A 57,510-nucleotide genomic window follows, 5' to 3' on the forward strand; every position below is an offset into this window, starting at 1 on the left:
TTGATGTTTCGATAACGAAGGTGTATTTGCCTTGGGCAACAAAGTTTCCTTTATTGTCTTTTCCATCCCATTTAATAGTATATTTTCCTGGCGAACGGGTTGCACCTGTTACAGAAGCGTAATTAGCTTTATCTGCTTTAAAACTATCGCCATTAATACGATACCAATTTTTAAGATCTGGAACCCATTTAGTTTTATTATACCATAAAGCCAAATTACGCACCGACTCTTTATTTTCGTTTTCTACCCAAATTGCGGCAAAAGGACGGTGGTTATTTCCTGCAATTACATTCATTTCGAAAGTTATTGCCAATTCAAATTTCGAATCCCATGGTTTTTGCGCATTAGTTAAAACTGGTTTTGCGGTTTCTGTTTTAGCTTCACTAATTTTTGAATCAACTAATGTGTTCCACCCTTTACTTTCTACTCTTTTACCATCTTTTGTAATAATCAAATATTCTGCATCTTTTACTGTAGCAGCTAAAGCTTTACTTTCTTCTAATGATAAAACATTAAACGCCGTTGCTAATGCACCCGCATCAGTAGCATTAGGAGCTACAATTGTTGCACTAATTACGCCTTCAACAGGTTTTCCAGTACGTGGATCTACAATATGCGAATACCAATGTTTTCCTATTTGTTCGCCTCTGCGGTAATTTCCGCTAGTTGCAACCGCTTTATTACTCACTAATAAATGAGCTAATGGGGCATCATTTTCAGCATTCGCTAAAGGATTAGTAACGTTTACTGCATCAGCAACATCTCCTTTAATTACTAAATCTCCACCAATATTTACAACAACAGCATTTATTTTTGATGATGTTAATGCAGCATCACAAGCTAAATTAATAATGTAGCTTTTTGCAAAAGTATTCATCACCAATGGCGTATTATCTAAACGAGTAGCCGTTAAATTTGTCGCATCTAATCGATAATGAGCTGATTTCATTGCTGTTACAGCTGCATTAATTTCTTCTTTTGATGGAATTACTTGTTTTTTCGCTGCGTCTTTCCACAATTGTACAGCAACTGCCGATGAAGCATCTAACGCTCCATTTGTGCGAGTTTTCCATTGCTCAAATAGATTCAACATATCAAATAACTCTTTAGAAACTTTAATAGGTTTATTCAAATCTTGTTTCATCCATTGGCTAAACTCACTTTTTTCGTCGTAAGCGCTAAATATTGATGATAGTCTGTTTATTTCAGCCAATGCTGCAACTTCTGCTCTCTCTGCCTCTGCTTCAGAAACGCTAGTAAATTTAAATTCTAATGAAGTTCCCAATACGTTTTCATAATTAGAAACATATAATCGCTGATTACTTTTTTTTGGAGCTTCTGTAGCTGGTTGTGTACCAATTAATACAAATGCCGTTAACAGTGAGGCAAATAATTTCATATCGTTATTAAGTTTAATTCTAAATAGTGCGCAAATGTAAAGTTTGAAATTGAATTATCCCATTTCTGACTGATTTTTTTACCTAAAGGTTTAAATAAAACTTTATTCCTTTTAATATTCTACTTTGTTGGCGCAAACCCTTCCTCCTTGCGTCATTCCCGCGTAGGCGGGAACTACGCAGTGTTCAGCATAGCTAATCTTAAAGCAATAAGAACAAATATACTTCGTACAATTCCAGTCAATCTGGCAATGACACCAAAAATAGAAGATCCTCAAAGATGCTGTCCCCCCAATATCTTGATATCATTAAGTCTTTTAGCGATTAGATCTACTCAAATTAAACTTTTGCGAATGCGATTGCTTCTTTAAAAGAGTCCAAAATCAATTTGTTATCTCTTCTCAACAAAGTTGCATTTACTTTAATTTTCACAAAGCCATCTTTTTGTGGTAATCCGAAAACAATAGTATGCTCTCCTCTCAGTCTTGTGTTTAATTTAGCTGGATCAATTCCTTTATCTAGTAGAACATTAAATTGATTTGTTCCATTTTCTATGGGGCTAACTTTTATGCCTTTAAGTTGATTGAATTGATCAAAGAGGTCTTTAGATTTTACTTTGATCTTTTCCATTGTTTCATCAATAGCATTTAAGTGATGCAAAGCAACCGCAGCACTTGGCCAATTATTAAATATGCCACCACCATGAATTTTAATGAGATGAGGCATTTGATCTATTACTGCTTTGTCGCCACACAAAACTGCACCGCCTGTTGCACCTAAATATTTATACAAACACATATAAACCGTGTCAAAATACGATGCGTATTCTTTAACTGTTGAATTTGTAAATGCGGTTGCCATGTGTAATCTTGCGCCATCTAGGTGCATTTTATAGCCTTGTTCTTTACAATAAGCCGAGATCTTTTTTATTTCATCTAATGGAAATGCTTGATTTTCACATCTTCTTACTGGAGTTTCAATAGAAATTGCGCCAACCCCAGCAACAAATACCTCACCCTCTTTGTGGTAGTTTACAGATTTTTTTAATTCCTCTACTGTAAAATGTGCTTTGCCCTCTGCTAAAGGAATTAATCGTTTATTAAATAGAGTTTGAGAGGCATCGGCTTCATCTCTGTATACATGACTCGTTTCTTGAACAAATGCTTTTGTATTATCTCCGCACATAACACTAATTGCCAATTGATTTGCTAATGTTCCCGTGGGCATATAAACAGCTGCTTCTTTTCCGGTTATTTCTATAAATTTCTTTAATAGTTTTTCTATGGCACCTCCCTCGCCATAACTATCTCTTTCTATTGGCGCTGCGTTGTTAATTTCTTGTAGTTTATTGATAAAATCTTCTGGACGATAAAAAATACCATCGTTGATGAAATAAACTGCCTCGCTATCTTTTGATGGCGGTTGGCTATTTTCTGCGGCAAATGTTTTAAATGGCACAGCCGATGCAATAAGTGGCAAGGCCGATAACGAAGAGAGCTTTAAGAAATCGCGGCGTTTATAAGCTGACATACTGAGTTTTTAAGGTTGTTACAGATTTAATAAAATTGGCCTTTTCTTTTCTCAAATCAAAACAGGAAACTGTTTTTGCTATGAAATATTGTTTTTCTCGTTTTAAACCCGTCCCGATAGCTATCGGGAAAAACACAAAGTAAAGCGGAAAGCTGGCCTTACACAGTGTTTTCTGCCCAACATACTTTTCTACTCATTTTTCTCTTGCCTGTTGGTCGAAATATTACAGGCGTTCGTCGAGAGTTACACGATGTAGGTATAATACAGCGATTTACGCTGCAACCTTTTGGCCTTAGCGTCGTCTTATATACGAAACCAGCCTGAAAGAGGGCGGTGACAAAAAAGAAAATAATTTATAAAACAAAGATTTTAAAAAATAAAAATATGAAAACTTCTATCAAATCATTAATCGCATTAGTAGCAACAGGATTAGTATTAACAACAGCAACAATAAATGTAAAAGCAGAAGATAACACACAAATAACTGTATTATCTGAAGTTAAAAAAGTAAACAAAATCAATGTATCTGGAAACGTTGAATTGATTTTGGTTCAAAGTGCAGACGAGAGTGTTAAAGTTTATGACAACTACTTCTCTAAAAATGCATTGGTACAACAAAAAGATGGCGAATTACGCATCAGTTCTTTTAACAAAGAAACATTAACAGTTGTAGTTTATGTAAACAGCTTAACTTCTATCTCTGCATCTAACAATGCAACTGTAAAAACTTTTGGAAAGTTTAGCACATTGAGTTTAGATGTTAACTTAAAAGATGAAGCAAAAGCTACCTTAAATACCAACACAATAAGTTTATCAACTAATGTTGCTGATCAATCTAATTTAACTTTATCAGGATCGACTACAGATTATACAGCTGTAATGGGAAGTGTTGCAAAAGTAAACATGGGACAATTCGTTGCAGAAACTACTAATATTCAATCTAAAAGTGCTTCGATTGCTAAAGTATCAAAAGTAGAATTACCAACAACAGACGATTTAGTTACCCTATAAAATTCATAATCCATCATAAATTTAGTTTAGTTTTTAGTTTAGTTAAGAAAAATGCGGATGGATGTCCGCATTTTTTATGCGTTTTATTTTGGCATAAATAAGTCACTTTATGTATTTGAATTGGCAAAACTGTATTCTTTGATTATTTTGCCTTGAACGAATTCTGAACTTATGAAAATTGCCTTCTCTATTCAGCAAAAATCTAAAATTGCTTTGTTGCTTTTCTGCATCATGGTCTGTACTATTTTAATCAGGCTTTTAGAAGATAAAAGTATAAAGAGTATGAATAATGCTTTCGTTTCTATGTATAACGATAGACTGGTTCCGGCTACAGATTTGTTTCATATTTCTGAATTGCTTTTTGATAAAAAGGATATACTAGAAAAACACCAACGCTCGGTTATTTTAGAAACTGAGCAAACTACAAAGTTGCTTGGCGCCCAAGATTTTAAAATCGATTCTGTATTAAAAAAATACGAGAAAACTTTTTTGGTGAGTAATGAAAAAGATCACTTAGTGCATTTAAAAGAAAACCTAAAAGCTCATCAGCAGCTTGAAAAACAGGTAGTTTCTTCAACAAAAGGTGATGACATTGCTTTAGAACAATTGAATGATTCTTACAAGAGTATCTTACAAAACCTTTCCTTATTAACTAAAACTCAAATTGAAGTAGGTAAAGAATTGATTAAAGAATCTCAAAGCTTATTTACTGGAAGTAAAATCTACTCTGCCATTCAGTTTGCATTAGCTATTGTTATTGGGATATTGATTGTTTCTATCATTTTCGCTTCGAATGTAATGAAGGTAAAACAGGATAAATTCAATTTAAATTAGATTTTCTTTGTCACTTTATTTAAAACACGTTTTTCATTACATAGCCATATTTAAGTTTTAATAAATTGATTCAACTTTAATCTTGTTCGTATTTGCTTCGAATTTAGTCTAAAGTAAGTCCGCATCAAGTCCGCGTTTTTCTCAGAAAACGCGGACTTGATGCGGACTTACTCTAGTCTTGACTTAAGGAAAACTTAATAAAAATCCGACCTCATAACAATTTCATTTTAATCGTTCGATGCTGATTTTACTAAATTCTGTCTTTACAATTACTTGGTTCATCCTATTCCAAAATTTTAATCCTTACTTTTGCGGTAATTTCTTATTAGATAAATCGTTAAAAAATACTTTGAGTACACTAATTGCAGCTGAAGGCTTAGGCCACGGATACCATGATGAATGGCTTTTCAAAAATTTAACACTTGGCATAAATCCTGGTCAACGCGTGGCGCTGGTCGGTATAAATGGCGCAGGGAAAAGCACCCTTTTAAAATTATTAGCCGAACGCTTTTCTCCTTTAGAGGGGAAAATAGTAAAAAATAAAGCTGTTAAAATTGGCTTTTTAGATCAAGAACCTTCTTTTCCAGATGGATATTCTATTAGTGATTTCATTTTTTCATTAGAGAATAAACAACAACAGCTGATTAAGGAATATGAAGAATTGATTGAAGATCCGAATCCTGATGAGAAAACATTAAACCGTTTATATGAAGAATTAAGCGAGCACAATGCATGGGAATATGAGCATGAAATTAAAACGATTTTGAGCCGTATGGGGATTAACCATCTCCAACAAAAAATATCAACCTTATCTGGTGGACAGAAAAAACGACTTGCTTTAGCTAAATTATTAATCGAAGATCCTGAGATTTATGTGTTAGATGAGCCTACCAATCATTTGGATATTGATACGATTGAGTGGTTAGAAAAGCTATTGACTTCTGGCAATAAAACCATTCTTTTAGTTACTCACGATAGATACTTTTTAGATAATGTTTGCAATACAATTGTAGAATTAGATAGAGGAAAAATCTACAATTACAATGGAAATTACGCTTTCTTTTTAGAAAAGAAAAGTGAACGTGAGGCTTCTGACGAAAGCACATTTCATAAGAACAAAAACCTATTGAAGAAAGAATTGGAGTGGATGAGGCGTATGCCAGCTGCCCGTACAGTAAAATCTCAATCAAGGGTAAATGCATTTTATGATTTAGAAGATAAAACTAAGCAACGTTCTGACAATCAAAAAGTTACATTGAATGTTAAGATGTCTCGCCAAGGAAATAAAATCTTGGAGTTAAATCATATTGGTCAAACTTTTGATGACAAGAAAATTATTAATGATTTTTCGTATACGTTTAAGCGAGGCGATAGAATTGGTTTAGCAGGTAAAAACGGAACAGGAAAATCAACATTGTTGAATATCATTACTGGCTATCTCAATCCTGAAAAGGGAAAAGTAGATGTAGGCGATACCACAGTATATGGGTATTATAAACAAGGCGGTTTAGCATTCAACGAAAAAGAACGTGTAATTGATATTGTAAAATCCGATGCCGAATATATTAAGATGGCAGATGGGCAAACCATTTCTGCCTCTGCATTATTAACATTATTCCTCTTCCCTCCAAAAAAACAACATGGCATGGTAGAGAAGTTAAGCGGCGGCGAAAAGAAGCGTTTACACTTAATGAAAGTATTAATGCAAAATCCAAACTTCTTAATATTGGATGAGCCAACCAACGATTTAGATATCGATACGTTAAATGTATTGGAAGAATTTTTAGAGAATTTCCCTGGTGTTTTAATGTTAGTTTCTCACGACAGGTATCTATTAGATAAAATGAGTGAGCAACTATTTATCATGGAAGGTGATGGTGGGGTAAGTATTTACAATGGAAATTATTCAGAGTATCGTATTAGTTTAGATACAGCTAAAGACGCTACTGCACAGAAAAAAAATAAAGCAGAAGAGCCCACATCAAGTATCCCAGTTAAAAAATTGAGCTTCAAAGAGCAAAAAGAATTAGATGAAATTGAAGAAACTGTTTCTGAAAAAGAAAATGAAATTGAAGAATTAACCATGAAATTGAATGCTGTTGAGGCTTCAAATTATTTGAAAATACAAGAAATTTCGTTAGAAATAGAAAAACTAAACAAACAATTAGAAGGTATAATGGGGCGATGGGTAGAACTTTCAGATAAAACGAATTAATATGGAAACCTCAGATATCATTGCAACGTTTGGCGTAAGCTTATTATTAATCGCTTTCTTTTTGCAAAGTTTAAAAGTGATAAAAGCAGAAAGCGCTGCTTATGGGTTGTTAAACTTCTTTGGGGCAGCTATTGCTGGTTATGCTTCTTGGTTAATTCCATTTATGCCATTTGTTATTTTAGAAGCTGTGTGGAGTACTGTTGCGCTGTATGGCTTAATTAAATTATACACTAAAAATAAAAGTTCCACGTGAAACAAAGAACAATCTATTTGCATTTTAATAATTTTGTAGTCGTTTCACGTGAAACAAAAATAAATATCAATGTTTAAAGAATACGATGTAATTGTTGTGGGCGCAGGGCATGCGGGCTGTGAAGCTGCTGCAGCAGCGGCTAACCTTGGCTCTTCTGTGTTACTGGTTACTATGAATATGGAAACCATAGCCCAAATGAGTTGTAATCCCGCTATGGGTGGTGTTGCGAAAGGGCAAATAGTGAGAGAGATTGATGCTATGGGTGGTTATTCGGGGATTATAGCCGACAAAACCACACTACAATTTCGCATGTTAAACAAGTCTAAAGGGCCTGCGATGTGGAGCCCAAGAGCGCAAAATGACAGAAAACGTTTCGCCGAAGAATGGCGCTTAGCCTTGGAAAGAACATCAAACGTAGATTTCTGGCAAGAAATGGTTAGTAGTTTAATCATTAAAAATGATACTGTTGTAGGAGTAAAAACCGCTCTTGGCGTAGAGATATTGGCCAAAGCCGTAGTTTTAACCAACGGCACTTTTTTAAATGGTTTAATACATATTGGAGAGAAAAAGTTTGGCGGTGGTCGTACTGGAGAAAAAGCGGCTACAGGAATTACTGAACAATTAACTCAATTAGGTTTTGAAGCAGGGAGAATGAAAACCGGAACCCCTCCCCGAGTTGACGGTCGTTCCTTAAATTATAGTTTAATGGAAGAACAGTGGGGTGACGAAAATCCTGGTCGTTTCTCGTATACAAATGTTGAAAGACCAATCGATCAACGTTGCTGTTGGATCACGTATACTAATGCCAATGTTCACGAAACATTAAAAGAAGGGTTCGAAAAATCACCTATGTTTACAGGGAGAATTAAAGGTTTAGGCCCAAGATACTGTCCATCTATAGAGGATAAAATAAATCGTTTTGCAGAAAGAGAAAGACATCAAATATTTGTAGAACCTGAAGGATGGAACACTTGTGAAATCTATGTAAATGGTTTTTCAACTTCGTTACCAGAGGATGTACAATATAAAGCTTTAACTCAAATTCCTGGGTTTGAAAATGCCAAAATGTTTCGTCCTGGATATGCGATAGAGTATGATTATTTTCCGCCTACACAGCTTTCATTGACGTTAGAAACTAAATTAATCAGTAATTTGTTCTTTGCTGGTCAAATAAATGGAACTACTGGATACGAAGAGGCTGCTAGTCAGGGATTTATAGCAGGAATTAACGCCCATCAAAAGGTTAAAGATCAGCACGAGTTAATTATGAAACGTTCTGAATCTTATATTGGTGTTTTGATTGATGATTTAGTAACCAAAGGTACTGAAGAGCCTTACCGTATGTTTACGTCTAGAGCAGAACATCGTTTATTATTAAGACAGGACAATGCCGATATTAGACTCTCTCCTATCGCTCACAAACTTGGCTTAATTAATGATGAACGTTTGGCGGTAGTAAATCGAAAAGTTGAAAACTCTGATGCTATTGTTGCTTTTGCGAAAAAACAAGGTATTGAGATGGGCGAAGCAAATGAGCTGCTAGAAAGTTTAGGAACTTCTGCGCTAAATCAAAATGTAAAATTAGTAAATTTATTAAGTAGGCCTCAAGTTGGGATTAGCGATATTAGAAAAGTAAGTCCAGCATTTGATTCGTTTTTAAATTCATTTGATCAAGAAACTGTAGAGCAAGCGGAGATTAAAATTAAGTATGAAAGTTATTTTGAAAAAGAAAATGAGATTGTAAACAAAATGCAAAAGATGGAGGATAAATCTATCAATCCAGAATTTGATTATAGCAAACTACTTTCTTTATCAAAAGAAGCTAGAGAAAAATTATTGAAGATTAAACCAAGAACCTTAGGTCAGGCATCCAGAATTTCTGGTGTTTCTCCTTCAGATATCTCGGTTCTAATGGTTCATATCACAAAATAATTTGCAAAAATTTGATTATCAAGTAATTAACACACAAAAAGAAGCGGCTTAATTTTAAGCGATTTAAGCGGCTTTTTTGCTTTTTTAATATAATCCATTAAAATTAAAGTCAAATTAAATATAGCGCACCTAAATGGCGAAAATTGTAAAAATAACAAATAGACCGTATTTCAATTATCTGATTCTGATAATTGCATTAATTTATGGGTGTGCAAGTATAAGAACTCCAGAGGGTGGACCAAAAGATACCGAACCACCTAAGGTTTTAAAAATGGATCCAAAAAATCTAACGACAAATTTTAAGTCTAAAAAAATAACAATTGAATTTGATGAGTATATAAAACTTCAAAACGAATTTAAAGAATTTTCTATTTCGCCAGAACAAGAGCGTCCTCCTATTTTGAAAGGTAGCGAAACAAAAAAATTAGAAATTACATTACAGGACTCTTTAGAGAAAAACACAACTTATACATTAAACTTTGGTAAATCAATTGCAGATATTACTGAAGGCAACGCACTAAAAAATTTCACTTATGTTTTTGCTACAGGACCAACTCTTGATTCTTTGAGCATTAGTGGAAATGTTAAAAATTCATTAACTGGTAAGCCCGAAATAGAAGCAATTGTTTTTATTCTTCCGCTTTCGCGAGATAGTCTTTTTGGCAAAAAGAAACCATCAATTTATACGACTACCGATAGCAGCGGAAATTACAAACTAAACAATCTTAAAAAGGACACTTATAAAATCTATGCTTTAGTAGAAAAGGGTGGCGATAAAATTTATCAGCAAAGCTCTGATGAAATTGGGTTTATCAAAACACCTCTTGTATTAGATAAAAATTTAGATAGCATCAATTTAATGGTTTTCAAAGAGCTGGCCAGCGACTTTCGTATTCTAGATAGAAAATTAAATAGCGATGGTAGTATTACTATGAATTTTAATCAACAACTCCGAAAGCCAGAAATATCTGTTATAGAGCCTGCTAGTGTGGATGCAAATAAAAAAATTCGATTTACAAAAACGAATGATTCTGTTAAAATCTGGTTAAATGATTTAAGTTTCGATTCAATCAAAGTAGCTATAAAAGACGAAGGAAAGGGTTTAGATACCATTAAATTTACTAGGGGAAAGAAAGATACCTACACTCGAAATATTCAAGCGGGAGATAATTTAGAGGGAAATCTTTTAAATCCGTATAAAGATTTAAAATTACACTTCAATTTCCCTATAGATAATATCGATTTAAGCAAGGTAACTTTATTGGAAGATTCTATTCCACGAACAGGTTTAAGCTTTATAAAAGATAGTTTAGATTTTTTAACCTATAATGTTAAATATACCTGGAAACCCAAACAAGAATATATCCTTAAATTAGCTGAAGGCGCTATAACAGGTATTTTTAATTCAAAAAACAAAGACATTGTTAAAACATTTAAACTTGGAAATGACACCGATTATGGTACATTAATTCTTAATGTAGAAGTATCTGATACTACAAAAAATTATATTTTGCAGGTTGTAAACGAAAAGAAAGAAGTTGTTATTTCTAGTGAACGTATTTATAAAAATACAACGGTAACTTTTAACAAATATAGAGCTGGTATTTATTTTGTGCGAGTGGTATACGACGAAAATAAAAATGGGATTTGGGATACTGGAAATGTAAAACAAGGATTTCAACCAGAAAAAATTTGGTATGCGCCTTTAGAATTATCTATTAAAGCAAATTGGGATAGAAAGGAAAAGTTAGTTATTCCAAAAGAATAATTATCTAAACCAATCTGAATACATAATGTAATTATCTGGAAGTTTATTTAATAAAGCTCGTTGCTCATCAGTAATGGGCTTTATTTTTTTTGCAGGAGTTCCAGCATATAAATATCCACTTTCGCATATAGTGTTTTCTAAAACTACGGCACTAGCAGCTATAATACAATATTCTTCTACTATTGCGTGATCCATTACAATTGCTCCCATGCCTATTAAGACATGATCTTTAACTTCACAGCCGTGTACAATCGCATTATGACCAATAGAAACCCTATTACCAATATGTGTTGATGCTTTTAAATAGGTAGCGTGAATTACAGCGCCATCTTGTATATTAGTGTCATTACCTATTGTTATGCTGTTTACATCTCCTCTAACAACTGCATTAAACCAAATAGAGCAATTGTTGCCCATTACAACATCACCAACTATTGTTGCGTTTGGTGCAATAAAACAATTTTCTCCCCATTGAGGGTTTATTCCTTTAACTGGTAATATAACTGGCATCTTTATAAGTATAGTAGTTAGTATTTAGATATTAGACATAAAATGGTGTTAGTCTGAGCTCGTCGAAGACCCTTACATAAATCCTTCCACAAGCTCAGGACGACAACTTATATAATAGTATCAACTAGTTCTTTTGCGTGTTTTGGATAATCTGTTGTATAATGTAATCCCCTACTTTCTTTTCTGGCAACAGCCGATTTTATGATCATATATGCTACCTGTATTACATTTCTCAACTCACATAATTTAACCGAAACTTTGTTCTTTTTATAGAACTCTTCCGTTTCTTCATACAATAAAAATAAGCGTCGCATCGCTCTGTCTAGTCTGAAATCAGAACGAACAATACCAACATAATCGCTCATTATTTTTTGTGTTTCACGAAGATTATGTGTAACCAGAATATCTTCGTTAGATTGTGTAACACCTTGCTCGTTCCATTCAGGAATTTCATCAGGTATGCTATTATTTTTATAATTCTCTAAAGCAGACAAATAGATTCGATGTGCAAAAACTGTTGCTTCTAATAAGGAATTGGATGCTAACCGATTTGCACCGTGCAATCCTGTTGAAGAAACTTCGCCACAAGCATATAGATTTTTGATAGAAGATTTTCCATATTCATCTACCAAAATACCTCCACACATGTAATGTGATGCGGGAGTAACTGGAATAAAATCTTTAGTCATATCTATTCCAATAGATAAACATTTTGCATAAATATTGGGAAAATGAGTTAGAATATCGGCTTTCTTTCTCATAGTAATATCTAAATACACAAAATCCTCTCCCGATTTTTTCATTTCATTATCAACAGCACGAGCTACAATATCACGTGGAGCTAAAGATCCACGTTCATCATATTCATACATAAATTCTTCCCCATTTCTTCTTCTTAAAACTCCACCAAACCCACGTACAGCTTCAGAAATTAAAAATGAAGGATATTCCCCAGGATTATATAAAGCTGTTGGATGGAATTGAATAAACTCCATATTTCTAATTTTTCCTTTTGCTCTATAGACCATCGCCATTCCATCGCCTGTGGCAATTACAGGATTTGTGGTGTTAGAATATACATGTCCAGCCCCACCACTTGCCATAACAGTTACACTTGCTAATATTTTCTCCACATCGTTAAGCTCTGTGTTAAAGGCATATATACCATAGCAGTTGATATCTTCACTACTCTTATCCACATGTTTACCTAGGTGATGTTGGGTAATTAACTCTAAACAGAAGTAGTGTGTTAATATCTCTATGTTTTCATTTTCATGAATTTGTTTCAATAACACACTCTCAATTTCATAACCAGTAACATCTTTATAATGTAAAACTCTATGTTCAGAATGACCGCCTTCTTTGGCTAAATCGAAAACTCCAGCTGTATTTTTATCGAAGTTAATTCCGTAATCTATAATCTCTTGTATGCGTTGAGGACCCTCTTTTACTACAATTTCAACAATATTTTTATCACATAAACCGTCTCCAGCAATTAGCGTATCTTCAATATGTTTTTCAAAAGAATCCGATTTATCTACAACAACAGCAACTCCCCCTTGGGCATATTTTGTATTAGATTCATCTTCATTAGATTTGGTAACTATTAATACTTTTCCGTGCTGTGCAGCCTTCAGTGCAAAACTTAAACCTGCTATACCCGATCCTATGACTAAAAAATCAACTTTTCTCATTAAAACTAACGTAAATCAAACAATTGTTAAGAACATCAAAAATAGTGTTAGCAGAATGTCTAAATAAAACGAACAACTATTTTTGAAAGTTTAAAGCTAATGTAAAAAGGTAATTTGACACAATCTTTTACATTATTTTTAAGCAACTTTGCATAGTTTATTAACTTTTTATACCACCATTAACAATACACATTTTGGTATTGATAAGTTTCTAAGCAAAATAGTATAGCATTGTAAATCAGTATTAATTTAAAATAAAAATGAATACTAAATGTTGGTAAGTATGTTATAACTTATATTACACAATTTAAATGAAGAACTTACTCACAGTACCAACACCTTAATAAGTAATAAGATTCTTCTTTATATAAAATAATTAGAATCTATTGTAGTGTTGAAACTAGGTATCTTTACAAAGTTAGATGCCAATAAAAGAAAATGATGATTGATGTTTTAGAAGAATTAAATAAAAAAGGTTTTGTGGATGAAGCAATTGATCCAACGCTTGATTTATTTGATGAAATTGAAAAATTAAAGAAAGAAAAGAACGCAGTAATATTAGCTCATTATTATCAAGAACCTGATATACAGGATATTGCTGATTATATTGGAGATAGTTTAGGTTTATCTCAAGAAGCAGCTAAGACCGATGCAGACATTATAGTTTTTGCTGGAGTGCATTTTATGGCAGAAACTGCTAAGATTTTGTCACCAGAAAAAACGGTTTTATTACCAGATTTAAAAGCTGGATGTTCTTTGGCTGATAGTTGTCCACCACATTTGTTTAAAAAGTTTAAAGAAAAATATCCAGATCACTTGGTGATTACTTATGTGAATTGTACAGCTGAGTTAAAAGCATTAAGCGATATTGTTTGTACTTCAACAAATGCAGTACAAATTGTAGAAAGCTTACCGAAAGAGCAGAAGATAATTTTTGGTCCAGATAAAAACTTAGGTGCCTGGGTTGCTAAAAAAACAGGTAGAGATTTAGTGTTGTGGAATGGTGCATGTATGGTACATGAAATATTTTCGAGAGAGAAAATTACCAAATTAAAAGAACGCCATCCAAATGCTAAATTTATTGCACATCCAGAATGTGAAGAAGCTGTTTTAGCAATGGCCGATTATATTGGAAGTACAACTGGACTATTAAAATATTCGATAAATAGCGATGCACAGGAATTTATTGTAGCTACAGAAAGTGGAATTATTCACCAAATGGAAAAGGCAAATCCTACAAAAACCTTTATTCCGGCACCACCAAATAACAGTTGTGCATGTAATGATTGCCCTTATATGAAAAGAAACACCTTAGAAAAATTGTATTTGTGTTTAAAAAATGGTTTACCAGAAGTTACAGTTCCTGCTAATATTATTGTGGAAGCTCGTAAACCAATAGAAAGAATGTTAGAGATTTCAGCGAGTTTGGGATTGTAGAAATAAGAATTGTCATTCCGACTTTGGAGGAATCTATTAAGTTAGATCCTTCGCTGCGCTCTGGATGACAAAAGGAAATAAAATTATGTTTGAAAATAAAGAACGCACAGCGATATCAGATTTAGGCGAATTTGGATTAATAAAACACTTAACAACCAACTTTAAAATACAACACGAAACGAGTGTAAAAGGTGTTGGTGACGATGCTGCAGTATTAAATTTTAAAGATCAATTGTTAGTATCTACAGACTTATTGTTGGAGGGAATTCACTTTGATTTAGCGTATGTTCCCTTAATGCATTTAGGCTATAAAGCTGTTCAAGTGAACTTGAGTGATATTTATGCAATGAACGGAATTGCTACTCAAATTACGGTTTCAATCGGTATTTCAAGTAAATTTCCATTGGAAGCAGTAGAAGAAATTTATAAGGGAATTGAGTTAGCTTGTAATAAATTTAACATCGATTTAATTGGTGGGGATACTTCTTCAAGTAAACAAGGTTTAGTAATTTCTGTAACCAGTATTGGTCACGCAGCAGCGGAAGATGTTTGCTATAGAAATGGAGCAGAAGAAGGTGATTTAATTTGTGTTTCAGGAGATTTAGGAGGAGCTTATGTTGGTTTACAAATTTTAGAAAGAGAAAAACAAATCTTTTTAGAAAATCCACAATTACAGCCAGATTTAGAAGGTAAAGATTATATTATTGAGCGTCAGTTAAAACCAGAAGGAAGAAGAGATATTGTTGATTTATTAGCTCAAATGAAGATTAAACCAACCTCTATGATTGATGTTTCTGATGGGTTAGCTTCAGAAATTTTACACATTTGTACACAATCTGAAAAAGGATGTACCTTATACGAAGAAAAAATTCCTATCGACCCAATGACTTATGAAACAGCTCGTGAATTAGGTTTAGATCCAACTGTTTGTGCATTAAATGGTGGAGAGGATTACGAACTTTTATTTACGATAAAACAAAGTGATTACACAAAGCTGAAAAACGATGTTGATATCAGTATAATTGGACACATTACCGATAAAAATTCTGGATGCAATATGATTTCAAAATCTAATATTTCACATGAAATAAAAGCACAAGGTTGGAATGCTTTTAAGGGGTAAATTTTTTAAGTTTTGTCATTCTGAACGCAGTGAAGAATCTCACTTAGTTTTCAACAATTAGATTCCTCGTTCCTCGGAATGACAAAACTCAAATAAAATTAAGTTTCCAGATCATCTTCTAAAAACTTAGAATCTATCTGTTTATTAGATTTAGTCTTCGCTCCTAGCTTTTTAATCTTTTCTACCTTACTAATTAGATTTCCGTTACCATATTGCAATTTTTTAAAAGCATCATCATGTGCTTTTTGTGTAAGATCAATGTGTTTGCCAATCTTGTCCATATCTTCTAAAAAACCAACAAACTTATCGTATAAAGCACCTGCTTCTTCGGCAATTTCAAATACATTTTTATTTTGTCTATCTACTTTCCAAATGCTGGCAATGGTACGTAAAGTTGCCAACAAAGTTGTCGGACTGACAATTACCACTTTTCTATCCCAGGCATAATTAAACAATTCATTATCTGCTTGAACAGTTATACTGAAAGAAGATTCAATAGGCATAAACAGCAAAACGAAATCTGGTGAATTAATTTGATATAGATTTTGATAATTTTTACCAGCTAAACCATCAATATGAGATTTTACAGAAAGCAAATGTTGTTTAAGGTTGTTTAATTTTTCCTCATCAGTTTCTGAATTCATCATTCGTTCATACGCAACTAAGCTAATTTTAGCGTCTACAATCAAATGTTTTTCATCAGGCAGATCAACTATTACATCAGGTTGAAATCTTGTCCCTTCGCTATTAACACTAGCTTGAATGCGGTATTCCCTATCCTTCACTAATCCAGAACGTTCTAAAACTCTTTCTAAAATAACTTCCCCCCAATTACCTTGCTTTTTGCTATCGCCTTTTAGTGCTTTAGTTAAATTATTTGCATCCGTTTGGATTTGTTTACTCTGATCCATTAATTGAAAAATAACACCTTTTAATTGGCTTCTTTCAGCAGCTTCAGTTTGATAAACCTTATCTACTTTTTCTTCAAAGGATTTGATATTGGCTTTTAGTGGATTTAAAATAGTATCTAAATTAGTTTGATTTTGTGCAGTAAACTTTGCTGTCTTTTCATCTAATATTTTATTGGCAATTAATGAAAATTCTAGGGTAAATTTTTGTTGTAAATCTTCTAAGTTTTTCTGTTGTTCAGCTAACTTCTCTCGATGTGAATTAACCAAAGCCTCTGCTTTAATCAAATTACTTCGCTCTGCATTAAAACGTTCACGCAAATCGTTTAATTCATCTTCTAACTTCAGTTTTTCGTCTTTTAAATAAGTGATGGTTTCCGTATTGTTTTGAACAGCTGGCTTGCGAACCAATAAAACAATAAGGAAAAGTAAAATGACAACTAATAATGCTAAACCCGCTATTTCCATTTGCTAATATTTTTATCAAAAATAGAAAATAAGAAACTAGTTACTAAAAGAATTATGATTTTAGATTATAAACTGCTCGAAACCATTTCACCAGCCTCTTGTCCAGTTTGACTGCCAATGGCAATACCCATCCCGTTGCAGCGAACGGCGCAAAAAACATTAGGTTTTACTTCTTCAATAATTGGCGCTAATTGTGAACCAAATGCCATAATACCACTCCATTTTTGCTCGATTTCAAAATCTGTTTCTGGCAAAATAACTTCTTCTAATAAATTAATTAATGCTTTTTGAACTAATTCTGTTTCACCAAATTCGGTAGTTTCCTCAGCCTTAAAATCTAAATTTCTACCACCACCTAAAAGAATTCTATCATCAATATTTCTAAAATAGTAATAACCTTTATTGTAATGAAAAGTGCCCTTTATTTTTAAGTTAGGAATTGGTTTAGTGATGATCACTTGCCCACGACCAGGAAAAACGGCTACATCTGGCAATAATTCATTAACAAAAGCATTAGTAGCTAATAAAACTTTTTTGCACTTAAAATCTCCTTGGCTAGTTTTAATTAAAACACTATTGTTTTCTTGTACAATCTCTTCGACCTTACAATTTGTATAAACTTGAACTCCAAGGGCTAAGGCTTTTGCCAAAAGCGCCTTCATCATCATGCCTGGATCAATTTGTGCCTCTAAATTATTTTCGATAAGAACATTAATACCTTTAAAACCAAAAGAATTAATTTTGGGATTGGTTAAGGAATAAGTGTTTTTTTGCAGCACAATATCCTCAATTAGAGCGTTAAAATGGCTCAATTTTGCTACACACTCGTTTGATAAATCCCCTTGTTCGGGCTTAAATAATTCAAAACCACCATTATTTTGAAAGGAAATGCATTCATCTCCAAGCAAATCTCTAAGCTTTAAAAGCCCTTTCCATCTTTTCGAAATCAATTGATGTAGACCATCAGTTCCGGTTAATTTTTCTTGTTCTATTAGTTCTGAAATACTCCCAAAACAAGCAAAACCAGCATTTTTTGTGCTAGCTCCCGATGGTAAAAAGCCCCTTTCAAGTACTAAAACACTAGTTTTTGGATTGATGGATTTAATCGTAATTGCAGCATTCAAACCCACTATTCCACTACCAATTATGATAACATCGGCATGAAATAAATTCTTTTTTTCCCAGTAGGATAAATTCTGAAGCATAGATTAATGTATTGTAATTTTTTTATGTCTTTTAAATATGGGAACACTTTTTGATTTAAAGATATTGAAAAACATACATCATCGAATATGGGAACCTATTTAATTTTAATCATCCCGATACTATTACTGAGCATGTTTGTGCAATGGCGATTTAGAAATAAATTTACAAAATATGCAGAAACTCAGCTTAGTTCTGGTCTATCGGGCAAAGAAGTAGCTGAGAAAATGCTACATGATAATGGCATTTACAATGTAAATGTAATGAGTCTAGAAGGTCAACTAACTGACCATTATAATCCATCATCTTTAACTGTTAATTTAAGTACAGATGTTTATTATGGCAGAAGTGTTGCCGCAGCCGCAGTAGCCGCTCATGAATGCGGGCATGCAGTGCAACATGCAAAATCATACCATTGGTTGCAATTGCGCTCTAACATGGTGCCAATTGTAAGTATCTCTTCTAACCTTTTGCAATGGGTGCTTTTGATAGGTGTTTTTTTAATCATTTTTAAAGGAACACCAATAGTACTTGGTATTGGGGTTGCAGGATTAGCATTGGTAACCATTTTTAGTTTTATTACGCTACCAGTGGAATTTGATGCAAGTAAAAGAGCTTTGCTTTGGCTAAGAAACAATCGTAATGTAATGCAAAGCGATGAAGAAAATGTGCAAGCAAAAGATGCGCTTTGGTGGGCAGCAATGACATACGTAATCGCTGCGTTAGGCGCATTGGCCAACTTGCTATATTACGCATCAATGCTATTTGGAAGGAACAGAAATTAAAGAAATACCAATGAAAAACTAAAGGGATGGTAAGCAATTATCATCCCCTTTTTTATGAAGATTGAAAACCTAGTTTAATTTATAAGGGACTATCAATTGAAATTCTGGGATATCTACCTCAAAACTGGTTTCATCAACTAAACGATTCATTGAGTAATGACCACGCATACTGCCAATATCTGTTTTAAGATTGCAACCAGAAACATAAGAATAGTTTTTGCCGGGTTCAATTATGGGCTGAACACCAACCACACCTTCTCCTTCAACTTCTCTAATTGAGCCGTTCGAATCGAAGATAAACCATTGGCGACGCATTAATTGTATTGCATAATCAGATAAGTTTTCTATCTCTATGCGGTAAGCAAACATATAATGTTCGTTTGCAGGATTAGAATGCTCGTCTTGGTAAATGGTTTCTACCGAAATTTTTACACCTTGTGTTATAGCTGTAACCATTTGTTAAATTTATAAATTGCTTTTCAATAATCAAGCCATTTCTGAAAAGGGAACAACGTTCTCATATTTTTCTGCCACTTCGTCTAAAATTTGATGGATAACAGCAATATTTTCTTCTTTAACCAACATCATTCTATACGGTTTAAAATCAGGCAAACCTTTAAAATAATTTGCATAATGACGTCTCATTTCAAATACGCCTACTTTTGGGCCTTTCCACTCTATGGATTTATCCAAGTGAGTACGACAGGCTACTATCCTTTCGTCTAATGTTGGACCAGGCAAGTGTTCACCTTTTTTAAAGAAATGTTTTACTTCGCGGAAAATCCATGGGTAACCAATTGCGGCTCTTCCAATCATAATTCCATCTACTTCGTATTCCATTCTCCAATTAGCCGCTTTTTCTACGCTATCTACATCGCCATTACCAAAAATTGGAATTTTAACACGTGGATTGCGTTTAATTTCTCTAATTAAAGTCCAATCGGCTTCGCCTTTATATAACTGAGCCCTTGTACGACCATGAATAGTTAACGCTTGAATACCAATATCTTGTAGTCTTTCAGCAACTTCTTCTACGTTTTTAGTGTTATCGTCCCAGCCTAAACGAGTTTTAACGGTAACTGGCAAATGTGTTGCTTTTACAACAGCTTCCGTCATTTTTACCATTTTATCAATGTCTTGCAGCAAAGCAGAGCCAGCGCCACGACAAGCCACATTTTTAACAGGACAACCGTAGTTGATATCCATAATATCTGGACCAGCTAATGTGGCAATTTCAGTTGCTTCACGCATACTTTCGATATCGCTACCAAAAATCTGAATCCCAATAGGTCTTTCGTATTCAAAAATATCAAGCTTCTGACGGCTTTTTGCCGCATCGCGGATTAATCCTTCCGAGGAAATAAATTCTGTATACATCAAATCTGCTCCACCTTGCTTGCACACATAACGGAAAGGCGGATCGCTCACATCTTCCATTGGTGCTAATAACAAAGGGAACTCTCCCAAATCTATATTTCCTATCTTTACAGACATTTTTCTATCTTCAAACCAAAATTATTTACAAAGTTACGGATTTTACAAATAATGCAAATCTCACCCCTAAGTAAAAAAGAAAACTCAGCCTTTATTCAACTTTTAAAGCTTTGTGGTTTTATTGCAATTGGAATAATTGTAATCTTAATTATAAGCTTCGTTCCTATTTTGTATACTTTGGGATTGAAAGTTTTTACTAATCCGACGTTATTGGTAGGATTTAATTATGGTGTGGTTGCTTTAAAGTGTATTTTGACATTGCAACAATTAACTGTTTTTTTAATACCTGCGATATTTTTAGGTATAAATGAAGGTAAAAAACCATGGCATTTTTATGGTATGAAAACGCCAAAAGCAAATCTCATTTTATTGATTTTTTTATTGATGCTATGCTCAACACCAATTCTGGGATTGATAAACGAGTTAAATCAGAAAATGATATTGCCAGATTCTTTGAAATGGGTAATGGATTGGATGAGAAAAATGGAAGATGAAGGCACAAAAACCACAGAAGCAATTTTAAAAATGGGTTCTATTGGTAGCTTTTTAATCAATCTATTAGTAATTGCTATTATACCAGCGATTTGCGAAGAATTTATATTTAGAGGGGCTTTACAACGTACTTTTTTACGATTAATCAAAAATCCGCATATTGCTATTTGGACATCAGCAATCATTTTTAGTACGATACATTTTCAGTTTTTTGGATTTTTCCCCAGATTATTTTTAGGCGCAGCATTTGGGTACATCTATTTTTGGACAGGTAGCATTTGGTATACTGTTTTTGCTCACTTTTTAAATAACGGGTATGCGGTAGCAATGGCTTGGTATTTACAAAAGCACAATTTACCCATAACTAGTGATGATGGAACTTCGGTTGCGTGGTATGGCTATTTAATTAGTGCAATATTAACCATAGCTTTGTTTTGGATTTTAAAAGAGAAATCGACCGAACAAAATAGCCCACAACCTGCAAATTTAAATGAAGACTAGAGCAATAACCGCTTTCTTTTTTACCTTAGTGATGCTTGCCTCATTAATAAATGGCTACGCTTTTACGGGTTTTTACTTAATATTAAGCATTGTTGCGCTATTGGAGTTTTATAAATTAGTTAAAACTTCAGGCATTCGGCCCCATAGAAATATTGCGATTATAGCTGCGGCAATTATCTTTTTATTAACAGCAAGCTATCATTATTTCCAATTTGAATTAAAGTATTTATTGCTCATTGTTCCGCTTATATTTTCAGTGTTTATTTTCGAATTGTATAAGAAAGAGAAAATACCATTTGTTAATATTTCATATACATTTGTTGGCTTTATTTACGTCACCGTTCCTTTCTGCTTCTTTTATTCCTTAGGTTTTTTAATCAACTTTAATTTATATAACTTTCACTTACCTCTTGCATTTTTACTATTGCTTTGGGCAAATGATACAGGAGCGTATTTATTCGGTGTAAAATGGGGGAAACACCGATTGTTTGAGCGCCATTCTCCAAAAAAATCCTGGGAGGGCTTTTTTGGCGGGATGTTTACAAGTTTGGTAGTTTCTTATTTGATTTCTTTACAGTTTCCCGAGATGAAACCGATTGTTTGGGCAGGTATGTCTATTTTAATTGTCTGTTTCGGTACGCTAGGCGATTTAGTAGAATCAATGCTGAAAAGAAGTCTTGATGCGAAAGATTCCGGTAGCTTTTTACCTGGACACGGCGGATTTTTAGACCGTTTTGATGGCTTATTAATCGCAGCGCCAGTTGTTTATGTTTATTTGTATTTGATATTGTATTAGGCGTCTGTAACAAATCAATAACAGCCATACATTCCTTCGTTTTCTATTTATATTTGGGTGATTATCAACTAAACTAAACCTCATGGCAAAACTTTACCAACGTAGCTTACTGTTTCTTGCATTATTATTTTGCTTTCAATTAGCAGAAGCGCAGACGATACCAACTCCAAAAGAACATTTTGGTTTTAACATTGGCGACGATTATCAGCTCGCAAATTACTCTCAAACAGAAGCTTATTTTAAAAAGCTGGCAGAAACCTCAAAACGAGTAAAGCTTGTAGATATTGGTAAAACTGAAGAAGGAAGATCTCAATATATGTTGATCATTACTTCGCCAGAAAACCAAAAAAACTTAGAAAAGTATAAAGAGATTTCTCAAAAACTAGCACACGCTGAGGGTTTAACTTCAGAACAAGCTAAAGCTTTAGCAGCAGAAGGAAAAGCAGTTGTATGGATTGACGGCGGTTTACACGCAAATGAGGTTGTGGGTGCACATCAATTGATACAAATGGCGTACAACCTTTCAAGCAAAACGGATGCAGAAACCACTAAAATATTAGACAATGTAATTGTGTTAATGACACATGCTAACCCAGATGGACAGGAATTAGTAAGTGATTGGTACATGAGAGAAAAAGACCCAAAGAAAAGATCTATAAATGGCCTTCCTCGTTTGTACGAAAAATACGCAGGGCATGATAACAATAGGGATTTTTTCATGTTAAACTTAAAGGAAACTCAAAATATTGGTCGCCAACTTTTTGTAGAATGGATTCCGCAAATTATGTACAATCATCATCAAGCTGGCCCGGCAGGAACAGTTGTTGCTGGTCCGCCTTATCGCGATCCATATAATTATGTTTTCGACCCCATTATATTAACAAGTATAGATGCTGTTGGTGCGGCAATGCACAATAGAATGAACGTTGAATCTAAACCTGGTTATACACAACGTGGAGGTTCGGTATTTTCTACATGGTATAATGGAGGTTTGCGCACAACAACCTATTTCCACAACATGATTGGATTATTAACAGAAATTGTAGGTAGCCCAACACCATCTGATATCCCTTTGGTACCATCTCGTTTATTACCAAATGGCGATTCGCCAAATCCGATTTCACCACAAAAATGGTATTTTAAAAATGCGATAGATTATTCAGTTTCGTTAAACTATGCGGTGTTAAATTATGCACAACGCTATCATGATGAATTGCTGTATAATATTTATCAAATGGGTAAAAACTCTATTGATAGGGGAAGTAAAGATACATGGTCTTTCTCTCCTAAAAAGATTGAAGCTATTAATGCTGCTGCACAAGCGGGAAGACCGGCTAGCACAACAGCACAGGGTGGAGGTTTTGAAGGAAGAGGAGCAATGTCTACCAAATATTTGGATACAGTAATGAAAAATCCAGCTAATCGCGATGCGAGAGGATATATTCTTTCTGCAGATCAGCCTGATTTTACAACTGCTATTCGCTTTTTAAACGCGTTGATTAGAACAGGGATTTCGGTTCAAAAAGCAACTGCTCCGTTTACCGTTGCTGGCAAAAATTATCCAGCCGGAAGTTACGTGGTTAAAACAGATCAAGCTTTTCGTCCACATGTTTTAGACATGTTCGAGCCGCAAGATCACCCGAATGATTTTAAATACGAAGGCGGTCCACCAATTGCACCTTATGATGCTGCAGGTTGGACATTAGCGTACTTAATGAATGTGAAATTTGACAGAATCCAAGATAAATTTGATGGACCGTTTGAGAAATTACCTTATGGAGAATTATTAAAAGCAACACCAAAAGCCCTTCCTTCAGGTGGCGGTTACACGTTAAGTTCATTAGCTAATGAAAGTTATTTAGCGGTTAATGAATTATTGAAGGGTGGAGCAGAAGTTTATCGCAATACTGCAGATGGTTCATTTTATGTGCCAGCATCTGCGAAAGCTAAAAGTATATTAGATAAAGCCGAACATGGTTTTGGAATAAGAATTACAGCAGCACAAAAACCTGCAAAAGCAGTTAAAATTGCACCTTCTCGCATTGCATTATGGGATACATATGGCGGTTCAATGGATTCTGGCTGGATTCGTTTTATTATGGAACAATACCACTTTGATGCAACTGTAATTTATGCTCCAGATATTGACGCAGGAAACCTAAAGGACAAATACGATGTACTAGTTTTTGTTGATGGTTCTATTCCAGCATACAATTCAAATGCAACAGCCGCTGTAGGTGGAAGAGGTGGTTTTGGTAGTCCTGCTCCAGAAACTATTCCTGAAGAATACAGAGCTCGTTTGGGAAGAATGACGCAGGATAAATCAATTCCTCAATTAAAGAAATTTTTAGAAGCCGGAGGAGAAATTGTAGCTATTGGTACTGCGACTAATTTAGCAGCACACTTAAATTTGCCGGTTCGCAATGCTATGGTAGAATTAACAGGAGGTGTAGAAAAAAGATTACCAGCAGAGAAATATTATGTGCCGGGTAGTGTTTTAAATGTTTCGATAGATAAAAATCAACCAGCAAATTGGGGCATGGATAAAACCGCAGATGTTTATTTTGATAATAGCCCTGTATTTAAATTAAGTGCCGATGCAGTTTCAAGTGGAAAAATTAAACCTTTAGCTTGGTTTCCTAATGCAACACCTTTACGTAGTGGTTGGGCATGGGGACAAAGTTATTTACAAGATGGTGTTGCTGCTTTTGAAGCAGATTATGGAAAAGGGAAATTATTTGCCTTTGGTCCAGAAATTACGTTTAGAGCGCAAACTCACGGAACATTTAAATGGATGTTTAACCAATTGTATAAGTAGAATTTAATCGTCATTGCGTTGCAATGATGAAAGCTTGAAAACCCCGCTAACATTTTTGTTAGTGGGGTTTTTACTTTTAGCTTACCAATCCAAAAATCATCAAGGCTATCTTTGTAGTATGAAAGTAGAAATTTGGTCTGATGTAATGTGTCCGTTTTGCTATATCGGTAAAAGGCATTTTGAAAAAGCGATTGAAAAATTACCGTTTAAAAATGAAGTTGAAGTAGAATGGAAAAGTTTTCAGCTTAATCCAGAATATCACAATACCAATAACGAAGATTTATACACGTATTTGGCGAGAAGTAAGGGCATGTCTTTGGAACAAGCGAGACAAATGACAGGACAAGTGGTTGAAATGGCTTCAAACGTTGGTTTAGATTTAAATTTTGCGACAAATGTTCCTGCCAATTCTTTTGATGCACATCGATTTCTTCATTTTGCAGCAAGCAAAGGATTACAAGATCAAGCAGAAGAAGCGTTATTTAATGCGCATTTTATGGGTGCAAAAGATATTGCTAAACACGAAACATTAATCAGCGTTGCTGAAGAATTAGGGTTGGATAAAGACGAAACCACAGCCGTTTTGGAAAGCGATGATTTTGCAGAAGCAGTTCGTTACGATATTTATGAAAGTCAGCAATTGGGCGTTAGAGGGGTTCCTTATTTTGTATTCGATAGAAAGTATGCACTATCTGGCGCACAACCAATTAATACTTTTGAGCAAGCAATTACACAAAGTTTTACGGAATGGAAAGCATCTCAGCCAACAACACAACTGAAATCGTTAAATAAAAACGATAATGCGGTTTGTGATGAAAATGGGTGTGAGATTTAGCTAAGATGATCATCACTCCCATGAATCCCGATAGCTATAGGGAGGGAATCTTAATGCGATAAAAATTTTGTAAATAATTAATCTTTAATACACTAAAAAGGCATTTACATTACGATGCCAAGACAAGTTGAGCATGCGGGGGGGTTATTGCTATTTCTTCAATCCTTGCAATAAATACTCCAAGCCGTTTAGCTTAATTTCATACATAGTTGCTAATAAATGCCCTAATCTCCCAGGAGGAAAACCTTGATTTTGGAACCAAACTAAATAAGGTTCTGGCAAGCGTGAAAGTACCCAGCCTTTGTATTTACCAAAAGGCATTTTCATGGTAATTAACTCGTTTAACATTTGTGGATCCATAATTTGAAAATGAGGAGGGTGGCGATAGATTATAGAACCATTTCTAACATTTCTATTGCTTCATCTATATTGGCAATGTTATCAAAAGAAATCCGTAAACTATCTTTCACTTCCTTTAAATTACACAAACGAGGGTGAATTTGTGCAAAAGCTAAAATCTTATTGAATATTTCAGAGTCTCAAAATCTTGATTGTTTATCGCTCACAAAATAGCCGCGTAAAATATTTTTCTTAAAACTCAATTTTTCAAAGCCTAAACGTTTGCCAACCCATTGTAGACGCAAAACTTTAAGCATCGCCTTTACAGGCAAAGGAACTGGCCCAAAACGGTCTTTTAATTCTTGTTCAAATGCTACAAGTTCAGTCTCGTTTTCTAGTTTCGAAAGTTCGGTGTATAAATTATAACGCTCTGTAATACTTTTCACATAATCATCCGGAATGTGTAATTCCAAATCGGTATCAACTTGAGTAAAGTTTACAAAAGCTCGTTGCGGTTCATCCTTAAATAAATCTTTAAACTCAGCATCTTTCAATTCCTGAATCGCTTCATCCAATATTTTATTATACATTTCGAATCCAATTTCAGCAATAAATCCGCTTTGTTCGCCACCTAACAAATTTCCACTTCCACGAATATCTAAATCACGCATAGCGATGTTAAAACCGCTTCCTAAATCAGAAAACTCTTCAATAGCGCTTAATCTTTTTCTAGCTTCATTGGTTAAAGTCGATAAAGGCAAACTCAATAAATAACAGAATGCTTTTTTATTCGAACGGCCCACACGGCCACGCATTTGGTGCAAATCGCTCAAACCAAACATGTGTGCATGATTGATAATAATTGTATTTGCATTCGGAATGTCTAATCCAGCTTCGATAATTGTGGTGGCTACCAAAACGTCTTTTTCACCATTGATGAAATCGAGCATTACATCCTCCAACTGATCGCCATCTAATTGCCCATGCGCAATACCAATTCTTGCTTTTGGTACTAAAGTTTGAATTAATCCACCTAATTGTTTCAAATCGTTCACACGATTGTGAATAAAGAAAACCTGCCCACCTCTGTCCAATTCAAATTGTACAGCTTCCTGAATTAATTTATCATTAAAAACGTGCAATTCGGTATTAACCGCTTGCCTATTTGGTGGCGGCGTACTCATAATCGATAAATCTCGGGCTCCCATTAAAGAGAAATGCAAAGTTCTAGGGATGGGTGTTGCCGTTAACGTAAGGGTATCCACATTTACACGTAAAGCTCTCAGTTTTTCTTTAGCCGCAACACCAAATTTTTGTTCCTCGTCAATAATCATGATGCCCAAATCTTTAAATTTCACATCTTTGCTTAACAAACGATGGGTACCAATTACAATGTCAACCTTTCCGCTTGCTACGCGTTCTAAAGTGTCCTTAATTTGCTTTGAGGTTTTAAAACGATTGATATAGTCTACCGTACATGGGAACTCTTTTAAACGCGATGAAAACGTCTTGAAATGCTGAAGCGCAAGAATTGTTGTAGGGACTAAAATGGCTGCCTGTTTTCCATTTGCCACAGCTTTAAATGCCGCACGAATAGCGATTTCTGTTTTACCGAAACCAACGTCACCACAAACCAATCGATCCATTGGATGTGGTGCTTCCATGTCTTTTTTTACATCAGCAGTTGCCTTAACTTGATCGGGAGTGTCTTCGTAAATAAATGAAGCTTCGAGTTCAGTTTCTAAATAACCATCAGGCGCAAAAGCAGTACCCACTTGAGCTTTTCTCATCGCATATAGCTTGATTAAATCTCGGGCAATGTCTTTAACTTTTTTTTTTGTGGTTTTCTTGAGTTTGTCCCAAGCCTCTGTTCCCAATTTATTCATTTTGGGCTGTGTACCATCTTTTCCGCTAAACTTCGCAATGCGATTTAAGGAGTTGATGTTCACATACAACAAGTCATTATCGGCATACACCAAGCGAATCATTTCTTGGGTTTTGCCATTTACTTCTACCTTTTCTAAACCAGCATATTTTCCAATTCCATGATCAATATGCGTCACAAAATCACCGGGCTTTAATTCTCTTAAGTCTTTAAGCGTAATAGCTTGACTTCGCTGATAACCTTTCTTTAATTGGTATTTATAAAAACGATCAAATATTTGATGATCTGTATAGAAAGCTACTTTTTGCTGCGCATCTAAAAAGCCTTCGCGAAGCGGGATATTTACCGGAGTAAACTTTGCAGTTTTATCAATATCATCTAAAATCGCATATAAACGTTCGGTTTGTTTGGTCGAATTAGTAAATATGAAGTTATGAATATGCTGACTTTCGTTCTCTTTTAAATTTTTAATTAAGAGATCAAAATCTTTATTAAAAGAAGGTTGCGGTTTAGTTTCAAATTGAATTACATCATCTGTTTGATAAAAAAACTGTTTGCCAAATTCTATCAACGAAAAATCCTGAAATAAATCCGACAGCATTTTTTCATCTGTAAAAGAGAATTTTGGATCTAACCAATTTGGATTTTGTTGTTTTTCGGCTAAACCCAATGCTTTCCAAAGCTCAACCGCTTTTTTATAACCAGCTTTAACAATGTCGATGGTGTATTCTACATCCTTAAACCAAAGTTGTGTGTCTTTTTCAATATAATCTAGCAGGCTGATGTTGTTCTCTGTCAAAAATTTAGCTTGTACATTAGGCACGATGGTTAGACTTTTGACATCCTCTACAGAAAGTTGACTTTCAATTTCAAAAGTCCGAATACTTTCAACAGTATCACCAAAAAACTCAATTCGATATGGCAATTCGTGAGAAAAGGAGAAAATATCTACAATACCTCCACGAATAGAAAACTGACCAGGTTCATATACAAAATCAGACCTTTCGAAATCGTATTCAAATAAAAACTCATTGATAAAATCAATTCCTAAAGTTGCACCAACACTAATTTCCAAGGTGTTTTTTTCTAAAACAGAACGGTCAATTACTTTTTCGGCCAATGCCTCCGGATAAGTAACTACAATTTTTCCGTATTCAGATTGATGATTAAGCTCATTTAAAACTTCGGCCCTTGCCAATACATTTGCAGTATCTATTTGGGTAAACTCAAAAGCTTTTCGAAAAGAAGAAGGAAAAAACAGCACCTCCTTATCTAATATTCCCTCTAAATCCGATAAAAAATAAGATGCTTCTTCTCTATTGGGTAGAATAAAAAGTTGCGGTTTGTGTAGTAAAAAATAAGTTGAAACAGCAATTACGGCATCGGCAGAACCCACCAATCCCTTTAGTTGGGTTTTAGTCCCCTTACTTTTATTTAACGATTGCGCTAGGGCAACAACACGATCGTCTTTTTTATATCGATTAATCAGGTCGCGAATATTCACTAGGTAAAGGTAAAAAATTATTGTGTAATAGACGTTCGTAATGAGATTTAAACATCATTTATTACAAATATGAATAAGGTTTGTTCGAACTAACTAGCGGTTTGGTCGAGATTTTTTTTAGTTTCGTCGAATTGAATTTAATAGCCGTAACAAAAAACTTAACATTGTTTCTAAATAATATAAAACGCGAAACATGAAGTACATTAAAAGCTTTCCGCTAGAGTTATTTTTCTGGGTTTTAGCTTTAATATTGTTGGCAACAGCAAACCCTCATGAACACCATTTTACATTTTGCCCTTTGGCAAATTTAGGAATAACATGGTGTCCAGGATGTGGATTAGGAAGGTCAATTACCTCATTGTTTCACGGAGATTTAAGTGCAAGTTTTTCTTATCATTGGTTCGGTATACCAGCTTTGATTTTGATTTTCTACCGCATTTATCAACTCACCAAACAATTATTTAATAAACAAAAAGGATTTAATTTAAAAGTATAAGGAGGATTAGCAATGTTTGACGCACAATTTATGGCATTACCGGGCATCACCCCGCAAGAATATAGTTACTTACAAACCGCCACCAATGGCCTAAATGAGCAACAAGTAAGAACTTTTTTAATGATTTATTCGGGCAAAAGAAAAAATCCAAGCGATATGCTTTTGTTCTGTGTAATTGGACTTTGTTTAGTTCCAGGCTTACAAAGGTTCATCATCGGACAAATAGGAATGGGTATTTTATATTTATTCACTGGCGGATTATGTTTAATCGGATCAATTGTAGATATCATTAACCACAAAGAATTGGCTTTTGAGCATAATCAAAAGATGGTTTTCGAAAGTTTACAAATGACAAGAATGAGTAATTTCCAATAAACCATACACACAAATTTTATAAATAATCCTTATCTGTTTAAAACGGGTAAGGATTTGTTATTTAAATGCCTACACCAATTCTGATTGGGGAAAATGTGGCCCCGTGAGCAAACATAAAACCAGCTTTTGCATAAATATTAAATCGGCTAGTCATCTTGTAATTTATTCCTGCCGCAAATTCTACAGTTCCAGACTTACTCCCGTTCTCATATTGATTATTAAGCTTAGAATCCCCGGCCCTAAAATTTAATAACGGTGATAATCTTTTCTTGGAGGTCAAAAATTTGATATCGCCAAAAAAAGAATATCCATTTATACCTTCATAATTTAAATAACTAACTCCGACGCCAACAAATAACCTTTCTTTGATATTAATGCCATTTATAGCGCTAATTTGTAAACCATTTTGTTTGTTATCTAATTCGTAACCTTTCCAAGTAGGCCCCGGTTCAACCTTTATGGTTTGACTTAAATAAGGTAAATACCCAATTTCTAACCTGCTACTATAATTTAGTTGGGCACAACAAATAAATCCCGTTATTGAGAATAAAAAAGAAAGGATGAATTTATTCATTTTAATTGTTTTTGGCGATCTAATCACGGGCAAGTTACAGCTCTATTATAATCGGCTTCCGTAAAGGTATAGGTGAATTTGTAAAGGTCGTTACCTATTTTTTCGGCAGTAAAGTTTTTAATATTTTTAATACTATGTATATCGTCAATCTTTACATCAATCAAGCATTTTACATTACCAAACGTTATGTTTAGTTTTTCATTTAAATCGGCTAAAGGACTAACATAATCAGAAATAGTAGATTCGGCGGGAATTTCCATGCTATAAGTAGTTGTTGATTTAGCAGGGACATTAAATGTACTATATGTTTTTGTATAAGTAATTGCATAATTGGTTTCATTAACAAAATGAAAAATTCCTTTACTTTTAGAAGGCCAAGTATCGGTACATGAATTAAATAAAAAGATTAAGCTAATAACTGAGCCAAGCGTCAAATACCGCATCCACATGTTGTTCTGTTGCATTGTTGTAATTGTTTTTAATGTTAGTTTTCCATTCATTCCAAGTCGTAGGATTATTTATCAGCGCATTTTGGATATCTACAATATTATACCCCTCGACCTGATCATTTGGTGCTCCAAAACCAAAATTATTATAAAAACCAGAATATTGTTGTCTGTCAAAATAGGATATTTGAGATGCATCATCAATTAAATCCATCACAACATTCCTGTAATTCCCTCCTAGTGGCCAATATGTTCCTAAATGGTTAGGGTATTCCATTCTAGTTAAGTACCACTCTACTCCAGCAGCCCAAGATTCTGTTGCTGTAGAAGCGCTTAGCGCAAAAGACAAATTTGAATTGTCCCAATGAGCAGCATGCGCTAGCTCATGTATGGTTGTAGAATAAGTATATTCTGTGCTTTTTGCTAAAGTAGCAATAGTAACAAGGTCATTTATTCCGAACCAAGTATGTATAGGATTTGTAATCCCCGATGGGTTAGATGTAACATTAAGAGCAGTTATTTTTAACTGCCTGGCCCAAAAACTGTTTTGTGGCGGCCTTCTTAAGCCGTGTATATCTTTATAATAGTAATGGAAAGCAGCTCTAAAAATTGTAGCACAATATTTATGGAAACCAGTAAAATCCACATTCCAAGAAGCTTCTATTTTTGGCCCACTTAGCTCAATATTACTTTGATGAACAAAATCTATTATGGCAAAATCATAACGCTCAAAATCCAGCCAATAATTTGCTGGGTTACTAAACCAGCCATCAACAGCATAATAACCATTAGCATCAGTAATGCCATCATAAGTTGTAAACCACCTGCGAGCCCTTACTTTTAAGCCCTCTACTCCTATTGTGGTGCCCAATACCTCGTCGTACATTGTAATACGACCATTTGGTCGCCAATCATCACCATTACGGTAGGGGTCGCTTGGCGGATAACCACCACCACCGCCACCACCTCCATCGTCGCCTGGATCGGGTAGCATTAACTGAGCATAAGATTTGTCTACTAAGTCTTTTACTTTTATTGTGGCAATTGTACTATTTGGCTTTTGCTCGTTGGGTAAAAACAAATCTTCTAACTTTTCATATTCAATATTGGGCAGTTTGTGGTTTATGGGTACTGATGCATACTGATATGTTGGGACATTTGCGGGCAAACTAGGGTCGTGGTAATTAGCGTGGTAATTGTTTGTTTCTGAGTCTATAGGAAATGGATAAATTACTAAACTAGAATCGGCTTTTAGCAAATCATACTCTTTAAGTGTTTTCGGTTTAAATTTAATGTAATAATGGCTTGCGGTTATAGCTTCTTTTGAAATAGCGGTACCTTGCACTGCGGAAATAACATTGCTACTTTGCAATAATTGCGTGCTTTCAAGAGATAGCTTTGTCCCCTGTATGGATGATAATGTTCGGTCTCTTGAAGAAAGATGGGTGTTGTTTGTAATTAGGCTAGCGTAAGCGCTCCTCATGTTTGTAACGGAATAAGGGTTTTTTAAGTTTTTACCCAATTCTTTATGTAAAGATGTGTCTATATTAGATACAAAAGGGACTGATTTTTTACAACCCAAGCTTAAACCTAGCAGTAAAGCGATAAATAATAGTCTAATTTTCATTCTCTTAGTTTGTTTTAGTGAGTATCTAAGATATTTTAGAGAGGGCCTTCAAAAAATCGTCTTTTTGGGGGATAAATGACAAGTAATAAGACTAGAAATACGCTGGTTTTTAAACGGTTTATTATCTTTATAGAATGAAGTTATCTGAGATTACCAATTTCCTCGAAATTATTGCGCCTCTTAATTATCAGGAAGATTATGATAATTCTGGGCTAATTGTTGGCCATGCAAATGATGAAATTCATGCTGCTTTAGTAGCGTTAGATTGTACAGAACAGATTGTTGACGAGGCGATTGCTAAAAATTGTAATTTAATCATCACTCACCATCCGATAGTTTTTACAGGATTAAAAAAGTTTAACGGAAAAACCTATGTAGAACGGGTTGTGCTAAAAGCGATAAAAAATAACATCGCTCTTTATGCCATTCACACTAATTTGGATCATGTAGCTCATGGGGTAAGTGGAGAAATTTGCAAAAGATTAGGCATACAAAACGCAAAAATTCTATCTCCTAAAAATAATTTTTTAAAAAAACTGGTTACATTTTGTCCAACTGCACAAGCAGAGCAGATTAGAAATGCATTGTTTGCCGCTGGCGCTGGAAATATTGGTAACTATAGCGAATGTAGTTTTAATGCCGAAGGAGAAGGGACGTTTAAAGGGAATGAAGAAACCAATCCTTTTGTGGGTGAAAAAGGAGTACAACATCATGAAACAGAAGTAAGGATTGAAACGATTTTTAAGGTACAAGATGAACGTAAAATTTTGCTGGCGTTATTAGAAAATCATCCTTATGAAGAAGTGGCATTTGATATTTATCCGTTAGCCAACAAATTGGAAAATGTTGGCGCAGGCATGGTTGGCTGGTTACCACAAGAAATGGATAACATGGATTTTCTCCACTTTGTTAAAGAAAAGATGCAAGCAAAAGTGATTAGACACACTAAATTATTATCTAAAAAGATAAAAAAAGTGGCAGTTTGTGGTGGCTCAGGGAGTTTTTTACTAAAGGATGCAATTGCTGCGGGTGCTGATGCTTTTATTACCGCAGACTTTAAATATCATGAATTTTTTGATGCAGAACAGAAACTGATCATCTGTGATATTGGCCATTACGAAAGCGAACAATTTACATCTAATTTGTTGATAGATAATATTCAAGAAAAATTTCCTAACTTTGCAATCCGTTTAACGGAGCATAACACAAACCCCATAAATTATTTCATTTAATGGAACAAACAGTAGAGCAAAAGCTAAAAGCTTTATACGAATTACAAAACCTACATACAAAGATTGATAAAATACGTCAAATTCGTGGTGAATTGCCAATGGAAGTGGCTGATTTAGAGGATGAAGTAGCCGGATTAGAAACACGTATACAAAAAATCAAAGCTGAATTAGACGATACTGAAGATGCAATTGTAAATCGTAAAAACATGATTAAAGAAGCACAAGCTTTAATCAAAAAATATGAAAAACAATTAGAGGACGTAAAAAATAATCGTGAATACGATGCTTTAACTAAAGAAGTAGAAATTCAAAACTTAGAGATACAAGTTTGTGAGAAAAAAATCAAAGAATTTGGTTTTGATATCGCTTCTAAAACAGAAGTTTACGAACAAGCTTTAGCAAATATCGAATCAAGAAAAGGTGATTTAGAAATTAAAAGAGGTGAGTTAGCAACAATCACTTCAGAAACCGAAAAAGAAGAGCATGCTTTAGTTAAAAAAGCAGATAAAGCAGAAACTCAAATTGAGGAGCGTTTATTAACTGCTTACCACAGGTTAAGAGGTAATGCTGTAAATGGATTAGCTGTTGTAACAATTGATAGAGATTCTTGCTCAGGTTGTTTCAACCAAATCCCACCTCAACGTCAATTAGATATCCGTCAGCGCAAAAAAGTTATTGTTTGCGAACACTGTGGCAGAATTTTAGTTGATGAGGCATTAACTCATGAATTAGCAGAAGCTTAACAACCAAAAACCAAATATAAATACCAAGCCAGATGAAAGTCTGGCTTTTTTTATGGGGTGCTTTTAAAGATTGAAATTTATTTTAGTCAAAACATACAAGGTTTTTTTACGTTATATAAATTCGTTAACTTAAACTTTTAATAGCGATTCGCCTTACATGCATAAAATCAAAATACCAAAATTTTCTACCTTCTTTTCTATATTTTCTTTTCTCTTCCTTACTTCTTTTGTAGCCTCAGCTAACTTTGATTTTAATGCCAACTGTTTAAAAGCATATCAGAATATTTTTGAGTTAAAACTAGGTACAGCCAGACAATTAATTACGGCTGAAAAGAAAATCCATCCGAATAATTCAATAGTACCATTGTTAGAAAACTATGTCGATTATTTTTATTTATTAACGACAGAAAGCAAATCTGAATTTGAACGATTAGAATCTAATAAAGATAATCGCATTGATCAGATTAGCGATGATGATAAAAACTCTCCTTATTATTTATATGCACAAGCACAAATCAATTTACAGTGGGCATTAATTAGGGGAAGATATGGCGCTTATTTTACTGCAGCGAGAGAAATTAATAAGGCCAATAATCTGTTACAAGAAAACGCTAAAAAGTTTCCTGGTTTTCATTTGAATGGAATAGGGCTGGGCATAATTAATGCTGTTATGGGTGCTTTACCTGATGGTGTTTTAAAAACAACGCTTTCAACTTTTGGACTAAAGGGTAATTTGCAAACTGGAGTGAATATGCTAGACAGATTAGCAGAAAATCTTCCTAAATCGGCTTACGAACCCTTTTATGAAGAGACCGTTTTTAATTATGCTTATGTATTATCAGATGTGGCGCACAGTCCATTAGCCTATGCAAAAACCATGAAATATACAGCAAGAATTGCAGATAGTAGCTTGTTGAAAGCATATTTGCAAGCCTATGTGTGTGCAAGAAATGGGCATAATGATGAAGCGATAAATATATTACTAGATAGACCCACTGGAGTAGCATATCAAGCATTTCCTTATTTAGATTATTTGATGGGAATTGCCAAATTAAATAAATTGGACTATTCGGCTGCGACATATTTCGAACGATATTTACAAACAAATAAAGGAGTAAATTATATAAAAGATACCAATTTGCATTTGGGGTGGATTAGCTTATTAAAAGGTGATGCATCAGGTTTTTCTGCCTTGATGGCGAAAACTAAAACTAATGGCTATACGTATCATGAAAGAGATAAGCAAGCGCTTAACGAAGCAAATGCGCCAACGCCAAATATAGATCTGCTTAAAGCAAGGTTATTGTTTGATGGAGGTTATTTATCGAAAGCATTGGCTATTTTAACAGATTTCAAAGCTGAAGATTTTCGATCGGCAAAGGATAAAACAGAGTATTATTATCGTTTAGGAAGAATAAATGATAATTTAGAAAAGGATGATACTGCAATAATAAATTATCAGGGCGCAATTAATTTAGGTAAGAATTTAAAATATTATTATGCGGCTAAGGCTGCGGTGCAAATGGGTAAGATTTATGAAAAGAAGAAAAACTCACCCAAGGCGAAAGTAAGTTTTAATACAGCGATAAACATGAATGGCCATGAAGATGAAAACAGTATTGAAACAGAAGCAAAACAAGGCTTAAAAAGAATAGGGGGTTAAAATTTATAAACCACAGCATTAATATGCATACCCGCACCAACCGATGCAAAAATGGCATATTCTCCTTTTTCAATTTTATAACCTTCTACTTTACCATTCAGAACTAAGTCAATTAGTGTAGGAATAGTGGCCACCGAACTATTACCTAGCCAAGAAATAGTCATAGGCACCAAGTTTTCTGGAACAGAATCTAAATCATACAGCTTAAATAAACGTTTCATAATGGCATTATCCATTTTGCCATTGGCTTGATGAATAAAAACGGTCTTTATTTTTTCGAGTGAAACTCCAGATTTATCAATCGCTTTTTTTACAACTTGGGGAACATTAATAACAGCAAATTCGTATAATTTACGACCGTTCATTTTCAAGTACATATTTCCATTTTGTTCATCTGGATTATTGCTACTGCCCATAGTTAAAAGAGAAGCATAGCCAGCATAGGTTTGACTTTTATGAGCTATTATGCCTGTAGGTTCTTCAGATTCTTTTCCTTCAAAAATTACAGCTCCGGCACCATCAGAAAAAATCATACTATCTCTATCGTGTGGATCAATAATTCTAGAAAGCGTTTCTGAGCCGATAACCATTACTTTTTTAGCATCCCCACTTCTAATCAGATAATCGGCTTGAATAACACCTTGAACCCATCCCGGACAACCAAAAATAATATCGTAAGCTACACAATCAGGATTTTCTATCTCTAAGTGTTGTTTTACTTTTGCTGCTAACGCAGGCAACATATCCATCCGGTTTGAACCCAGTTTTACATCACCAAAATTGTGGCAAAAAATAATATGATCTAATGTTTCCTTGTCTACACGACCATCTTCAAGTGCTTTTTTTGCGGCTAAAGTAGCGATATCACTATTCAGTAAATCTGAGCAAACATAACGGCGTTCAACTATTTCAGTAATTTCACTAAACTTATTAATGATTTCGGTATTTTCTTTATCTAGCTTAATGCCATTGTCAAAAAACGAAGAATCCATGAAGTGATCTCCAGAGATGATATTTTCGGGTATATAACTCCCAGTGCCAGTAATAACTGAATAAATTTTGTTTTCGTTGCCCATTATGTACCGTATACTAATTTGGTATCTAGTATAAAAATATTATATTTTAATTGAAATTAAAAATTTTTAAGAAAAATCATCAATTAAAAATACAAATAATTCTTTTGGCCCATGGGCCCCGAGGACTAAAGTCTTTTCAATATCCGCAGTTCTGCTTGGACCGGTAATGTTGCTTACCATTGAAGGAATTTGATTGCCGTATTTATTTTTAAGTAGTTGAAAAGCGTCTTTTAGGTCTAAAACCAATTGCCCAGTTCTAGCAATAACTATATGATGATGAGGAAATATACTTAATCTACGACCAGCAGCATTTTGGTTACTTACCATTACAGAACCATTACGAGCAATTAACGCCTCACACAGGGTGATACCCACTTCGGCTTGCTCAAAATCTTTATCTGTTTGATAAAAAGGAAATTCGTAATTTGCTAACAAAGCTTGTAATTCTGGTTCCCAACAGTAAATCTTTCTCCAACTAAACCTATCCGCTAATTCGAGAATATTCTCGATAAAATCTACTCCGTTTTCACAGAAAATAAAATTACCAGCAACAGCAGTTAATTGTTCAGCAAATAAAATTTCTAACTCTTCTGTGTTGGTTTTATAAAGTTGACTTTCTTCTAAATTAGGGTAAGGATTATCCCGCTTTTCGAGCAAGGCCTTTCTAATTTTTTTAAGCATAAGTTCCTTTGAAGAAATGTTCTCTTTCATAGTTTATAATCAAAATTACTTATCCTTGCCCATATAAACAAAGAAGCAACCTTAATTATTAAGATTGCTTCCTATCATTTTTTCTAATAAAGAAAATTATTTGCTTTCTTCTTCTGCATTTGCAGATGGTGCGCTTGGATCTGTAGTTGGTCCAACACCATCGTGAATTAACCCTTGCGCTGCAGGGGTTTGATCGCCAGTACCGTTTACAAATTCATCGTAAGTAGTTCTGTTATCAAACGGACGTTTACCTAAGATTTCTTCTAAATCGGCTTGAAATAAAATTTCTTTTTCAATCAACTTCTGAGCTAATTTTTCTAACCCTTCACGTTTATCGGTTAACAATTGTTTTGTTTTATCGTAAACATCACTAATTAATAAACGAACTTCATGATCAATCATTTCTGATGTTTTTTCAGAATAAGGTTTGTTGAAGTTATATTCATTTTGTGGGTCATGGAAAGAGACATTACCAATCGTACTGTTCATTCCATAAATAGTTACCATTGCATATGATAATTTAGTGATACGCTCTAAATCATTTTGTGCACCAGTAGAGATTTTTCCGAAAACTAAATCCTCAGCTACTCTACCACCCATGGTCATACACATGCCGTCTGTTAATTGTTCTGTAGTGTATAAAAACTGTTCTTTTGGTAAATATTGTGCATAACCTAATGCAGCAACACCACGAGGAACAATTGAAACCTTAACCAATGGATCGGCATGTTCTAAAAACCATCCCGCAATTGCGTGACCAGCTTCGTGATAGGCTACGATTTTTTTCTCTTCTGGAGAAATGATCTTATTTTTCTTCTCTAAACCACCAATTACACGGTCAATTGCATCTTGAAAATCTTGCATATCAACTGATTCCTTATTGCGACGAGCAGCAATTAATGCAGCTTCATTACAAACGTTGGCAATTTCTGCACCTGCAAAACCTGGGGTTTGAGCAGATAATTTTTTAGCATCCACCTCTTCTGAAGTCTTAATTGGTTTCAAGTGAACTTTAAAAATTTGCTCACGACCAATTAAATCTGGTTTGTCAATAGAAATTTGTCTGTCAAATCTTCCTGGACGCATTAAAGCAGAGTCTAGAACATCGGGTCTATTTGTTGCCGCTAATATGATAATTCCAGAATCTGTACCGAAACCATCCATTTCTACCAATAATTGATTTAATGTATTCTCACGCTCATCGTTACCGCCCATCATGCTGTTTTTTCCACGAGCACGACCAATTGCATCAACCTCATCAATAAAGATGATACAAGGCGCTTTATCTTTCGCTTGCTTAAATAAATCACGTACACGGGAAGCGCCAACACCGACAAACATTTCCACAAAATCAGATCCTGATAAAGAGAAAAATGGGACTTGGGCCTCGCCTGCAACAGCTTTTGCTAATAATGTTTTACCCGTACCTGGAGAACCTACTAATAAAGCTCCTTTTGGAATTTTACCTCCCAAATTGGTGTATTTTTTAGGATTTTTAAGGAAATCTACTATTTCCATTACTTCTTGTTTTGCCTCTTCTAAACCAGCAACATCGTTAAATGTGATGCTAACTTGGCTTTCTTTATCAAACAAAGTAGCTTTAGATTTACCAATATTGAAGATTTGGCCACCTCCGCCACCTCCGCCGCCACCCATACGGCGCATCATGAAAATCCAAAGGCCCACAATAAGTAATAGAGGGATAATAATATTAACGAAAAGGCCAGACCAAGCATTTGATTTAGACACTACAGTAGGTTTAATAATTGCACTACCTGCAGGCAAGTTTGCTTGTGATTTCTCTAATTGTTTAGCGATATCATCTAAAGTACTCGCATTAAAATATACCAATGGCCCATTTCCTGAAGTATTAAATGCATTTTGAGAAATATATTTTTTATACTTTGGATCTGTCTTTTTATCAGCTTTAATGAAAACCTCCGCCCTAGCAATGTCATCTACTTTATAGGAAACAACTTTTTCAACATCGCCAGTTAATAACATGTCTTTTTCAAACGTGGCATAATTTACTTCTTTAACCGTTTCGGAGTTAAACATAAAGTTAACTACTAATAATCCGATTATTATTGCTGCATAAATCCAAAAAATATTGAATTTAGAGCCTTTTTGTGGTTTTTTAGGGATATTAGGAATGCGTTTAATCTGCTTTGGTTTGGTATTTGTATTTTGATTTTCTTTCATGTTAGTTCAAATATGTGTAAAATAATTGCTTAAGCACTCTTGAAAGATGTGCTTTCTGCATCGCCCCATAAATCTTCAATTCCAAAAAACTCACGTTTTTCTGTTTTAAAAATGTGGACTACAATATCAAAGTAATCTAAGATGATCCATTCGGCGTTTTCCTGACCTTCTTTATGCCAAGGGTTTGTTTTGGTTAATTTATATATTTCATCTTCAACACTATCGGCAATAGCTTTTACTTGAGTTGAAGAATCTGCATTGCAAACAATAAAATAATCAGAAACTGAACTGTTTAGTTCTCTCAAATCTAAACGGACAATATCATTTCCCTTTTTTTCTTGAATGCCATGTACGGCTATTTCTGAGAGGTATGTAGAAAGGTTTGCGGTTTTCTTTTTTACCATTAAAAATTTTTAATTTTGATTATCAACAAATATAATCAACACTTGCAAAATAACACTTTTTCAACACTATTTGTTGGTCAAAATCGCATCAAATTATTGGCGGTCGATTCTACCAATAACTTTTTAAAGAACTTGGTGTCAAAATCCGAGCCATTACCAGAAGGCACTGTAATTATGGCAGATGACCAGTTTGCGGGAAGAGGACAACAACAAAACACTTGGCACGCTGAACCCGGAAAAAATCTGACTATCAGTATTTTGTTAAAGCCAAAATTTTTACCCTTAAATAAACAGTTTTTATTAAATATGGCCATCAGCATTGCTATTAATAAAGCTTTGACTACTTATGTTGCAGAAGGGATTAGCATAAAATGGCCAAATGATATTTATTATTTTGATAAAAAACTGGGCGGAGTTTTAATAGAAAATTCAGTAACTGGCAATGCGATTAAAACTGCCGTTATTGGCATAGGATTAAACATTAATCAACAAGAATTTTCGGAAGAGTTAAGGAGTAAAGCGATATCGTTACATCAAATTTTACAACAAGATGTTAATTTAAATGAGCTATTAATTGAAATTTGCAGTCAAATAGAAAGTATGTATTTGTTATTAAAGGCGGGAAACTATACGTTTTTAAGGCAAGTTTACGTTGAGAAGCTATACAAATTTAACAAGCCATCAACATACCGACAAAATGGCGAGGTTTTTGAAGGTATAATTAAAGGAGTAACTGATTTGGGATTATTGAACATAGAACAAAACAGAAAAATAAAGGAATATAATTTTAAAGAAATAGAATTTTTAAATCACATATAATGAAAAGGATAACCTTAATTTTAACACTAGTATTTTTTACCGCTGTTGGAGCTTTTGCACAATTAGAAAATCCTGTAAGTTGGGCATATTCTGCAAAGAAAATCAGCAGTACCGAAGCAGTTGTATACATAAAGGCTACAATTGAAGACGATTGGCATATTTATTCTCAGAATATAAAACCTGGAGGCCCAAATAAAACCACATTTGCATTCGCTCCATCAAAGGATTTCTCATTGGTTGGAAAAACAACAGAGCCAAAACCAATTACGAAATACGAAAAGGTGTTTAAAATGGACGTACTATATTTCGAAAATGAAGTAGTTTTTCAACAAAAAATAAAATTGAATAAAGGCACTACAGTAGTAAAAGGGAAAGTAGAGTTTATGGTGTGTAACGATAAACAATGTTTACCGCCAAGCGATGTAACATTTAGTATTCCTGTTAAGTAACATTTAACCTATCATACGAGAAGCCTTTTGACACTGTTAAAAGGCTTTTTGTTTTTCGCAAACTATATAAAAGATGAAAAAATTTTTGCTCCTTTTAGTCTTCACAATTTTGAATTTTGCTGCTTTCGCACAACTAGAAAAGCCGATAACATGGTCTTATATTGCTAAAAAGGTTAACAAAACAGAAGCGATACTGTACTTAAAAGCAAAGCTAGATAACAAATGGCATGTTTATTCTCAAAATGTAAAATCAGATGCGATGAGATTAAAGTTTAGTTATGCATCCTCTAAAGATTTTACGTTGATAGGTAGAACAATCGAGCCAAATCCAATTAAAAAATACGACAAAACTGTAAAGATGGATTTAGCGTATTTTGAGAAAGAAGTCGTTTTTCAACAGAAGATAAAAATGAATAAAAAGGAAGCGGTTGTTAAAGCAAAAGTAGAATTTATGGTTTGTAACGACAGAAGTTGCTTGCCGGCAGATGAAATTACACTTAACATTCTTGTAAAATAAATTGATGGCAACAAAATGTAATTGTTCTGCAATGTAAATAACGGCAAGCCCGTATTCACTGTCTTTAATGAAAAGATTTCTTAATTTCACGACTTTTAAATAACAATAATGAAAAAGATAAGCCTCCTTTTATTTTTTGTCGGCATTTTTTTACTGATAAACCCCAATCAAAGCATTGCATTAAAACCGCAAGCTGATACCACTGCAAATGCAGTTCCAGATGATATTCAATTTACTACAGTTGGATCTGCAGAAGATAGCGTTGCGAATAGTAAAGTAAAACCTTCGGAAGCGGCAATTGATAGCGCAAAAACAGCCACGCCAACAACAACAAATACGGTAACAAAACCGGTATCCTTATGGGTAACCTTTGGTTTAGGGTTGTTAGCGGGTCTAGCTGCGTTTTTTCTGCCATGCATATTTCCTATGGTTCCACTTACCGTGGGATTTTTTACCAAAAGAGCAGAAAGCAAAGGAAAGGGAATACGAAGCGCACTAATTTATGGATTATCCATTATAGTAATTTATGTTGGGCTGGGTGTTATTATTACGCTTATTTGGGGAGCAAGCGCATTAAACCAAATCTCAACCGATGGGTTTTTTAATATTCTTATCTTCTTAATTCTTGTCATTTTTGGGGTGTCTTTTTTAGGAGCGTTTGAAATCACCTTGCCAAGTTCTTTTGTAAATAAGTTAGATGCGAAATCAGATTCTAAAGGTTTGAGTGGCATATTTTTTATGGCTGCCACACTTGCAGTCGTTTCGTTTTCTTGTACCGGGCCATTAATTGGAACATCTTTAGTTGCGATCAATACTGATTTATGGACACCAGTTGTGGTGATGTTTGGCTTCTCATTATCACTGGCGATAATATTTACACTGTTTGCGATATTTCCAAGTTTAATGACCGGACTGCCTAAATCTGGCGGCTGGTTAAATTCGGTTAAAGTGGTATTGGGCTTTTTAGAGCTTGGTTTAGCCTTAAAATTCTTATCTACCGCAGATTTGTCCTATCATTGGGGAATTCTAGATAGAGAAATTTTCTTAGCCATCTGGATTGTTCTGGCCATCCTTTTAGGTGTTTATTTATTAGGAAAAATCAAATTCTCACACGATAGCGATTTGCCTTATGTATCTATTCCACGACTTTTCCTTTCTATTGCTTGTTTTGTATTTGCATTCTATTTAATTCCAGGTTTATGGGGAGCGCCCTTAAAAGCCGTAAGTTCATTGGTCCCACCAAGGTCAACACAAGATTTTGTTTTATCTGAGGGCGGAACGGTTGGTGCAAAAACAGAAGTAAGTAGCAAGAAAAAGTATAGTGATTTCTTGAGCTTCGAATATAAAATAACTGATGGGTTTTTCGATTATGAAGAAGCGCTTGCTTATGCAAAAAGTGTAAATAAGCCATTGTTTTTAGATTTTACAGGACATGGTTGTGTAAATTGTAGAGAGATGGAGGCCAAGGTTCTATCAGACCCAAGAGTGCTTAAAATTATAAACGATAATTACGTTGCTGTTGCAATTTACACCGACGATAAAACTGATCTTCCAGAGCATGAACAATTCGATTCTAAAGTATTAAAAAGAAAAGTCAACACGGTTGGATTAAAATTCCAACATTTACAGGCCGATAAATTTCAAACAGTTTCACAGCCCTATTATGTGCTTTTAGGAAACGATGAAAAAGAACTGGTTTCTCCGCCAATTGGTGTAGAATATGACATTGATAAATACATAGCTTATCTAAATAAAGGATTAGCTGAATTTGCCATAAAAAAATAAATGAGTACAATAAAAAATATAGGAGTATTAACATCTGGTGGCGATTCGCCAGGAATGAATGCGGCAATTAGAGCAGTAGTAAGAGCAAGTTTATATCATAATTTAAAAGTAACAGGTATTTTAAGGGGTTACGAAGGACTAATTCACGCAGATTTTATGCCAATGGATGGTAAATCTGTAGCAAATATAATTCAACGCGGAGGTACGATTTTAAAAACAGCTAGAAGCGATGCTTTTAGGACAAAAGAAGGAAGAGAATTAGCGCATAAAAACTTAGTAGAAAGCGATATTGATGCCTTGGTTGTGATTGGAGGAGATGGAACTTTTACTGGAGCAGATTTATTTTCTCGAGAATTTAATTTCCCTGTAATTGGTTTACCCGGCACTATTGATAACGATTTAGAAGGTACAGATTTTACGATTGGATACGATACGGCCATAAACACTGTTGTAAATGCGGTAGATAAAATTAGAGACACAGCAGAATCTCACGACAGGTTATTTATTGTAGAAGTAATGGGTCGAGATTCTGGATTAATTGCTTTAAGAAGTGGAATAGGTGTGGGCGCAGAGGCGATTATGATTCCTGAAGCAAAAATTGGAGTTGAGGACGTGGTGGTTAGATTAGAAAATGGACGAAAAGATAAAGCTTCAAAGATTATTATTGTAGCCGAAGGCGATGAAGCAGGGGGCGCATATAATGTTGGGGAAGCCTTAAAAGACAAATTCCCTAGTTATGATATTCGTATTTCTGTTTTAGGACATATTCAACGTGGTGGAAAACCAAGCTGCATGGATAGAGTTCTAGCTAGCCGTTTGGGTGTGGCTGCGGTAGAAGGATTGTTGGCTGGTAAAACCGATGTAATGGCAGGCCAGGTTAATCGTGAAATTGTATTTACGCCATTTTCACACGCCATTAAACATATTGACGCAGAAAAAATTACTCCAGCTTGGCTTAGGTTGGTTGAGATACTCTCGTTATAATGGAAAACGTAAGATGTAAAATGGAAGATGGTTGTTCCTCTTCCATTTCACCTTTTCCTTCTTACATCCAATTTAATCTTCAAGTATAACCGCAGTTCCGCTAGCGGTAACCATTAGCATGCTTCCTCCGCTACCAACTGTTTCGTAATCTAAATCTACTCCAATAATTGCATTAGCACCCATTGCAGAAGCATATTGTTGCATTTCATTTACTGCGGTATTTTTACCTTCCCGAAGCACCTGCTCGTAAGAGCCAGAACGTCCGCCAACAATATCGCGGATGCCCGCAAAAAGATCTTTAAAAATATTGGCGCCAATAATAGTTTCGCCAGTTACAAGGCCAATGTATTTCACAATTTTCTTGCCTTCAATGGTATTTGTGGTTGTAATTAACATCTTATTTAGGTTTTTATAATTCGATGTTAATTTTGGAAAATTGTTACAACAATTTGGCTAATACTTGTTCCCAAGTATCAACGCGTTCGTAATCTGTTAACAATAAATTATGAGGCGAGGTAAAAAGTAAAGTTCTGCCTTTAAAATCAATAAAATTTTTAGCTCTATCGTCAATCATTACATCCGTATTCACAATTTTTTCGCCACAAAATATGATGTTTTTCCAGCCTATAAACGGGAAGTGTTCAGCTAACCAATGGTATTTATCTTCAAGGGAGTTTGGAAATTCCATTGCTGCAGAAACAATGTAAACCTCATGTTTTTCTTGTAGTTTTTTAACGGCCTCAACGCTGCCTTCAATTAGCTCCAAATCTCTAAAAAAACCTTTTTCATTAATATAATCGAACCATTTGTTGTTAATGTGTTCAGGAATGTGATGGTAAATTTCATTTCCAGCATCTATTTTTAAATCTATTGGAATACCGTAATCGCGGTTATAAAGCTGAATAAATTTTTTAATGGGATCGGCTAGGACTTCGTCCATATCTATGGCTATCTTCATGGCTGTAAATATCCAAATTTGCTTGTAGAGTTATGTTAATTGAATATAAAATTAATGCAGTTTGCTAGTTATTAGTATTTTACTTACTTTTGCATCCCCGCAAGCACGAAGCTCTGGGAACTATGTTGAATACATAAACTTAAAGAAAAATGGCAACTAAAATCAGATTGCAAAGATTCGGTAAAAAAGGGAAACCTTTTTTCCATGTGGTAGTAGCAGATTCTCGCTCTCCAAGAGATGGTAAATTTATTGAGCGTTTAGGTTCTTATAACCCTAACACCAATCCAGCAACCATCGAAATTAACTTCGAAAAAACTTTAGACTGGGTAAACAAAGGTGCACAACCTACAGATACCGCTCGTGCTATCCTTTCTTACAAAGGTGTTTTATACAAAAAACACTTAGAAGGTGGTGTTAAAAAAGGCGCTTTAACAGCTGAACAAGCAGATGCAAAATTTGCAGCTTGGGTAGAAGCTAAAGGTGGTCAGATTGAAGGAAAAATCGAAGGCTTAAGCACAAGCAAAAGCGAAGCTAAAAAAGCTGCTTTAGCTGCTGAGGCTAAGAAAAATGCTGACCGTGCTGCTGCAATTGCATTGAAAAATGCTCCAGTAGAAGAGGTTGTTGAAGAAGAAGTAGTTGCTGAAGAAGCTCCTGCTGCTGAAGCTGCAACTGAAGAAGTGGTAGCAGAAACTCCTGCTGTTGAAGAAACCCCTGCTACTGAGGAATCGGCTGAAGAAACAAAAGAAGAAGCATAATCATAGATTTGTTTTAACTTATTTATAGCGTTCCGAGTTTCGGGACGCTATTTTTATTTAACCCACACCTAAATCCCCTAAGAGGCCAATTCAAATTATGACTAAGGAAGAATCATTTTATATCGGTTACATTACTAAAACAAAAGGTTTAAAAGGAGAAGTTCAACTATATTTCGAATTTGATGCCTATGAGGATTTAGATTTGGATGTGCTTTTTGCTGACATGAATGGTAAAATGGTTCCTTTTTTTGTGGCTTCCCATAAATTATATCCAAACCAAACAGGTCTTTTTTATTTTGATGATATAGATCATATCGATAAAGCTCAAGCTTTGGTGAAGAAAAAAATCTATATGCCATTGAATAAAATGCCAGAACGCGATGAAGATGATTTTACATACAATGATCTAAAAGGATTTATGGTGTCTGATGAAACGCATGGCGAACTTGGCGAAATTATAGATGTTAATGAATACCCCCAACAATTTGTTGCTACGTTACTTTATAAAGAGAAAGAAATTTTATTTCCTTTAAATGAAGATATGATTGTAGAAATTGATGAAGAGGAGAAAACGTTATATGTCGATTTGCCAGAAGGATTGCTAGATATTTATCTTTCTAACTAATAAAATTGAAACAATAGTCAGGTTTTTTCGTTGAATGTAAATGAAACGCTTAACGCTAATTGCCTTACTACTTTTTTTATTTTCTTCCTGTAATAATCGGAAAGAAAATAAAGAAGAAACACCCGTTAAAGCTGCAGACACCACCAAAGCAGAATTGCTTGAAGATGATGGGTTATCGCAGCAAGATTCTATTAAGGCAACAGGAAGGCAAGTTTTAATTTTTCTTAAGGAGAATAACTTTCAAGAACTTACTAAATACTTTTCAAGTGATGGTGTTCGATTTTCGCCTTATGGCTTTATTGATACGACGAAATCTAAAAAGCTCACACCAGAGGATTTTCTAGAATCCATTCATAAAAAATGGGTGCTTACTTGGGGAAGTTTGGATGGTACAGGCGATCCAATTAAATTGACAGTTCCAGCTTACCTTAAAAAGTTCGCTTATAATGCCGATTATTTAAATGCTGAAGCAGTTGCGTATGACGAAATTATAAAACAAGGGAATTCGCTGAACAACCTCACAACCATATATCCAAACCATCATTTTATAGATTATTATTTTAGCGGATTTGATCAAAAAAATAAGGGGATGGACTGGACAAGTCTTCGTTTAGTCTTCGAAAAGGAAGATGGTCAATATTTTTTGATTGCTATTATCCACGACCAGTGGACAATTTAAGCATTTTTTAAATTTTTTTGTAAACTAATTCAAGCTTTTAGTAAAAAATACTTGACATTAATGACAATTTTGTTTTACATTTGTTCAAACAAACTTGATGCGCAATCTTGTGGTCTAATGTAGAACTTAAAGATTTAAAAAATGAAAAGTAAATTCTTGTTTCCAACATGGTGTAGTATTGTTGGTTTCACTATGGCAATCCCAGGATTCGTTCTAGGGTATTTGTACATCTTCAATAATTATAATATTCCTGGTTTTGGATTTCGAATGAGGGAGAAAGATTCCTTTATTCAACCAGCATTTGAAAATTTCACCAATGAACTGGCAATTTTTTTAGTAATTATAGGCTTAGTGCTCATTGCTTTTTCTAAAAATAAGAAGGAGGACGAGCTAAGTGCTAAACTTAGAATTAATTCGCTTTACTGGTCGGTAGTGTGTTATTACATTTTTTATATCGTTGGGCTGATTTTTAACCTAACCATTAAAGAAATTCCATTTTTTGCGGAGCATTTAATAGAATTAAATATTTTCACTCCGCTAGTAATTTTCATCCTGAGGTATTATTATCTCACTTATTTAAGTAAAGACAGCTATTTAATTAGTGAACCTAGGTTTATGCCTAATAAGCCTTTTAGAAGTATTGGAAAGATTATTTCATTGATTAGTTTAGCATTTTTATCATTTGGACTTTGGAAGGAAACAGAATTATCAGATCCGCTAGTAGCTTATTCTTATTTTAGTATGGTGATTGGATTAATGTTGTGGGCCTTTTCTCATCAAAAAAATGATGATGAAATGGTGATGCAACAAAGATTAGAATCTTTACAACTTGCTGTTTATTTTAATTATGCAGTCTTATTAACTGCAACAATTTTTGTGTATTCTCTTAACTACTTGTTAATGTTACTTTTCGCTCAATTTTCATTGCTTTTATTCTTCATTATTAGAATGGAATACATGTATTACAAAAACAATAAACAATTGAATACTTTTGAGGAGGGAATGAGTTATGAAAAATAATTTAAGAGTACAACGAGCAATAAAAAATATAACTCAGGCTGAATTAGCCGATTTAATTCAAGTTTCTCGACAAACTATAAATACCATAGAGTCTGGAAAATATGTTCCATCAACTGTGTTAGCGTTAAAAATGGCAAAAGTTTTTGAAGTTCCAGTGGAAGAAGTTTTTTTATTGGAAGAAGGAGATTAAAGGTAAAAAGGAAAAGGGAAGATGGAAAATGTACTAGATTTAACTAGCCGTTCGATTACACTAATTAAACAAGGTTAGCACATCTTCCTTTTTACATTTTCCATATCTTTGTATATGCGTTTTGATATCATTTCCGTTTTACCAGATTTATTAACAAGCCCTTTTGCTCACTCTATTTTACAGCGAGCACAAAAAAAAGGTATTGCAGAAATTGTGGTTCATAATTTAAGAGATTACGCGACCAATAAACAGAAAAGCGTGGATGATTATCCTTATGGCGGAGGAAGCGGAATGATTATGGCTGTACCGCCATTTGCTGCTTGTATTGAGCAATTGCAAAGTGAACGTGAATATGATGAAGTCATTTTCATGAGCCCAGACGGAGAAACCTTAAATCAAACTATTGCAAATCAGCTTTCGACGAAAAAAAATATCATCATTTTATGTGGGCATTACAAAGGAATTGATCAACGTATACGTGATATTTATGTAACGAGAGAGATTTCAATTGGTGATTATGTTTTATCTGGGGGAGAATTGCCTGCTGCTGTTTTGGTTGATGCAGTAATCAGACTTATTCCAGGAGTTTTGAACGATGAAACTTCTGCTTTATCCGATAGTTTCCAAGGAGATTTGTTAGATGCCCCATTGTACACTCGTCCAGCTGACTGGAGAGGGCATAAGGTTCCGGACGTATTGTTGAGTGGGCATGAGGCAAAAATAAACGACTGGCGCCACGAAGAAGCGGTTAAGCGCACACAAGAACGTAGGCCAGACTTATTAAAGTAGACGAGTGAGTGTGGAAAAACTACAATTTGTTAGAAAATAAATAAATTTCGAACATCACTTTTATTTATAAAATAATTTTCCTAATATTGCAGTCCGATTTTAAACAGAAAAAAATCGGCTTAATAGCTTAAAATCATGGATTTAGTAAAATTTGTAGAAGAGCAAGTAATTGCAAAAAATGAGTTTCCTTCTTTCAAATCAGGAGATACAGTGAGTGTTCACTATAAAATTCGCGAAGGTAATAAAGAACGTATTCAAATTTATCAAGGTGTTGTTATTCAACGTAACAGCGCTGGTGCAAACGAAACGTTTACTGTTCGTAAAATGAGTAATGGTGTTGGAGTAGAGCGTATCTTCCCAATTAATTCTCCAAATATTGATAAAGTAGAGGTTAACAGTCACGGTAAAGTACGTAGAGCTAAATTGTTCTATTTACGTGAATTGACTGGTAAAGCTGCTCGTATCAAGTCTTTAAGAAAATAATATTCTTTAATAAGATATATAACCTTCACGATTAGTTTCGTGGAGGTTTTTTTGTTTATATCTTTGCCGCACCAAATAGAATTGAAATGAACGAAATGAAACAGCTTTTAAAAAAGTACGAAGAGAAACAGCCTGAAATTGTTTTTGAATGGAAAGACAAGGAATCTGAAGCAGAAGGCTGGGTAGTGATCAATTCATTACGCGGTGGCGCTGCTGGCGGTGGTACGCGTATGCGCAAAGGTTTAGATAAACGTGAAGTGGAATCTTTAGCTAAAACAATGGAAGTTAAGTTTACTGTTTCTGGTCCACCAATTGGAGGAGCAAAATCTGGTATTAATTTCGATCCAGCAGATCCACGTAAAAAAGAAGTTTTAGAACGCTGGTATAAAGCCGTTATGCCATTATTAAAAAGCTATTATGGTACTGGAGGAGATTTGAATATAGACGAAATACACGAAGTTATTCCAATTACCGAAAGCTATGGTTTATGGCATCCACAAGAAGGAGTAATTAGTGGACATTATCAAGCTAGAGAAAACGAGCGTATTCACCAAATTGGGCAGTTACGTTATGGTGTTTCTAAAGTATTGGAAGATTTAGATTACACGCCGGATATCAAAAGAAAATACAAAGTAGCGGATATGATTACCGGTTATGGCGTTTCTGAATCGATTAGACATTATTATAATATTTGGGGCGGGGAATTAGCGGGTAAAAAAGCAATTATACAGGGTTGGGGAAATGTTGCGGCAGCAGCAGGCTATTATTTGGCTCAACATGGTGTAAAAATTGTAGGAATTATAGATCGTGTTGGTGGATTAATAAAACCTGAGGGATTTACGGAACAAGAAGTTAAAACCTTATTTAACAATAGGGTAAATAATACCTTAGTTGCTGATAATTTAATTCCTTTTGCAGAGGTAAATGAAAAAATTTGGAATGTTGGTGCTGAAATTTTTGTGCCAGCAGCATCTTCAAGGTTAGTTCAGCAAGAAGAAGTAGATAAAATGATTAAAAGCGGTTTAGAAGTAATTGCTTGTGGCGCTAATGTACCTTTTGCTGATAAAGAAATATTCTTCGGAAGCATTATGGAACATGCAGATAATCACGTTGCTGTAATTCCAGATTTTATTGCAAATTGTGGTATGGCTAGAGTTTTTGCATATTTAATGCAACGTAATGTAGAAATGAGTGATGACGCAATTTTTTCTGATGCATCAAACGTGATTGGAAATGCTTTGCTAGCGGTTTATACACTAACTAACAAAAGAACAAATCTATCAAGTACAGCATTTGAAATTGCACTGAAACAATTGGTATAAATGGGTAATCAATTTTTTGAACAAGTATTTTGGGGCAACACCATACAGGCGTACTGTATGTTTACGGGTATTATTTTACTCGGACTTTTATTTAAAAGAATCGTTTCTCGATTTTTAAGTCAACTCCTTTTTAAACTGTTCAAAAAATTTGCTGATGAAGTTAAAATGGACACTTTTATCGCTCTGCTTTTAAAACCATTTGAATTTTTCATCACGTTAACTTCTTTATATTTAGCGGTAAATCAATTAAAGCACCCGCTTGAAGTAGCGGTTTTTCATTATCATAAACTAGTTGATAAAGTAAAAGTATTACAAGCGTTTACACTTGGTGAGCTTTTGGATAAAATATTTCTATTCTTAATCATCCTTTCATTCTTCTGGATTATTTTAAGAATTATAGATTTTGTGGCACATGTATTTATATACAGAGCCATAAAATCTGATAACAAAGCTGATGATCAGTTAGTGCCATTTTTAAAAGAGCTTTTTAAATTCATTGTCTATTTTATTGGCTTTTTCGTACTGCTAGGCTATGTGTTTGAAGTAAATGCGCTAAGTCTAATTACAGGATTGGGGATTGGGGGTATTGCAATAGCGTTGGCAGCCAAAGAAACATTGGAAAATCTCATTGCTTCATTTACCATCTTTATTGACAAACCATTTACTGTAGGTGATTTGGTAAAAGTTGATGGAATTGAAGGATCGATTGAAAAAGTTGGATTTAGAAGTACCGTTTTACGTAGCACGGATAAAACAACACTAATTATTCCCAACAGGGCAATGATAGATGGTGTTCTAGAAAACATGACTAGAAGGAATTTCCGTAGAGTTAAGTTTAATATCGGTATAATTTACGAAACAGAAGCCGACATGATTAAAAAGATTATCGCTGAGATTAATCAGTTCTTAGCACAAAATCCTGATACGACAGATGGTGTAGCAACTTTTGATAGTTTCGCAGATTCTGCTTTAAATATTCAGATTTTATATCTCGTAGAAAACCCAGAATTCAATACTTATCTTAAAATTAAAGAAGGAGTTAACTTTAAGATTATTGAGATTGTTCATCAATATAACTCGGATTTCGCATACCCAACTCAGCGTCAAGTAGCTGATAAGCCTAAAGTGTAAAACTTTGTAATTAAAATGGAAAATGGTAGAACTCGACGAGAAAACTAGCTCAATTCTGCTAAAACAGTAATTCCTCCTTTAACAACTTCGTCTAATTGTAAGTTTACTTTGGTCCCGATAGGTAAAAAGATATCTACTCTGGAACCGAATTTTATAAAGCCAAATTGTTCGGTTTGTACAACTTGATCACCTTCTTTAATATACCAAACAATTCTGCGGGCTAAAGCTCCAGCAATTTGTCTGAACAACACAGGAGTGCCGTTTTTGTGTTCCACTACGGTAGTGGTGCGCTCGTTTTCTGTACTAGATTTTGGATTCCAAGCTGCTAAATATTTGCCTGGATGATATTTAAAAAATTTCACCACTCCAGAAATCGGGTTTCTGTTAATGTGTACATTAACTGGCGACATAAAAATGGAAACTTGTAAACGTTTATCTTTAAAATATTCGCTTTCTTCAGTTTCTTCAATCACTACTACTTTGCCATCAGCAGGGCATATCACCAGATTTTCTCCCGAAGTAAAAGTTCTAGTCGGATTTCTAAAAAATTGTAAAACGATAACAAAAAGAGCAAAAGATAAGATATAAACAAACCAACGCAACCAAGCTAAATCTGCAAATTTATAATCTACAAAAGCATTTAGTACCATGATAAATAAAACGGTAAGCGCAATGGTGGTGTAACCTTCTTTATGTATAGTCATTGTTTTTATTATTAGTGAAGCAAAAATCGGAAAAAAAACTGATAGATTGATGATTTTAGATTGACGAATTATGTCTAGTAATCTACAATCGTCAACTTATATGGCTCTATAAATGTCTTTTAAATTTCTGCCTAAGCCATTATAATCTAAGCCATAACCAACTACAAATTCATTAGGGATTTCAAAGCCAACATAATTTAGCTCTTCAATGGGTTCTTTTAATGCTTTTGGTTTAAACAATAAGCTACAAACGGTTACAGACGCAGGTTTTTGTGCATGTACTTTTTCGAGGATATATTTTAGTGTTAAACCCGTATCCACAATATCCTCTACTAAAACCACATCTTTATTATGTAAATCAGTTGGCAATCCAAAAGTCTCCTTTATCTTGCCAGTACTTTCTGTTCCTTTATAAGAAGCTACTTGAATAAAACCTACTTCACAAGCAATATCTATTTCTTTAAGTAAGTCGGCCATGAATAAAAAACTACCATTTAAAACCCCGATAAAAATTGGGCATCTATTTTCATAATCAACATTAAGCTGAATACCAATTAAACGAATTCGCTTATTAATCGTGTCGTTTTCCAACAAAATTTCGAAGTCTTTATCGTGTACCTGAATTTTATTCATTTCTGTATAATTTATCCGCCACCTTCATTCTCTTTTCTCCGTTTCTCTCTTCTTTCTTGGCGCAATTGTTTTTTAGTTTTTACAGTGTCCGTTTTTACGGGAATTTTACTTAGAGTATCATTTTTAGGTGAGCCAAATAAACGATCAAAAAGGTTTTTAGATTTATCTTGCATTCCACCAGGAGGCATCATATCATCTTCTTCCCCTTCAATTTTATTGGTGTCAATTACCACAGAATCTGGCAATAAATATTGTCTTAATCCTTCACGTAAACGCACATTATAGAAACCATACCCACTGGTATCTGCAGGGGTTAAACCCCGCCTTGCCATGGTATTACCAATAAAATTGAAATAAGGTAATAAATATCCTTTTAAACTACCATCACTCATAAATTTGTAAAGTGCAACCTTAGGTTTCGGAACAATATTCGCTAAGAAAATTCCCTCTCCTGTAGTTAGTTCGGCAGGTGTTTTACCAAAGTAATGGCGAGCGGCTTCACCAATTCCATAAACGTTTTGCCCCATTTCTATAATATTGAAATAGACTTCTAGCATCCGTTGTTTACTAATTAATTTATTGTTTTCAATTAACCACACAATTAATATTTCTTCCGCTTTGCGGGCTAACGTTTTTTGTCGACTTAAGAAAACATTTTTTACCAATTGCATAGAAATTGTACTTCCACCACGTTTAAAACGCTTTTCTTTAAAGTTTACAGCGATAGATTTCCGAATGGATTCTTCTACAAAACCTTTGTGCCTAAAGAAAGATGGATCTTCTGAAGTTAACAATGCATTTTTAAAATTTGAGGAAATATCATCTAAACGCGTAAAATTCGGATTAGATGGGCCAATGGTAATATTTCGCATTGGTTTGCCATATTCGTAAGGTGTGTAAACGAAAGTAGAATTAATCTTTTGCAAATCTGTTTTACCCCATTTCACAATTTTAAAATCGGTAGGGGTTAGTGTAGAATTGAATTTTACACTATCAGGAATTGATGTGTCTAAATAAAAATCCAGATTATATTTCAATTTGCCTTTTACCTGTATTCCCTCTAAAGATTCGAATAATCCTAATGGGAAAGAATCAAAAATAGCTTGTGCATCTTGTTCTTCAGCATTTAGTTTCATCTCATAAATTTTGTTAGGAGACAACGTATATTTCAAGTAAGGATGAATAGATGCGTTTTTTAAGAAAACAGTTGAGGTGCTATCCAGGCAAATATAATTTTCGCCGATTAACATATCTGCATCCACTTTTGCATCAGGTACAATAACATCTGCCGATGAAATCCTTTTCTGATTAATCAGCAGGTTTTTAATAGACCAAGAACCAGAAATTTTATAATCATCACCACTATAATCGGCGTCTTTCATCTCCGTTCTAACTGTATCAAAGGCTACTTTTGTATGTAATTTTCGTTCTAAATACGGTAATTCTACTTTCTTTCCATCTGCAAAAAGCATCAAATTTAATCGCTTGCTACTTGGGCGCAGTTTACCATTTAAGTGCCAAGTTGCTGCGGTATCATTTACCAAAACACTAGATTTCAATTCGCCATTATCAATAGTTGCACTGGTGGTCAAAAACTTAACTGATGCTGTATCATTATCGTTCAATTGCATCAAAAAGTTCTTCACTTCCATATCATCAGGAATTTTATAAAAAACTTCATTTAACAAATTACTAGCTAAATCGCTCAGCGCCACTTTATTCGATGATGCAACACTATCCTTCTTTTTTCTTTTCAAGATGAAATCCAAATTGCTTAAAGAATCTCTTAAAACAATATTTAATTTTCCTTGGTTAAGATTGATTTCCGATAATTTAACGTTGCCAAATAGCAATGGAAATATTTTCACTCCAATGGTGATATCATTTATTGTGGATAATGTATCTCTGTCCTTGGGTACCACCGAAATGTTCTTCATGTTTACGGAGCTTAATCCAGTGAAGCCAGCAGAGCCGATTTTAATCTCTAGTCCATAATCTTTATCCGCTTTTGCGATAGCTTTTGCCACCATTTTTTTTAGCAAGGCCTCTCTTTTATTATAAGCTATTGCTCCAAGTGAAATAAAAACGAGTAAAAAAACGCCTAAAACCCAGGCACCAATCTTTAAATATTTTTTAGGGATTTTAATTTTTGGTAGATGCATAAACTAAAGTAGAAATTATTGTTAAACAAACGCTTACAGCAAATGTTTATTTCGTGTTAAAATTACAACAAAAAGGACGATAGAAAATTTTTTATGCCTATGTTTTGTTAATTTTGAGGAATGATAATTACCAATGAACAGGTTTTAGATGCCTTGCGCAATGTAGAAGATCCAGATTTGAAGAAAGATCTGGTTACGCTAAACATGATCAAGGATGTTAAAAT

Annotated in this window: 54 protein-coding genes and 1 pseudogene; 33 read left to right on the forward strand and 22 right to left on the reverse strand. The window is 34.3% G+C overall.

Going from position 1 to position 57,510, the window contains the following annotated elements:
• Together WC622_RS08320 and WC622_RS08325 are read right to left on the reverse strand one after the other, a co-directional pair.
• Positions 1 to 1,399: DUF2271 domain-containing protein (locus tag WC622_RS08320; protein WP_372819077.1), on the reverse strand; the 1,399-nt coding region annotated here is incomplete at its 3' end.
• Positions 1,400 to 1,736: 337 nt separating this feature from the next.
• On the reverse strand, positions 1,737 to 2,927 hold the full coding sequence (locus tag WC622_RS08325; RefSeq protein ID WP_372819079.1) for a low specificity L-threonine aldolase: 1,191 nt from the start codon (positions 2,925 to 2,927) through the stop codon (positions 1,737 to 1,739).
• Between the two features lie 384 nt (positions 2,928 to 3,311).
• Here WC622_RS08325 and WC622_RS08330 point away from each other — a divergent pair, with 384 nt between their 5' ends.
• The 6 genes from WC622_RS08330 to WC622_RS08355 all read left to right on the forward strand — a co-directional run bounded on the left by WC622_RS08330 (position 3,312) and on the right by WC622_RS08355 (position 10,940).
• Positions 3,312 to 3,938 carry a GIN domain-containing protein gene (locus tag WC622_RS08330; protein WP_372819081.1) on the forward strand — a complete coding sequence of 209 codons (627 nt, stop codon included), beginning with the start codon at positions 3,312 to 3,314 and terminating at the stop codon, positions 3,936 to 3,938.
• 171 nt (positions 3,939 to 4,109) lie between these two features.
• The gene (locus tag WC622_RS08335; RefSeq protein WP_372819083.1) at positions 4,110 to 4,772 is read left to right on the forward strand and encodes an MCP four helix bundle domain-containing protein; all 663 of its coding nucleotides are present in this window, start codon (positions 4,110 to 4,112) and stop codon (positions 4,770 to 4,772) included.
• A gap of 349 nt (positions 4,773 to 5,121) precedes the next feature.
• A complete protein-coding gene (locus WC622_RS08340) occupies positions 5,122 to 6,987 on the forward strand; it encodes an ABC-F family ATP-binding cassette domain-containing protein (RefSeq protein ID WP_372819175.1) in 1,866 nt (621 codons plus the stop codon).
• Position 6,988: 1 nt separating this feature from the next.
• Entirely contained in the window at positions 6,989 to 7,240 is a 252-nt protein-coding gene (locus WC622_RS08345; protein ID WP_372819085.1) for a CBU_0592 family membrane protein, read from the forward strand.
• A 69-nt stretch (positions 7,241 to 7,309) separates the two neighbouring features.
• Positions 7,310 to 9,172, forward strand: coding sequence for a tRNA uridine-5-carboxymethylaminomethyl(34) synthesis enzyme MnmG (gene mnmG / locus WC622_RS08350; protein WP_372819087.1), 1,863 nt, complete (start codon positions 7,310 to 7,312; stop codon positions 9,170 to 9,172).
• Positions 9,173 to 9,305: 133 nt separating this feature from the next.
• On the forward strand, positions 9,306 to 10,940 hold the full coding sequence (locus tag WC622_RS08355) for an Ig-like domain-containing domain (RefSeq protein WP_372819089.1): 1,635 nt from the start codon (positions 9,306 to 9,308) through the stop codon (positions 10,938 to 10,940).
• On the opposite strand, the gene WC622_RS08360 is transcribed toward WC622_RS08355, so the two are convergent.
• Positions 10,941 to 11,450 carry a gamma carbonic anhydrase family protein gene (locus tag WC622_RS08360; RefSeq protein WP_372819091.1) on the reverse strand — a complete coding sequence of 170 codons (510 nt, stop codon included), beginning with the start codon at positions 11,448 to 11,450 and terminating at the stop codon, positions 10,941 to 10,943.
• A gap of 107 nt (positions 11,451 to 11,557) precedes the next feature.
• Positions 11,558 to 13,144, reverse strand: a complete 1,587-nt coding sequence (gene nadB / locus WC622_RS08365; RefSeq protein WP_372819093.1) for an L-aspartate oxidase — start codon at positions 13,142 to 13,144, stop codon at positions 11,558 to 11,560.
• Positions 13,145 to 13,582: 438 nt separating this feature from the next.
• Here nadB and nadA point away from each other — a divergent pair, with 438 nt between their 5' ends.
• Positions 13,583 to 14,581: a quinolinate synthase NadA gene (gene nadA, locus WC622_RS08370; protein ID WP_372819095.1), complete on the forward strand. Its 999-nt coding sequence runs from the start codon at positions 13,583 to 13,585 to the stop codon at positions 14,579 to 14,581.
• An 85-nt stretch (positions 14,582 to 14,666) separates the two neighbouring features.
• Positions 14,667 to 15,704 carry a thiamine-phosphate kinase gene (gene thiL, locus WC622_RS08375; RefSeq protein WP_372819097.1) on the forward strand — a complete coding sequence of 346 codons (1,038 nt, stop codon included), beginning with the start codon at positions 14,667 to 14,669 and terminating at the stop codon, positions 15,702 to 15,704.
• 98 nt (positions 15,705 to 15,802) lie between these two features.
• Here thiL and WC622_RS08380 read toward each other — a convergent pair whose 3' ends face one another.
• Positions 15,803 to 17,080, reverse strand: coding sequence for a DNA recombination protein RmuC (locus WC622_RS08380; protein ID WP_372819099.1), 1,278 nt, complete (start codon positions 17,078 to 17,080; stop codon positions 15,803 to 15,805).
• A 65-nt stretch (positions 17,081 to 17,145) separates the two neighbouring features.
• The gene (locus WC622_RS08385) at positions 17,146 to 18,285 is read right to left on the reverse strand and encodes an NAD(P)/FAD-dependent oxidoreductase (protein ID WP_372819100.1); all 1,140 of its coding nucleotides are present in this window, start codon (positions 18,283 to 18,285) and stop codon (positions 17,146 to 17,148) included.
• An 87-nt stretch (positions 18,286 to 18,372) separates the two neighbouring features.
• Between WC622_RS08385 and WC622_RS08390 the strand changes: the two genes are divergently transcribed.
• Positions 18,373 to 19,068, forward strand: coding sequence for a zinc metallopeptidase (locus WC622_RS08390; RefSeq protein WP_372819102.1), 696 nt, complete (start codon positions 18,373 to 18,375; stop codon positions 19,066 to 19,068).
• Between the two features lie 69 nt (positions 19,069 to 19,137).
• On the opposite strand, the gene apaG is transcribed toward WC622_RS08390, so the two are convergent.
• Together apaG and dusB are read right to left on the reverse strand one after the other, a co-directional pair.
• The gene (apaG, locus tag WC622_RS08395) at positions 19,138 to 19,524 is read right to left on the reverse strand and encodes a Co2+/Mg2+ efflux protein ApaG (protein WP_372819104.1); all 387 of its coding nucleotides are present in this window, start codon (positions 19,522 to 19,524) and stop codon (positions 19,138 to 19,140) included.
• Between the two features lie 30 nt (positions 19,525 to 19,554).
• Positions 19,555 to 20,562, reverse strand: a complete 1,008-nt coding sequence (dusB, locus tag WC622_RS08400; RefSeq protein WP_372819105.1) for a tRNA dihydrouridine synthase DusB — start codon at positions 20,560 to 20,562, stop codon at positions 19,555 to 19,557.
• Between the two features lie 51 nt (positions 20,563 to 20,613).
• On the opposite strand from dusB, the gene WC622_RS08405 reads away from it, so the two are divergent.
• From WC622_RS08405 to WC622_RS08420, 4 genes are all read left to right on the forward strand, one after another.
• Positions 20,614 to 21,555 carry a type II CAAX prenyl endopeptidase Rce1 family protein gene (locus tag WC622_RS08405; RefSeq protein WP_372819107.1) on the forward strand — a complete coding sequence of 314 codons (942 nt, stop codon included), beginning with the start codon at positions 20,614 to 20,616 and terminating at the stop codon, positions 21,553 to 21,555.
• On the forward strand, positions 21,545 to 22,351 hold the full coding sequence (locus WC622_RS08410) for a phosphatidate cytidylyltransferase (protein WP_372819109.1): 807 nt from the start codon (positions 21,545 to 21,547) through the stop codon (positions 22,349 to 22,351). Before WC622_RS08405 ends, WC622_RS08410 begins: the two co-directional genes overlap by 11 nt.
• Before the next feature lie 82 nt (positions 22,352 to 22,433).
• The gene (locus WC622_RS08415; RefSeq protein ID WP_372819111.1) at positions 22,434 to 25,169 is read left to right on the forward strand and encodes a M14 family metallopeptidase; all 2,736 of its coding nucleotides are present in this window, start codon (positions 22,434 to 22,436) and stop codon (positions 25,167 to 25,169) included.
• Positions 25,170 to 25,287: 118 nt separating this feature from the next.
• Positions 25,288 to 26,004, forward strand: coding sequence for a DsbA family protein (locus WC622_RS08420; protein ID WP_372819113.1), 717 nt, complete (start codon positions 25,288 to 25,290; stop codon positions 26,002 to 26,004).
• Between the two features lie 150 nt (positions 26,005 to 26,154).
• On the opposite strand, the gene WC622_RS08425 is transcribed toward WC622_RS08420, so the two are convergent.
• Both WC622_RS08425 and mfd read right to left on the reverse strand, forming a co-directional pair.
• Positions 26,155 to 26,364, reverse strand: a complete 210-nt coding sequence (locus tag WC622_RS08425) for a DUF3820 family protein (protein ID WP_372819115.1) — start codon at positions 26,362 to 26,364, stop codon at positions 26,155 to 26,157.
• 29 nt (positions 26,365 to 26,393) lie between these two features.
• Positions 26,394 to 29,732 (reverse strand): annotated as a pseudogene (gene mfd / locus WC622_RS08430) (transcription-repair coupling factor).
• Between the two features lie 193 nt (positions 29,733 to 29,925).
• On the opposite strand from mfd, the gene WC622_RS08435 reads away from it, so the two are divergent.
• Positions 29,926 to 30,228 carry a DUF2752 domain-containing protein gene (locus tag WC622_RS08435; protein ID WP_372819117.1) on the forward strand — a complete coding sequence of 101 codons (303 nt, stop codon included), beginning with the start codon at positions 29,926 to 29,928 and terminating at the stop codon, positions 30,226 to 30,228.
• 12 nt (positions 30,229 to 30,240) lie between these two features.
• Entirely contained in the window at positions 30,241 to 30,603 is a 363-nt protein-coding gene (locus tag WC622_RS08440) for a TM2 domain-containing protein (RefSeq protein WP_372819119.1), read from the forward strand.
• 61 nt (positions 30,604 to 30,664) lie between these two features.
• Here the strand turns inward: WC622_RS08440 and WC622_RS08445 are convergent, their stop codons facing one another.
• From WC622_RS08445 to WC622_RS08455, 3 genes are read right to left on the reverse strand one after another with little or no spacing between them, the layout of a single operon-like run.
• Entirely contained in the window at positions 30,665 to 31,177 is a 513-nt protein-coding gene (locus tag WC622_RS08445; protein WP_372819121.1) for a hypothetical protein, read from the reverse strand.
• A gap of 23 nt (positions 31,178 to 31,200) precedes the next feature.
• On the reverse strand, positions 31,201 to 31,641 hold the full coding sequence (locus WC622_RS08450; RefSeq protein WP_372819122.1) for a hypothetical protein: 441 nt from the start codon (positions 31,639 to 31,641) through the stop codon (positions 31,201 to 31,203).
• A complete protein-coding gene (locus tag WC622_RS08455) occupies positions 31,589 to 33,250 on the reverse strand; it encodes a hypothetical protein (RefSeq protein WP_372819124.1) in 1,662 nt (553 codons plus the stop codon). The genes WC622_RS08450 and WC622_RS08455 overlap by 53 nt, the downstream gene beginning before the upstream one ends.
• Positions 33,251 to 33,384: 134 nt before the next feature.
• On the opposite strand from WC622_RS08455, the gene WC622_RS08460 reads away from it, so the two are divergent.
• The 3 genes from WC622_RS08460 (at position 33,385) to WC622_RS08470 (ending at position 36,888) form a co-directional block, all read left to right on the forward strand.
• On the forward strand, positions 33,385 to 34,482 hold the full coding sequence (locus WC622_RS08460; RefSeq protein ID WP_372819126.1) for a Nif3-like dinuclear metal center hexameric protein: 1,098 nt from the start codon (positions 33,385 to 33,387) through the stop codon (positions 34,480 to 34,482).
• Positions 34,482 to 35,225 carry a zinc ribbon domain-containing protein gene (locus tag WC622_RS08465; RefSeq protein ID WP_372819127.1) on the forward strand — a complete coding sequence of 248 codons (744 nt, stop codon included), beginning with the start codon at positions 34,482 to 34,484 and terminating at the stop codon, positions 35,223 to 35,225. The genes WC622_RS08460 and WC622_RS08465 overlap by 1 nt, the downstream gene beginning before the upstream one ends.
• Positions 35,226 to 35,382: 157 nt before the next feature.
• A complete protein-coding gene (locus tag WC622_RS08470; RefSeq protein WP_372819129.1) occupies positions 35,383 to 36,888 on the forward strand; it encodes a tetratricopeptide repeat protein in 1,506 nt (501 codons plus the stop codon).
• On the opposite strand, the gene WC622_RS08475 is transcribed toward WC622_RS08470, so the two are convergent.
• The 4 genes from WC622_RS08475 to rsfS all read right to left on the reverse strand — a co-directional run bounded on the left by WC622_RS08475 (position 36,885) and on the right by rsfS (position 41,281).
• Positions 36,885 to 37,964, reverse strand: a complete 1,080-nt coding sequence (locus WC622_RS08475) for a 3-oxoacyl-ACP synthase III family protein (RefSeq protein ID WP_372819131.1) — start codon at positions 37,962 to 37,964, stop codon at positions 36,885 to 36,887. The two genes, WC622_RS08470 and WC622_RS08475, sit on opposite strands and share 4 nt — an antisense overlap.
• Before the next feature lie 66 nt (positions 37,965 to 38,030).
• Positions 38,031 to 38,675, reverse strand: a complete 645-nt coding sequence (locus WC622_RS08480) for a lactate utilization protein C (protein ID WP_372819133.1) — start codon at positions 38,673 to 38,675, stop codon at positions 38,031 to 38,033.
• Between the two features lie 96 nt (positions 38,676 to 38,771).
• Entirely contained in the window at positions 38,772 to 40,877 is a 2,106-nt protein-coding gene (gene ftsH, locus WC622_RS08485; RefSeq protein WP_372819135.1) for an ATP-dependent zinc metalloprotease FtsH, read from the reverse strand.
• 29 nt (positions 40,878 to 40,906) lie between these two features.
• Positions 40,907 to 41,281 carry a ribosome silencing factor gene (gene rsfS, locus WC622_RS08490; protein WP_372819137.1) on the reverse strand — a complete coding sequence of 125 codons (375 nt, stop codon included), beginning with the start codon at positions 41,279 to 41,281 and terminating at the stop codon, positions 40,907 to 40,909.
• Between the two features lie 15 nt (positions 41,282 to 41,296).
• Between rsfS and WC622_RS08495 the strand changes: the two genes are divergently transcribed.
• The 5 genes from WC622_RS08495 (at position 41,297) to pfkA (ending at position 45,835) form a co-directional block, all read left to right on the forward strand.
• Positions 41,297 to 42,100 (forward strand): biotin--[acetyl-CoA-carboxylase] ligase, encoded by an 804-nt coding sequence (locus WC622_RS08495; RefSeq protein WP_372819139.1) that lies wholly within the window; start codon positions 41,297 to 41,299, stop codon positions 42,098 to 42,100.
• On the forward strand, positions 42,100 to 42,549 hold the full coding sequence (locus WC622_RS08500) for a protein-disulfide reductase DsbD N-terminal domain-containing protein (RefSeq protein WP_372819141.1): 450 nt from the start codon (positions 42,100 to 42,102) through the stop codon (positions 42,547 to 42,549). The genes WC622_RS08495 and WC622_RS08500 overlap by 1 nt, the downstream gene beginning before the upstream one ends.
• Before the next feature lie 73 nt (positions 42,550 to 42,622).
• The gene (locus WC622_RS08505; protein WP_372819143.1) at positions 42,623 to 43,066 is read left to right on the forward strand and encodes a protein-disulfide reductase DsbD domain-containing protein; all 444 of its coding nucleotides are present in this window, start codon (positions 42,623 to 42,625) and stop codon (positions 43,064 to 43,066) included.
• A gap of 108 nt (positions 43,067 to 43,174) precedes the next feature.
• Positions 43,175 to 44,851, forward strand: a complete 1,677-nt coding sequence (locus WC622_RS08510) for a protein-disulfide reductase DsbD family protein (RefSeq protein WP_372819145.1) — start codon at positions 43,175 to 43,177, stop codon at positions 44,849 to 44,851.
• Positions 44,852 to 45,835: a 6-phosphofructokinase gene (gene pfkA / locus WC622_RS08515; RefSeq protein ID WP_372819147.1), complete on the forward strand. Its 984-nt coding sequence runs from the start codon at positions 44,852 to 44,854 to the stop codon at positions 45,833 to 45,835.
• A 72-nt stretch (positions 45,836 to 45,907) separates the two neighbouring features.
• Here the strand turns inward: pfkA and WC622_RS08520 are convergent, their stop codons facing one another.
• The gene (locus WC622_RS08520) at positions 45,908 to 46,231 is read right to left on the reverse strand and encodes a heavy metal-binding domain-containing protein (protein ID WP_372819149.1); all 324 of its coding nucleotides are present in this window, start codon (positions 46,229 to 46,231) and stop codon (positions 45,908 to 45,910) included.
• Positions 46,232 to 46,274: 43 nt separating this feature from the next.
• Entirely contained in the window at positions 46,275 to 46,793 is a 519-nt protein-coding gene (locus WC622_RS08525) for a 5' nucleotidase, NT5C type (protein WP_372819151.1), read from the reverse strand.
• Positions 46,794 to 46,942: 149 nt separating this feature from the next.
• On the opposite strand from WC622_RS08525, the gene WC622_RS08530 reads away from it, so the two are divergent.
• The 9 genes from WC622_RS08530 (at position 46,943) to WC622_RS08570 (ending at position 53,787) form a co-directional block, all read left to right on the forward strand.
• A complete protein-coding gene (locus tag WC622_RS08530) occupies positions 46,943 to 47,548 on the forward strand; it encodes a 30S ribosomal protein S16 (RefSeq protein ID WP_372819153.1) in 606 nt (201 codons plus the stop codon).
• A 97-nt stretch (positions 47,549 to 47,645) separates the two neighbouring features.
• Positions 47,646 to 48,173 carry a ribosome maturation factor RimM gene (gene rimM, locus WC622_RS08535; RefSeq protein ID WP_372819155.1) on the forward strand — a complete coding sequence of 176 codons (528 nt, stop codon included), beginning with the start codon at positions 47,646 to 47,648 and terminating at the stop codon, positions 48,171 to 48,173.
• A 40-nt stretch (positions 48,174 to 48,213) separates the two neighbouring features.
• A complete protein-coding gene (locus WC622_RS08540; RefSeq protein ID WP_372819157.1) occupies positions 48,214 to 48,852 on the forward strand; it encodes a hypothetical protein in 639 nt (212 codons plus the stop codon).
• A gap of 141 nt (positions 48,853 to 48,993) precedes the next feature.
• Positions 48,994 to 49,872, forward strand: coding sequence for a hypothetical protein (locus WC622_RS08545; RefSeq protein ID WP_372819159.1), 879 nt, complete (start codon positions 48,994 to 48,996; stop codon positions 49,870 to 49,872).
• Positions 49,862 to 50,062 (forward strand): helix-turn-helix transcriptional regulator, encoded by a 201-nt coding sequence (locus WC622_RS08550; protein WP_372819161.1) that lies wholly within the window; start codon positions 49,862 to 49,864, stop codon positions 50,060 to 50,062. Before WC622_RS08545 ends, WC622_RS08550 begins: the two co-directional genes overlap by 11 nt.
• A 114-nt stretch (positions 50,063 to 50,176) precedes the next feature.
• Positions 50,177 to 50,851, forward strand: coding sequence for a tRNA (guanosine(37)-N1)-methyltransferase TrmD (gene trmD, locus WC622_RS08555; RefSeq protein WP_372819163.1), 675 nt, complete (start codon positions 50,177 to 50,179; stop codon positions 50,849 to 50,851).
• Positions 50,852 to 50,986: 135 nt separating this feature from the next.
• The gene (rplS, locus tag WC622_RS08560) at positions 50,987 to 51,334 is read left to right on the forward strand and encodes a 50S ribosomal protein L19 (protein WP_055133060.1); all 348 of its coding nucleotides are present in this window, start codon (positions 50,987 to 50,989) and stop codon (positions 51,332 to 51,334) included.
• Between the two features lie 95 nt (positions 51,335 to 51,429).
• On the forward strand, positions 51,430 to 52,656 hold the full coding sequence (locus WC622_RS08565) for a Glu/Leu/Phe/Val dehydrogenase dimerization domain-containing protein (protein ID WP_372819165.1): 1,227 nt from the start codon (positions 51,430 to 51,432) through the stop codon (positions 52,654 to 52,656).
• Positions 52,657 to 53,787 carry a mechanosensitive ion channel family protein gene (locus WC622_RS08570; protein ID WP_372819167.1) on the forward strand — a complete coding sequence of 377 codons (1,131 nt, stop codon included), beginning with the start codon at positions 52,657 to 52,659 and terminating at the stop codon, positions 53,785 to 53,787. It abuts the gene before it with no gap.
• A gap of 44 nt (positions 53,788 to 53,831) precedes the next feature.
• Here WC622_RS08570 and WC622_RS08575 read toward each other — a convergent pair whose 3' ends face one another.
• From WC622_RS08575 to WC622_RS08585, 3 genes are all read right to left on the reverse strand, one after another.
• Positions 53,832 to 54,491, reverse strand: coding sequence for a phosphatidylserine decarboxylase family protein (locus WC622_RS08575; RefSeq protein WP_372819169.1), 660 nt, complete (start codon positions 54,489 to 54,491; stop codon positions 53,832 to 53,834).
• Between the two features lie 96 nt (positions 54,492 to 54,587).
• Complete coding sequence (gene hpt / locus WC622_RS08580) at positions 54,588 to 55,124, reverse strand: hypoxanthine phosphoribosyltransferase (protein ID WP_372819171.1); 537 nt, start codon at positions 55,122 to 55,124, stop codon at positions 54,588 to 54,590.
• Between the two features lie 11 nt (positions 55,125 to 55,135).
• Complete coding sequence (locus WC622_RS08585; RefSeq protein WP_372819173.1) at positions 55,136 to 57,286, reverse strand: transglycosylase domain-containing protein; 2,151 nt, start codon at positions 57,284 to 57,286, stop codon at positions 55,136 to 55,138.
• A 123-nt stretch (positions 57,287 to 57,409) separates the two neighbouring features.
• Here WC622_RS08585 and WC622_RS08590 point away from each other — a divergent pair.
• On the forward strand, positions 57,410 to 57,510 hold a 101-nt coding region (locus tag WC622_RS08590), incomplete at its 3' end, for an iron-sulfur cluster assembly protein (RefSeq protein ID WP_372819177.1).

Origin of the sequence: Pedobacter sp. (assembly GCF_041662865.1) — a bacterium.
Lineage (GTDB): Bacteria > Bacteroidota > Bacteroidia > Sphingobacteriales > Sphingobacteriaceae > Pedobacter.

Coding starts and splice junctions, on each gene's coding strand:
- WC622_RS08585 (WP_372819173.1), bottom strand. CDS start 57,286: ATGCATCTACCAAAAATTAAAATCCCTAAAAAATATTTAAAGATTGGT.
- WC622_RS08360 (WP_372819091.1), bottom strand. CDS start 11,450: ATGCCAGTTATATTACCAGTTAAAGGAATAAACCCTCAATGGGGAGAA.
- WC622_RS08520 (WP_372819149.1), bottom strand. CDS start 46,231: ATGTTAATTACAACCACAAATACCATTGAAGGCAAGAAAATTGTGAAA.
- WC622_RS08475 (WP_372819131.1), bottom strand. CDS start 37,964: ATGGGCAACGAAAACAAAATTTATTCAGTTATTACTGGCACTGGGAGT.
- rsfS (WP_372819137.1), bottom strand. CDS start 41,281: ATGGTAAAAAAGAAAACCGCAAACCTTTCTACATACCTCTCAGAAATA.
- WC622_RS08545 (WP_372819159.1), top strand. CDS start 48,994: ATGAAAAGTAAATTCTTGTTTCCAACATGGTGTAGTATTGTTGGTTTC.
- WC622_RS08415 (WP_372819111.1), top strand. CDS start 22,434: ATGGCAAAACTTTACCAACGTAGCTTACTGTTTCTTGCATTATTATTT.
- WC622_RS08335 (WP_372819083.1), top strand. CDS start 4,110: ATGAAAATTGCCTTCTCTATTCAGCAAAAATCTAAAATTGCTTTGTTG.
- trmD (WP_372819163.1), top strand. CDS start 50,177: ATGCGTTTTGATATCATTTCCGTTTTACCAGATTTATTAACAAGCCCT.
- WC622_RS08510 (WP_372819145.1), top strand. CDS start 43,175: ATGAAAAAGATAAGCCTCCTTTTATTTTTTGTCGGCATTTTTTTACTG.
- WC622_RS08405 (WP_372819107.1), top strand. CDS start 20,614: ATGCAAATCTCACCCCTAAGTAAAAAAGAAAACTCAGCCTTTATTCAA.
- WC622_RS08385 (WP_372819100.1), bottom strand. CDS start 18,285: ATGCTTCAGAATTTATCCTACTGGGAAAAAAAGAATTTATTTCATGCC.
- pfkA (WP_372819147.1), top strand. CDS start 44,852: ATGAGTACAATAAAAAATATAGGAGTATTAACATCTGGTGGCGATTCG.
- WC622_RS08380 (WP_372819099.1), bottom strand. CDS start 17,080: ATGGAAATAGCGGGTTTAGCATTATTAGTTGTCATTTTACTTTTCCTT.
- WC622_RS08540 (WP_372819157.1), top strand. CDS start 48,214: ATGAAACGCTTAACGCTAATTGCCTTACTACTTTTTTTATTTTCTTCC.
- WC622_RS08345 (WP_372819085.1), top strand. CDS start 6,989: ATGGAAACCTCAGATATCATTGCAACGTTTGGCGTAAGCTTATTATTA.
- WC622_RS08465 (WP_372819127.1), top strand. CDS start 34,482: ATGGAACAAACAGTAGAGCAAAAGCTAAAAGCTTTATACGAATTACAA.
- WC622_RS08410 (WP_372819109.1), top strand. CDS start 21,545: ATGAAGACTAGAGCAATAACCGCTTTCTTTTTTACCTTAGTGATGCTT.
- rplS (WP_055133060.1), top strand. CDS start 50,987: ATGGATTTAGTAAAATTTGTAGAAGAGCAAGTAATTGCAAAAAATGAG.
- WC622_RS08530 (WP_372819153.1), top strand. CDS start 46,943: ATGGCAACTAAAATCAGATTGCAAAGATTCGGTAAAAAAGGGAAACCT.
- apaG (WP_372819104.1), bottom strand. CDS start 19,524: ATGGTTACAGCTATAACACAAGGTGTAAAAATTTCGGTAGAAACCATT.
- hpt (WP_372819171.1), bottom strand. CDS start 55,124: ATGAATAAAATTCAGGTACACGATAAAGACTTCGAAATTTTGTTGGAA.
- WC622_RS08435 (WP_372819117.1), top strand. CDS start 29,926: ATGAAGTACATTAAAAGCTTTCCGCTAGAGTTATTTTTCTGGGTTTTA.
- WC622_RS08565 (WP_372819165.1), top strand. CDS start 51,430: ATGAAACAGCTTTTAAAAAAGTACGAAGAGAAACAGCCTGAAATTGTT.
- WC622_RS08570 (WP_372819167.1), top strand. CDS start 52,657: ATGGGTAATCAATTTTTTGAACAAGTATTTTGGGGCAACACCATACAG.
- WC622_RS08455 (WP_372819124.1), bottom strand. CDS start 33,250: ATGAAAATTAGACTATTATTTATCGCTTTACTGCTAGGTTTAAGCTTG.
- thiL (WP_372819097.1), top strand. CDS start 14,667: ATGTTTGAAAATAAAGAACGCACAGCGATATCAGATTTAGGCGAATTT.
- WC622_RS08355 (WP_372819089.1), top strand. CDS start 9,306: ATGGCGAAAATTGTAAAAATAACAAATAGACCGTATTTCAATTATCTG.
- rimM (WP_372819155.1), top strand. CDS start 47,646: ATGACTAAGGAAGAATCATTTTATATCGGTTACATTACTAAAACAAAA.
- WC622_RS08550 (WP_372819161.1), top strand. CDS start 49,862: ATGAAAAATAATTTAAGAGTACAACGAGCAATAAAAAATATAACTCAG.
- mnmG (WP_372819087.1), top strand. CDS start 7,310: ATGTTTAAAGAATACGATGTAATTGTTGTGGGCGCAGGGCATGCGGGC.
- WC622_RS08425 (WP_372819115.1), bottom strand. CDS start 26,364: ATGGATCCACAAATGTTAAACGAGTTAATTACCATGAAAATGCCTTTT.
- WC622_RS08470 (WP_372819129.1), top strand. CDS start 35,383: ATGCATAAAATCAAAATACCAAAATTTTCTACCTTCTTTTCTATATTT.
- WC622_RS08330 (WP_372819081.1), top strand. CDS start 3,312: ATGAAAACTTCTATCAAATCATTAATCGCATTAGTAGCAACAGGATTA.
- WC622_RS08525 (WP_372819151.1), bottom strand. CDS start 46,793: ATGAAGATAGCCATAGATATGGACGAAGTCCTAGCCGATCCCATTAAA.
- WC622_RS08460 (WP_372819126.1), top strand. CDS start 33,385: ATGAAGTTATCTGAGATTACCAATTTCCTCGAAATTATTGCGCCTCTT.
- WC622_RS08390 (WP_372819102.1), top strand. CDS start 18,373: ATGGGAACCTATTTAATTTTAATCATCCCGATACTATTACTGAGCATG.
- WC622_RS08505 (WP_372819143.1), top strand. CDS start 42,623: ATGAAAAAATTTTTGCTCCTTTTAGTCTTCACAATTTTGAATTTTGCT.
- WC622_RS08420 (WP_372819113.1), top strand. CDS start 25,288: ATGAAAGTAGAAATTTGGTCTGATGTAATGTGTCCGTTTTGCTATATC.
- ftsH (WP_372819135.1), bottom strand. CDS start 40,877: ATGAAAGAAAATCAAAATACAAATACCAAACCAAAGCAGATTAAACGC.
- dusB (WP_372819105.1), bottom strand. CDS start 20,562: ATGTCTGTAAAGATAGGAAATATAGATTTGGGAGAGTTCCCTTTGTTA.
- WC622_RS08575 (WP_372819169.1), bottom strand. CDS start 54,491: ATGACTATACATAAAGAAGGTTACACCACCATTGCGCTTACCGTTTTA.
- WC622_RS08440 (WP_372819119.1), top strand. CDS start 30,241: ATGTTTGACGCACAATTTATGGCATTACCGGGCATCACCCCGCAAGAA.
- WC622_RS08445 (WP_372819121.1), bottom strand. CDS start 31,177: ATGAATAAATTCATCCTTTCTTTTTTATTCTCAATAACGGGATTTATT.
- nadB (WP_372819093.1), bottom strand. CDS start 13,144: ATGAGAAAAGTTGATTTTTTAGTCATAGGATCGGGTATAGCAGGTTTA.
- WC622_RS08480 (WP_372819133.1), bottom strand. CDS start 38,675: ATGAAAGAGAACATTTCTTCAAAGGAACTTATGCTTAAAAAAATTAGA.
- nadA (WP_372819095.1), top strand. CDS start 13,583: ATGATGATTGATGTTTTAGAAGAATTAAATAAAAAAGGTTTTGTGGAT.
- WC622_RS08450 (WP_372819122.1), bottom strand. CDS start 31,641: ATGCAACAGAACAACATGTGGATGCGGTATTTGACGCTTGGCTCAGTT.
- WC622_RS08500 (WP_372819141.1), top strand. CDS start 42,100: ATGAAAAGGATAACCTTAATTTTAACACTAGTATTTTTTACCGCTGTT.
- WC622_RS08325 (WP_372819079.1), bottom strand. CDS start 2,927: ATGTCAGCTTATAAACGCCGCGATTTCTTAAAGCTCTCTTCGTTATCG.